Here is a 56,438-nt window from a genome sequence, read left to right as displayed (position 1 = left end):
GTCGGGGACGGGCCTGTCAGCCGCCGGCTCAGGGCAGCTTGGGCAGCGAGGGCGTCAGTGGCAGCTGCGGCACGGTGAGGCTCACCGACGGCAGCGGGACCGACGGCAGCCCGGTGATCGAGACCCCGCCACCCCCGACGCCGATCGTGCCGGACGTCGCCGTGACGCCGGGCAGGCTCACCGTGCTGCCCGGCAGCGTGACGCCGCCCCCGCCGACACCGACGGAGGACGAGGACACGCCGACGCCCGGCAGCTGGATGGTGCTGCCGGGCAGGGTCACGCCGCCGGTGACGCCGAGGCCGGGGAGGGGGACCCCGCCGACCCCTGGCACGGTCACCGTGCCGCCGGGTTGTCGGGGGACGGTCGCAGGGGGTGCCGGCGTCGTCGGGCGACCGGAGGAGGGCTGGGGGATCGCGGTGGTCGCCGACGAGGAGGGGGTGCCCGTGACGATCGCCGACAGCAGCTGACGGGCCTGGGTGGCGCGGTCGCCGCAGGCGGTGCAGGTCGCGAGCTCGCGCAGCACCGCCACGCGGTTCTGGGTCAGGAGGTCGTGCAGACGCTGCCACGACGGGAGTGCCGCGGCGGGCACCTGGCTGCGGAGCGCGTCGACCTGCGGGAGGGCCCGGGCGTAGAAGTCGGCGAGCTCGGTCAGTGCGTCGGCGCGGTTGTCGCTGCGGTAGGCCTCGAGCAGGAGCGTCTGGGCGCGGGTCGTGGAGTCGGACGCGAGGTCGAGCGCCGTCTCGACGTCGCCGGCCGCCGGGGCGCCGCGGTCGACGAGGTCGCGGGCCTCACCGATGTGCTGCTCGGCCTGCGCGAGGTAGGTCAGGCCCTGGTCGAACCGCGACCCGGACAGCTGGACGGCCGCCCGGTCGAGCACCTGCTTGACGCCGTAGAGGGCATCGCCCGGCAGCGCCGACCGCGACGCCCAGCCGAGGGCACCGCCGACGACGAGCAGGGCCGCGGCGGCCGCCGCGAGGTAGCGCAGTGGGCGGGCGGCGACGCGCAGCACGGAGACCGTGCCGCCGGAGCCGGAGCCGGGGCCCTCGGACGAGCCGTCGGGCTCGGTGCCGGGCTCGGTGCCGGGCGCGGTGTCCTCGGGGGACGCGTCGCCGCGGGCGTCGAGGCCCGGACCGTCCGGGGCGCTCGTCGGCGTCAGCGGCTGGGTGGGGGAGTCGCCGGAGGGACCACCGAGCGGCACGACCGGGGCGGCGAGGCCGCCGTCGTCCTCGAGCAGCCGGGCGCGCAGGTCGGCGACGAACTCGCGGCGCGGGGCCAGGGCCGCCTGGTCGACCGCCGTGACGGCGTGCACGACCGCGACGAGCTCGAGGATGCCCGGCTCGGTGACGCGCTCGCCGTCGAGGGCACGCTGGAGGAGGTCGGCGTCGGACGTGGGGCCGAGGTCCATCTCTCTCCTCCTTCGGTGCTCGGGTCGTGCGGTCAGTTCGTGCAGGTGGCTCAGGTGCTGCGGTGCCCAGGTGCTGCGACGTGCAGCGGCAGGCGTCCTCGCCCGACGCGCGTCGGGACCGGGGTGGGGTCCGTGGCCGGAGCGGGCGTCCACCGGCCCGCCACGCTGGCGTGGCGGAGGGGGCGCTGCAGCGTCGGCGTCAGGGATGCGCGGCGGTGCGCGGTGGCTGCACGGTGCGGGTGGTGCGTCGTGTCGTGTCCTGCCCTCGGTGTCGTCGGAGTCGGAATCGCGGTCACGCGCCCCGGGGCGCCGGGGAGCGCGAGGGGCTGCGGTGCGGCCCCACACGAACCGTCCCGCTGTCGTGAGAACGACGCAGGTGCCACAGGCGTTACGGGGTTCACAGATCCACCCCCTCGAGGGTCTTGCGCAGCGCCCGGGTGGCCCGCAGCTGCAGCTGCTTGACCGCGCCCTCCGACTTGCCGATGACCTTGGCGGTGTCGGCGAGGCTGAGGCCCTGCAGGAACCGGAGGGTGATGCACTCGGCCTGGTCCGAGCCGAGGCCGCGGATCGCCTCGACGAGCCGCTCGTCGCGCAGCCGGGCGAGGACCTCGGCGTCGGGGGCGTCGACCCGCTCGTCGGCGTCGCGCATGTCGGCGGTCGTGACCTCGAAGCGGAACCGGGCCGACTTCACGTGGTCGGCGATGAGGTTGCGGGCGATGGTCACGAACCACGCCGCGATGTCGCGGCCCTGCCAGGTGAAGGTGTCGATGCGGCGCATCGCGCGCAGGAAGGTCTCGGACGTGAGGTCCTCGGCCAGCTGCCGGCTCGCGACGCGCACGAGGACATAGCGGAAGACGGTGTCGACGTAGGCGTCGTAGAGCTGGGCGAAGGCCTCGCGGTCGCCGCCCTGGGCCAGCTCGACGAGCGCGGTGATGCGGGCCTGCTCGGCGACGTCGCGCTCGAGGGTGCGGGTGCCGCGCCCGCCCGGGGCGCCGGCTGCGCCCTGGCCGCCGACGGAGAAGCGTCCGTTGGTGCCGTCCTCGAGGGCGGCCCAGATGGCGTCGAGCGCCGAGCGCCACGAGGGCAGGTTCGCGCCGAGCGGCGCGGCGCCGAGCGAGGCGCCCGCGAGGGCAGGGGAGGGCAGGGCCGCGGTCGGGACCGTCCCCGGCGCGACACCACGCGGCTGCCGGCGGGCCGGCGTCCTCCTCGGGCGCATCCGTCACAGTCTGGCCCATGATCCGGTCGGATGGGAGTGCGTTCGCCCGATGTGACCGATCTGCTACCGATCGGTAGCCCTTGTCGTCCCCGGGGGGTGGCCGGACCCGGCGTCTTACAGTGGGTCCATGAGCACGACCGACGGTCCCGGCCCCAGCGCGACGGACGCCGGGGGCGCCGCCCCGCCTCCGCGCGTCGTGCTGCTCGGGCGCGAGGGCTGCCACCTGTGCGAGGAGGCGCGGGCCGTCGTCGAGCGTGTCACCGCCGACCTCGGCGTGAGCTGGCAGGAGCGCTCCGTCGACCAGGACCCGGACCTCGTGCGGCGCTACGGCGAACAGATCCCGGTGACCTTCGTCGACGGGCGGCGGCACGACTTCTGGCGGGTCGACGAGGGGCGCCTGCGGCGCGCCCTCGGCGACGGCTGACGGGGACCGGTGCCCGGGGGCGTCCCTACGTCTGATAGGCCCGTCACGTCAACTTTGTGCATGGCTTCACAAACGTCTAGCCTGAACAGGTCCTTACGTGCTCCGCGTTCGTGTCGAACGCCTCTGCGAGAGGAGCCGGTGAGCAAGCGTGTCCGCCGACCCTGTTCTGCGTCGAGAGATCCCCGACGCAACCGTCGCGCGGCTCCCTGAGTACCTGCGGACGCTGTCCCGACTGGCTGAGGACGGCGTGCTGTCGGTCTCCTCCGAAGAGCTCGCGGCCGAGGTGGGCGTGCGCTCGGCCCAGCTCCGCAAGGACCTCAGCCACCTCGGCTCCTACGGGGTGCGCGGCGTCGGCTACGACGTCGAGACCCTCGCCCTCGAGATCTCCCGCGCCCTCGGCCTGACCCAGGACTGGCCCGTGGCCATCGTCGGGATGGGCAACCTGGGCCACGCGCTCGCCTCCTACTCGGGCTTCGTCACCAAGGGCTTCCGCATCGTCGGCCTCTACGACGACGACCCGGCGCTCGCCGACGAGGTCGTCGTCGGCGTCCGCATCCGCCCGCTGGCCGAGATGGCCGCCCACCACGCCGTCGACCCCATCGCCATCGGGGTCATCGCGACGCCGGCCCCGGCCGCCCAGGCGGTCTGCGACGCCCTCGTGGGCACGGGTATCTCCTCGATCCTCAACTTCGCGCCCGCCGTGCTGTCCGTGCCCGACGGCGTCGACGTGCGACGCGTCGACCTGTCCACCGAGCTGCAGATCCTCGCCTTCCACGCGCAGCGCAAGGCGCTCGCGGCCGGCGAGCTGCGATCGGCGGTGGCGCGATGAGCCTGCTCGTCATCGGCCTGTCCCACCACACGGCGCCCCTGTCGGTGCTCGAGGCGCTGTCCGAGCGCCCCGACCGCGCCGAGGCCATCGCCGGCTCGGTGCTCGGCTCGGCCACGGCGTCGGAGGCCGTCGTGCTCTCCACGTGCAACCGGCTCGAGGTCTACGCCGAGGTCGCCGCCTTCCACCCGGCCGTCGCCGCCATCGGCGAGGCCCTCGCGCTCGCCGCCGGCATCGAGCAGGGCGAGGCCGTCACCACCTCGCACGTGGCGCCCACCGACCCCGCCGAGGCCCTGGCCGCCCGGGCCGAGTCGCTGGCCGACCACCTCTACGTGCGCTTCGACGACGCCGCCGTCGCCCACACCTTCACCGTCGCGTGCGGCCTCGACTCGATGGCCGTCGGCGAGGCGCAGGTGCTCGGCCAGATGCGCGACGCCCTCTCCGGTGCCCAGCAGCGCGGCCAGGCCGGCGAGTCGCTCAACTCGCTGTTCCAGCAGGCCCTCCGGGTCGGCAAGCGCGCCCACTCCGAGACCGACATCGACCGCCACAGCGTCTCGCTCGTGCAGATCGCCCTCGAGCAGGCCGCCCAGGTGCTCGGGCCGCTCGAGCGGCGCAGCGCCGCCGTCGTCGGCGCCGGCGCCATGAGCGGCCTCGCCGCAGCCACCACGCGCCGCAACGGGATCGGCGAGCTGACCGTCGTCAACCGCACCCCCGAGCGCGCCGAGCGCCTCGCGGCCGCCACCGAGGGCACCGCCCGGCCGTGGTCCGAGCTGCCCGACGTGCTCGCCGAGGCCGACCTCGTCATCACGTGCACGGGTGCCGTCGGCCACGTCGTCACCGGCGCCGACCTCGACGCCGCCGCGGCCCGACGCGACGGCCGCCCGCAGGTCGTCGTCGACCTCGCGCTGCCCCGCGACGTCGAGCCCGCCGACACGTGGTCGACGCCGGTGCCCTCGGTCGCGCTGCTCGACCTGCAGCACCTCGGCCGGCTCCTCGAGGGCCGGGCCGACACCACCCAGGTCGTCCGCGTCCGCGAGCTCGTCACCGGCGAAGTCGCCGACTACCTGACCCGACGCGTCGAGAAGACCGTCGCGCCGACCGTCGCCGCGCTGCGCTCGCGGGCCGCCGAGCTCGTCGCCGTCGAGATGGAGCGGCTCGACCAGCGCCTGCCCGGCCTCGACGAGGGCACCCGCGCCGAGATCGGCCTCGCCGTGCACCGGATCGTCGAGAAGCTGCTCCACACCCCGACCCGACGCGTCAAGGAGTTCGCGATGGAGGGCAGCGGCGACGACTACGCGGCCGCCCTGCGCGAGCTGTTCGACCTCGAGCCCAAGGACGTCGCCAACGTGTCGACCCCTCCCAAGCGGGGAGGTGGCGCATGACCGCGCTGCGCCTCGGCACCCGCCGCTCCGCGCTCGCGACGACCCAGTCCGCCTGGGTGGCCGACCGCCTGCGCGCGCTCGGCCACGACGTCGAGCTCGTCGAGATCACGACCGAGGGCGACACCTCGGGCGAGCTGCTCACCGCGATCGGCGGCACCGGCGTCTTCGCCGCCGCCATCCGCAGGGCGCTGCTCGACGGGCGCATCGACGTCGCCGTCCACTCGCTCAAGGACCTCCCGACGACGCCCGAGCCCGGTCTCGTCGTCGCCGCGGTCCCCACGCGTGAAGACAGCCGCGACGTCCTCGTGGCCCGCGACGGCCTGACCCTCGGCGAGCTGCCGGCCGGGTCGGTCGTCGGCACCGGGTCGCCGCGTCGCACCGCTCAGCTCGCCGCGCTCGGTCTCGGCATCGAGATCCGGCCGATCCGCGGCAACGTCGACACCCGCATCGGCCTCGTCACGTCGGGCACGCTCGACGCCGTGGTCCTCGCGCGGGCGGGCCTGGCCCGACTCGGCCGCCTCGAGGAGGCCACCGAGGTGCTCGACCCGATCCAGGTGCTCCCGGCGCCGGGCCAGGGCGCCCTCGCCGTCGAGTGCCGGTCCGACCGCGCCGACGTGCTCGCCGCGGTCACCCCGCTCGATGACCCCGACACCCGCGCGTGCGTCCTCGCCGAGCGGTCGCTGCTGCGCACCCTCGAGGCCGGCTGCACCGCCCCCGTCGGGGCGCTGGCCGAGGTCGTCGAGGACGACGACGGCCCGGTGCTGTCGCTGCGTGCCTTCGTCGGCACGGAGGACGGCGCCGTCGAGCTGCGTCGCTCGCTCGTGGGCGGGTACCACGAGCCCGAGGACCTCGGGCGCCGGCTCGCGCACGTCTGCCTCGAGGACGGCGCCGCCGAGATCACCGGCACCCCGGTCGGGGCGGCCGCCCCGGCAGGTGCCACCCCGGACGCCGACCCACCGTCCGACACCCCGTTCGACACTCAGCACGACCCCCAGCTCGACACACCGCACGCCACCCACCGACCGGAGCAAGTTTCGTGACCCAGTCTCGCCAGCCGTCGGAGCAGACGGCGTCGACCCCCACGCTCTCGACCTCTCCCGCCCGCGTCGCCTTCGTCGGGTCCGGGCCCGGTGACCCGGGCCTGCTGACGCTGCGCGCCCGCGACCTGCTCGCGGCCGCCGACGCCGTCGTGCTCGACCGCGTCGCCCGCGAGGACGTCGTGCTGGCCCACGCCCGTCCCGGCGTCGAGGTCATCGACGCCGGCCACGGCGAGCAGGGCCAGGAGCTGACCCACGCGGTCCGCGCCAAGCTCGTCGTCAAGGCCGCCAAGGCGGTCGGCCCGGCCGGCCTCGTCGTGCGCCTCATGGACGGCGACCCCGCCACCTTCAACGGCCTCGCCGAGGAGGTCCGCGCCTGTCGCAAGGCCGGCCTGACCTTCGACGTCGTGCCGGGTGTCTCGGCGGTCACCGCCGGCCCGACGTACGCCGGGGTGCCGCTGACGTCCAAGGCCACTGGGGCCGTCCACGTGCTCGCCACCGAGCACGCCGGCCTCGACCTCGCGCCGTACACGGCCGACGCCGACACCGTGGTGCTCCTCGGCAACACCGAGACCATCCGCAAGGCGCTGTCGGCGCTGCTCGCCGCGGGCCGTCCCGGCGAGTCGCTCGTGGCCCTGACGACCAACCCGACGACGGTCCGCCAGACGTCGGTCACGTCCTCGCTCGAGGCCGTCGACCGCCTCTTCTCCGGCAAGGAGCCCTTCGAGGTCTCGCTCGCCGTCGTCTCGCCGAACGTCGACCTGCGCGAGGAGTTCGCGTGGTTCGAGACCAAGCCGCTCTTCGGCTGGAAGGTCCTCGTGCCGCGCACGCAGGCCCAGGCCGGCCCGATGGTCGACCGCCTCGCCGGCTACGGCGCCACGGCCGACGTCGTGCCGACGATCTCCGTCGAGCCGCCGCGCACGCCGCAGCAGATGGAGAAGGCCGTCAAGGGCCTGGTCACCGGTCGCTACGAGTGGATCGGCTTCACGTCGGTCAACGCGGTGCGCGCGGTCCGCGAGCGGTTCGAGGAGTTCGGCCTCGACGCCCGCGCCTTCGCCGGCCTCAAGGTGGCCGCCGTCGGTGGCGTCACCGCCGAGGCGCTGCGCGAGTGGGGCATCAACCCCGACCTCGTGCCCACCGGTGAGCAGTCGGCCGCCGGCCTGCTCGAGGCGTGGCCCGAGTTCGACGAGGTGCTCGACCCGATCAACCGGGTCCTGCTGCCCCGCGCCGACATCGCCACCGAGACCCTCGTCGCCGGCCTGCGCGACATGGGCTGGGAGGTCGACGACGTCACCGCCTACCGCACGGTGCGCGCCGCCCCGCCGGCCGCGTCGATCCGCGACGCCATCAAGGGCGGCGACTACGACGCGGTGCTCTTCACGTCGAGCTCGACGGTGCGCAACCTCGTCGGCATCGCCGGAAAGCCCCACGCCGCAACGGTCGTCGCGTGCATCGGCCCGGCCACGGCCAAGACGGCCCAGGAGCACGGCCTGCGCGTCGACGTCCTCGCGCAGGAGGCCTCGGCCCTCGCGCTCGTCGACGCCCTGGCCGGGCACGGCGTCGGCCTGCAGGTCGCGGCCCGCGAGGCCGGCCAGCCGGTCCAGCGCCCGAGCGACAAGCGTCCGGCCTCGCGCCGCCGCGCCCGCTGAGGGCCGCCGTGATCGAGCGTCCGCGCCGACTCCGGCAGACCTCCGCCCTCCGGTCCCTCGTGGCCGAGACGCGCCTGCACCCGCGTGACCTCGTGCTGCCGGTGTTCGTCGCCGAGGGCCTGGGCGAGCCCCGTCCCATCGACAGCATGCCGGGCGTGCAGCAGCACACCCTCGCCAGCGTCGTCGACGTCGCCCGACGCTGCGTGGCCGCGGGCGTCGGCGGGATCATGCTCTTCGGGGTCCCGGAGAGCAAGGACGCCACCGGGTCGGGCGGCATCGACCCCGAGGGCATCCTCAACCTCGCGCTGCGGGCCGTGCGTGACGCCGTGGGCGATGACCTCGTCGTCATGGCCGACACGTGTCTCGACGAGTTCACCGACCACGGCCACTGCGGCGTCCTCGACGAGCAGGGCCGCGTCGACAACGACGCGACCGACGAGCTGTACGCCGAGCTGGCCGTGGCCCAGGCGAGGGCCGGTGCCCACGTGGTGGCCCCCTCGGGGATGATGGACGGCCAGGTCGCCGTCATCCGCGAGGCGCTCGACGCCGAGGGCCTCACCGACACCGTCATCCTCGCCTACTCGGCGAAGTACGCCTCAGCGTTCTTCGGGCCGTTCCGCGAGGCCGTGCAGTCGAGCCTCCAGGGCGACCGCCGCACCTACCAGCAGGACCCGGCGAACATCGTCGAGTCGCTGCGCGAGATCGACCTCGACATCGCCGAGGGCGCGGACATGGTCATGGTCAAGCCGGCCATGAGCTACCTCGACGTCGTCGCCGCGGCGGCGGAGCGCTCGTCGGTGCCGGTGGCGGCCTACCAGGTCTCGGGCGAGTACTCGATGATCCACGCGGCCGCCGCGAACGGCTGGATCGACCTGCGTGCCACGGCCCTCGAGTCGCTGACCTCGATCCGTCGCGCCGGCGCGCAGGTCGTCCTCACGTATTTCGCGCTCGACGTCGCCGACTGGCTCGCCTGACGCCGTACGATCAGGGGGCGCAGGAGGTGCACATGGCCGGTGGTTCAGGGGACGACGGCGTGAGGTGGCTCGACGACGGCGAGCAGCGGTCGTGGCGTGCCGTGCTGCGTGGCACGCGTCTGCTCGAGCGGGCGCTCGACGAGGCGCTCGGCGACGCGGGAATTGCCTTGAGCGAGTACGAGATCATCTCGATGCTCTCGGAGAGCCCGAACCACCGGCTGCGGATGAGCGAGCTCGCCTCGATGGTCGTGCAGTCGCGCAGCCGGCTCACCCACACCGCCAAACGCCTCGAGGAGCGCGGCTGGGTCGCGCGCGAGTCGTGCCTGGAGGACAAGCGGGGCGTCGAGCTGGTGCTGACGGCCGGCGGTCTCGCTGCGGTCCAGGACATCTCGAGGGTCCACGTGCAGAGCGTGCGCGACAACCTCGTCGACATCATGACGCGCGAGCAGTTCCGGGCCATCGGCGACGCCATGGCGATCGTCCGTGACCACCTCGACCCCGAGGGTGCGAGCGGCCGCTGACCCGGTGTCCCGGACGGGTTGCGACAATGGGCGAATGAGCACGCAGCCCACGACCGCCCCCGACACGACCGACGCCCCCGCCTCGGCGGCCCTCCTCGAGCGGGCCGGACGCGTCATCCCCGGCGGCGTCAACTCGCCGGTGCGCGCCTTCCGCGCCGTCGGTGGCACGCCCCGCTTCATGCGCAGCGGACAGGGCGCGTGGCTCACCGACGCGGACGGCAAGAAGTACGTCGACCTCATCTGCTCGTGGGGACCGATGATCCTCGGCCACGCGCACCCGGACGTGCTGCGTGCCGTCAACGAGGCTGCGGCGCAAGGCTTCTCGTTCGGCACGCCCTCGGAGAACGAGGTGCTCCTCGCCGAGGAGATCGTCGCGCGTATGGAGCCCGTCGAGCAGGTCCGCCTCGTCAACTCCGGCACCGAGGCGACGATGTCGGCCATCCGCCTGGCCCGCGGCTTCACCGGCCGCGACGTCGTCGTGAAGTTCGCCGGCTGCTACCACGGCCACGTCGACGCCCTGCTCGCCTCGGCCGGCTCGGGCGTCGCGACGTTCGCGCTGCCCGACTCCGCCGGCGTGCCCCGCTCGAGCGCCGGCGAGACGATCGTGCTGCCCTACAACGACGTCGCGGCCCTCGAGGCGGCGTTCGCCGAGCGCGGCGAGGAGATCGCCGCGGTCATCACCGAGGCCGCCCCCGGCAACATGGGCGTCGTCCCGCCGGCCCCCGGCTTCACCGAGGCGCTGCGCCGCGTCACCACGGCCCACGGCGCCCTGCTCGTGTCCGACGAGGTCATGACCGGCTTCCGGGCCTCGGCGTCGGGCTACTTCGGCTGCGAGGAGCACCCGTCGGGTCCGGCCGACCTCTACACGTTCGGCAAGGTCATGGGCGGCGGGTTCCCCACCGCGGCCTTCGGCGGGCGCGCCGACGTCATGGCGCTGCTCGCGCCGCAGGGCCCCGTCTACCAGGCCGGCACGCTGTCGGGTAACCCCGTCGCATCGGCCGCGGGCCTAGCGACCCTGCGCGGCTGCACGCCGGCCGTGTACGAGCGGCTCGGCGTCGTGGCCCGCACCATCGCCGACGCCGTCGGCGCCGAGCTGTCCGCGGCGTCGGTGCCGCACACCGTGCAGTGGGCCGGGTCGATGTTCTCGGTCTTCTTCCGCGACGGCGCGGTGAGCAGCTACGACGACGCCAAGGCGCAGGACACCGACGCGTTCCGCCGGTTCTTCCACGCGATGCTGGCCCAGGGCGTCCACCTGCCGCCTAGCGCCTTCGAGTCGTGGTTCGTCTCGGCGGCCCACGACGACGAGGCGGTCGGGCACGTGCTCGCGGCCCTGCCCGCGGCGGCCCGCGCGGCCGCGACGCCGGACTGACCCGCACTGACCCGGGCGGGTCCCGGGACCTTGTCCGGCGCCTGGCGGGGGGAGGACGCTGGACGGCGACGGCGGCGCCGTCGGGGCGCGGCCTCGAGGCAAGGGAGGTGGGCCGTGTACGCACGTTCCACGACGGTCACGGGCCAAGCGGGCATGGTGGAGGCGGGCATCGCGCACGTCAAGGACACGGTGATGCCGCAGGTCAGAGCGATGGACGGCTGCGTCGGGCTCTCCCTCATCGCCGACCGTGAGAGCGGCCGGTGCATCGTCACCACCGCGTGGCGCGACGAGGCCGCGATGCGTGGCACGGCCGACGCCGTCATGCCGCTGCGCGAGGCCGCGGCGAGCATGTTCGGCGGCGAGACCTCCGTCAACGAGTGGGAGGTCGCCTACCTGCACCGGGACCACCGGTCCGCCGAGGGCGCGTGCACCCGCGTCACGTGGACCGAGGGCGACCCGGCCACGATCGACCGGGCCGTCGACATGTTCAAGAGCTCGATCATGCCCAGGGTCGAGATGCTCGACGGGTTCTGCAGCGCGAGCATGCTCGTGGACCGGGCGTCCGGTCGCTGCTGCGTGACGGCGTCCTACGACTCGACCGAGGCGATGGGCCGGGCCCGCGACGCCGCGATGGGCCTGCGCGCCGACCTCGCGCAGGAGACCGGCATGCGGATCACCGAGGTGGCCGAGTTCGAGCTGGCCCTGGCCCACCTCGACGTGCCCGAGCTCGTCTGAGGCTCCGACCGCCGTGACAAAGTGCCCACTCGGCCGTGGGGTGTGGCCTCAACCGGTCGAGTGGGCGCTTTCTCCGCGTGGGAAAGTGCCCCTCGACGGTGGGTGTGGCCTCAACCGGTCGAGTGGGCACATTCTCCGCGTGGGTCGCGTGGTGCCCCGTCGGTCAGTGGACGGTGGCGAGCAGGACGCCGGCGCCGACGAAGAGGCTGCCGAAGACGCGTCCGAGCGTGCGACGCCCCGACTCGCGGGCCGTGAGCCGGCGCAGCCCGCGCGCGGCGAGCGCGAAGACGAACCACATGACGACGACGTCGATGACGACGACGGTCGCCGCGAGCACCGCGTACTGCGGCAGGAGCGGCCGAGTGGGGTCGACGAACTGCGGGGTGAAGGCGAGGAAGAACACGACCGCCTTGGGGTTGGTGAGGTTGACGAGCAGGCCGCGCCGGAACATCGACCAGCCCGACTCGCGCGCGACCTCGCCCTCGTCCTGCGCCCCGCCCCGGGCGCGGAGCTGGCGGACGCCGAGGTACACCAGGTACGCGGCGCCGGCGTAGCGCACGATGCTGAAGAGCACCGGCGACCCGGCGACGACGACGCCCACGCCCGCGGCGACGACGGCGATGTGCACGAACAGGGCCGCCTGCTGGCCGAGGATGCCCCAGATGGCGCGGGCCCAGCCCGAGCCGATCGAGTTGGCCATGGTGTTGACCGCGCCGGCGCCCGGCGTCAGGGAGATGAGCACGCCCGCCGCGCAGAGGGCGAACCAGACCGAGAGGGACACGCGGGGAGTGTAGGGCCGACGCGCCGGGCGGCGCCGGGCATCTCACCTACCGCCTGCCGACGCCTCGCGCAACCGGGGGGCCGACCGCGGATTCGGCCGTTGGCGGACCGTTTGAGACACTGGGGCACATGACGCAGAGCACGGCCGGAGGCAGCGGGGAGCCCGCCGACACCACCGCCGACACGACCGTCGTGCACCTCATGCGCCACGGCGAGGTCCACAACCCCGACGGCGTGCTCTACGGGCGGCTCGAGGGCTACCACCTCAGCGACCTCGGCCGCGAGATGGCCGACGTCGTCGCCGCCCACCTGGCGACCAACGACGTCACCTACGTCGTCGCCTCCCCGCTCGAGCGCGCCCAGGAGACCGCGGCCCCGATCGCGCGCAGTCACGGCCTCGACATCGCCACCGACGCCCGCCTCATCGAGTCGGCCAACCACTTCGAGGGCGGTCGCACGAGCAAGAAGGACCTGCTGCACCCGCGGCACTGGCACGTCCTCGCCAACCCGACCAAGCCGTCGTGGGGCGAGCCGTACGAGGTCATCGCCGCCCGGATGCTCGAGGCCGTCGACGCCGCGCGCGAGGCGGCCCGCGGCCACGAGGCCGTCGTCGTCTCGCACCAGCTGCCGGTCTGGACCGTCCGCAACAAGCTCGAGGGCCGGCGCCTGTGGCACGACCCCCGCAAGCGCGTCTGCACCCTGGCCTCGCTGACGTCGCTGACCTACGTCGGCGACGAGCTCGCCTCGATCACCTACTCCGAGCCGGCCTCCGCGCTGCTCGCCGGCGCCAGCAGGAGCGTGGGCGCCTGATGTCCGACCTCGACCGACGCACCGTCCTGCGCTGGGGTGCCGTGGCCATGGCCGGCGGGCTCGCCCTCGTCACCGCGGCCTGCACCTCCGACCCGAACTCCGTGGAGTCCCAAGCTCGCTCGGGAGACCGCAAGGGCTACGTCGCCGGCGACGGCTCGATCGAGCAGCTGACGCCCGCCCAGCGCGGCGAGCCCGTGGAGCTGCTCGGCACGACGCTCGAGGGCGAGCAGTGGTCGCTCAAGGACAAGGACGGCGCGGTCGTCGTCGTCAACGTCTGGGGCTCGTGGTGCCCGCCGTGCATCGAGGAGACGCCGGCGCTGCAGAAGGCGTGGGAGAAGGTCCAGGCCGACCGCAAGGACGTCGTCTTCATCGGCATGGACAAGCTCGAGGGCCCGGAGACCGGCCTCGCCTTCCAGAAGGCCAAGGGCGTCACCTACCCCTCGCTCGCCTACGACGGCGGGGTGCCGCTCCTCGCCCTGCAAGGCAAGGCGTCGGCCACCCCGACCACCCTCGTGCTCGACGGCGAGGGCCGGATCGCCGCGCGTGTCTCCGGCCCCGTCACCACCTCGACCCTGCTGGGACTCGTCGACGACGTCCTCGCCGAGCAGGGCTGAGACCGCCCGTGACCCCCGACCTCACCACCGGCTCGCTGCTCGTCGCGGCGGTGGTCGCGCTCGCCGCGGGGTTCGTCTCCTTCGCCTCCCCGTGCGTCCTGCCGCTCGTGCCCGGCTTCCTCGGGTACGTCACCGGGCTGTCCGAGGTGTCGCTGGGGGAGCGCTCGCGCGGTCGCCTCGTGCTCGGCGCGCTCCTGTTCGTCCTCGGCTTCTCCGTCGTCTTCCTCCTCGGGGCCGCGACCCTGTCGGGCCTCGGGGTGGCGCTGCGCGAGCACCAGGCGCTGCTGCTGCGCGTCGGCGGCGTGCTCGTCATCGTCGCGGCCCTGATGTTCCTCGGCCTCGGCGACCGGTTCTCGGCGCAGCTGGGCTGGCGCCCCCGGGCGGGCCTGGCCGGTGCGCCGCTGCTCGGCGCGGTGTTCGGCCTCGGCTGGGCCCCGTGCATGGGCCCGACGCTCGGGGCGATCCTCGCCATGGCGGCGCCGCTGTCGGCCGAGTCCGGCACCGTCGGCCGCGGCGTGCTCCTCGCGGTCTTCTACTGCCTCGGCCTCGGGGTCCCGTTCCTGCTCATGGCGGCCCTGTGGGAGCGGGCGGGTCGGGCCAACGCCTGGCTGCGCCGGCACCGTCGCCCCATCCAGCTCGTCGGGGGTGGCCTGCTGCTCGCCGTCGGCGTCCTCATGGTCAGCGGCCTGTGGGAGGACGTCATCCTCTGGGTCCAGACCCACTTCGTCGCGACGTTCCAGGTGGCCCTCTGATGACGACCGGTACCCCGACGAAGAAGGCCGCGAAGGCCCTCAAGGCGCAGGAGCGCCAGGAGCGCCGCGACCGCGAGCCGGTGCTGCCCGAGCTCGGCCCCGTCGGCCTGCTGCGCTGGGGCTGGCGGCAGCTGACGAGCATGCGCACCGCGCTCTTCCTGCTCCTGCTGCTCGCCATCGCGGCCGTGCCCGGCTCGATCTTCCCGCAGCGCAACATCGACGCCGGACGCGTCGCCGACTACATCGCCCAGAACCCGACGTCGTCGCCGTGGCTCGACCGGTTCGGGTTCTTCGACGTCTACTCCTCGCCGTGGTTCTCGGCGATCTACCTGCTCCTCTTCGTCTCCCTCGTCGGGTGCATCGTCCCGCGCACCAAGGTGCACGTCGCCGCCCTGCGCGCCCGGCCGCCGAAGGCGCCCGCGCGCCTGCGCCGCCTCGACGAGAGCGCCGAGCTGACGACGACGCTGAGCTCCGAGGAGGCGCTGCAGGTCGCGCGGGAGGTGCTGCGCGCCAAGCGGTTCCGCGTCCACTCGCACGACGCGTCGTCCGTCAGCGCCGAGTCGGGCTACCTGCGCGAGACCGGCAACCTGCTCTTCCACCTCGCGCTCACCGGCATCATCGTCGGGATGGCCGTCGGGCACCTCTTCGGCTGGCGCGGCGACGTCATCCTGCCCGAGGGCGAGAAGCTCGCCGCCTCCGCCGGCACCTTCAACACGTGGTCGCCGGGGCCGTGGGTCAGCGACGAGTCGCTGCCGCCGTTCGTCCTGTCGCTGACCAAGCTGCACGTCGCGTTCGAGGAGGCGCCCGGCAAGGACTTCGGCAAGCCCCGCGACTTCACCGCCGAGGCGACGCTCTCGCCCGAGCCCGGGGCACCCGCCGCCGACGAGTCGATCAGCGTCAACCACCCGGCCAGCGTCGACGGCGCCGACATCTTCCTGCTCGGCAACGGCTACACCCCGGTCATCACGGTCCGCGACGCCAAGGGCACCGTCCTCTACCGGGAGGCCACCCCGTTCCTGCCGCAGGACCCCAACTACCGCTCGGTCGGCGTCGTCAAGGTGCCCTCGGCCTCCCCGAAACAGCTCGGGTTCACCGGCTTCTTCCTGCCGACCGCCGAGCCGACGTTCAAGAACGGGCCGGTGTCGCTGTTCCCCGACGCCCAGAACCCGGAGCTCGCGCTGTCGGTGTGGGAGGGCGACCTCTTCCCCGGCAACCGGCCGCAGTCGGTGTACACGCTCAACACCGACGAGATGAAGCAGGTGACCGGAAGCGACGGCACGCCCGAGCTCGTCCGGCTCAAGCTCGGCGAGACCAAGCAGCTGCCCGGCGGGCGCGGCTCGATCAGCTTCGACTCGGTCAAGCGTTTCGCCGGCCTCTCGGTGCGCACCGACCCCGGCGCCCCGGTCAGCCTCGTCAGCGCGCTGCTCGCCACGGGCGGGCTCATCCTCGGCCTCACCATCAAGCGCCGACGCGTCTTCGTCCGCGTCCGCCCCGCCGCCGAGGCGGCCGGATCGGGCCCGGGCGGGCCGGGTGGGGCAGGTGGGCCGGACCCCGAGGCTGGGGCGGCCGTAGGGGCACCGGCTACCGTGGTCACCATCGGTGGCCTCTCCAAGGACTCCGACCCCGGGCTCGCCGCGATCGTCGCGGCCGTGCACGACCGACTGGCAGAACGGAACGACCGCTCGTGAACCTCGCAGGCAACGCGAACGCCGCGCTCTACGCGTCGATGATCGTCTACACGCTGGCCATGCTCGCCTTCACGTGGCACCTCGCGGCGCGCGCGCCGAAGGTCGCCGAGTCGCGGGTGGCCGACCGCGAGCAGGTGCTCGTCGGCGCGACCTCGAGCACGACCACGGGCGCCGGCGCGGACGACCGGAGCCGCCCGGTGTCGCCGTACGCGGCCGGCGCCGGCTACGAGGAGAGTCTCAAGAGCCGCCAGCGCGGCAGCATCGCGCTGATGCTCACCTACCTGGCCTCGGCGCTGCTCGCCGGGTCGGTGCTGATGCGCGGTCTCGCCGTGTCGCGCCCGCCGTGGGGCAACATGTTCGAGTTCGCCACGGCGGCGGCCGCGGCCGTCGGCGTCGTCTACTCGCTCCTCGCGCGCCGCAAGCGGTGGGAGTGGCTCGGCGTCTTCATCGTCACCCCGATCCTGCTCGTCCTCGGCCTCTCGCTCACCGTGCTCTACACCGAGGCCGGCGAGCTCATGCCGGCGCTCAAGTCGTACTGGCTCGGCATCCACGTGTCCGTGGCCTTCATCGCCGTCGCCTTCTTCACCATCGCGGCCGCCATCGGCGTGCTCTACCTCGTGCGCCGCCGCCGCGAGGACAAGCCGGTCAAGCCCACCTTCATCGAGTCGCTGCCGTCGTCGGCGGCCCTCGAGCGGGCGGCCTACAGCATCAACATGGTCGGCTTCATCCTGTGGACCTTCACCCTCATCGCCGGGGCCATCTGGGCCAAGCAGGCGTGGGGCGCCTACTGGCAGTGGGACCCCAAGGAGGTGTGGACGTTCGTCATCTGGGTCGTCTACGCCGCGTACATGCACGGTCGGGCCACGGCCGGTGTCGACCACCGGCGCTCGATGTACATCGCGCTCGGCGGCTACGTCTGCGTCATCATCAACTTCACCCTGGTCAACCTCGTGTCGACGTTCGTCGGCATGCACAACTACTCGGGCATGTGAGGGTCTGACATGGTCCGGTACGGCTTGCTGCGCCTGCTCATCTTCTTCGGTTTCCTCCTGCTCTTCTGGCTCATCGGGATCCGCGACAACCCGGTGCTGCTCATCGGGGCGGCCGCGCTGTCCTCGGCGGCGGCGTCCTACGTCCTGCTGCGCGGCATGCGCGACGAGATCACCGCGAACCTCGTCGAGCGCCACGAGGCGCGCGCCCAGGCCAAGCAGGAGGCGGCGGCGTCGGCTCCCGCGCCCTCCAGCGACGAGGCGGCCGAGGACGCCGAGGTCGACGGTGTCGGGCCGGCCGAGCGCGGGGACACCCGCGACCGCTGACGAGCCGCGCGGGTTCGCGTGGGTTCGCCCGGGTTCGCCCAGGCGGTCGCTCAGGCGACGCCGAGACGCGCGGCGACGCGGTCGGCCGTGCAGGCGGCGTCCGCACCGACGCCGAAGAGCAGCGCCGAGCTGCGCCGGCGCAGGAAGTGGACGCCGACGAAGTGCAGGTCGGGCGCTGCGGTGCTCTCGCCGTCGGTGTGCACCGGGAAGCCGAGGTCGTCGACGAGCCCGGGCACCCGGATCCACGAGGTGTAGTCGGGCCGGAACCCGGCCGCGACGAGGACCGATCCGAGCCGGCCGACCGGCACCGACTCGACGGGCGCGCCGGTGAGCGGTGCCGGTTCGGGCAGGTCGGGGCGCTCGAGGCCCTGGCGCGCGCACACCGCGAAGACGAGGTCGCGCAGGGTGCGGTAGACGCCGTCCCCGAAGGCGACCGAGGCGTCGAGGTCGGGGGCGAGGCGCACGTCGCCGTCCTGCGCCCCGAGCAGGTGGCCACCGAGCCGGACGCCGAGGGCGGCGAGCGTCCGGTAGTGCAGGTCGTGGCCGCCCCCGGCCCCGCTGACCTGGGGGTTCGCCCCCAGCCGGGCCGCGGGCGTCGGCAGCTCCTCGACCCGCTGGTCGAAGAAGGGCGTGTCGAGGAGCCACTCGAAGACGTCGCGACCGCCGGCCCGGCGCGGGAACCAGGGCGCCCGACCGCACGCCATGACGACCTCGCGTCCGGAGAGCGCGAGCTCCTCGGCCACCTGGCAGGCGCTCTGGCCGCTGCCGACGACGAGCACCGGGCCGTCGGGGAGCGAGCCGGGGTTGGCGTAGCCGGTCAGGTCGATGACCGGCAGCGACGCGGGGAGGCCGGCGCACGCCGCGGGCCGGTGCGGTCGCTGGTAGGCGCCGGTCGAGACGACGACGACCCGGCTGACGAGCGTCCCGGAGTCGGTGTCGAGGGTGAAGCCGCCGCCGGCGCGGGGCTGCAGGCGCCGCACGGCGCACCCGCCGCGGACCGGGGCGCGGAGCCGACCTGCCCACGACTCGAGGTGCCCCGCGATCTCGTCGCGGCCCATGAAGCCGTACGGGTCCTCGCCGCGGTAGGGCGCGCCGGGGAGGCGGACGGTGTGGTTCTGGCCCACGAGGGTGAAGCTGTCCCACCGGTGGCGCCACGAGGACCCGGGTGTCTCGGCCTCGAGCACGACGTGCTCCACCCCACGCTGCTCGAGCTCGTGGCTCGTGGCGAGCCCTGCCTGGCCGGCCCCGATGACGACGACGTCGGCGTCCTCCGACATGCCTCCACGGTGGCACCGGGGGCGGCGCCTGTCCGGCGAACCCGGGAAGAGGGAGGGGCTGCTCGGCCGCGGCGCACGGGCTGGGTCAGCAGCGGCGGACGGGCGGCCTCAGGCGCGGCCGAGGGCGAGCCCGACGGCGAGCAGCACCGACCACGCGAGCTGGAACCGCCCGGTGCCCGCGAGGGCCGGGATGAGGCCCGGCCCCGTCGCCCCGCCGAGCACGGCCTGCATCGGCCGCACGACGAGCGGCGCCGCGAGGAGGGCGAGCAGGGCCCACGGCGAGGTGAACGACACGATGCCGGCCACGACGAACGCGACGGCGACGAGGCCGACGTAGAAGGCGCGAGTGCCGCGCTCGCCCATCCGCACCGCGAGCGTCCGCTTGCCGTGCTCGCGGTCGGTGGGGATGTCGCGCAGGTTGTTGGCCACGAGGATCGCCGAGGCGAGGGCTCCGACGCCCACCGCGCCCCACCAGCACGCGGCGGTGGGCGGCGTCATGGTCGCCATGGTCCCGACGGTGGCGACGAGCCCGAAGAAGACGAAGACGAACACCTCGCCGAGGCCGAGGTAGCCGTAGGGGCGCTTCCCGCCGGTGTAGTACCAGGCGGCGAGCACGGCCGCGGCGCCGACGGGGATCATGACCCACAGCCCCGACAGGGCGACGAGGGCCAGGCCGACGACGGCCGCGAACCCGAACGAGGCGAACGCCGCGAACTTCACCGAGGACGGCTGGGCGAGCCGCTGCCCGACGAGGCGGACCGGCCCGACGCGCACCTCGTCGGTGCCGCGGATGCCGTCGGAGTAGTCGTTGGCGAAGTTGACGCCGACCTGAAGCGCGAGGGCGACGACGAGGGCGAGCACCGCATAGGCCCAGACGACGTGACCGGTCTGGTAGGCGGCGCCCGTCCCGACGAGGATCGGGGAGACGGCGGCGGGCAGGGTGCGAGGGCGGGCGCCCTCGATCCAATGGGACAGGGTGGCCATGGGGTCAGGCGGTCCTTCTACAGCTTGCGGAGGAAGTCGGGGTCGTCGTCAGGGCCCTTGGGGCCCGAGGGCCCGGACGGACGCCGCGGCCCCGGTCGACGCGGCCCACGAGCGGAGGGTCCCCCGCGGGCGTCCGTGCGCCCCGCCACGAGCCAGACGAGCGGTCCGAGGACCGGCACGAGCACCGCGATCAGCCACACCGGCTTGGGCATGACCCGGATGAGGCGGCGATCGGTCATGAGGCAGTCGACGAGCGCGTAGATCGTCGCGAAGACCACGAGGGCGATGAGCGCGACGCGCAGCACGACGACCTCCGGGCGACGAGAGGGGCGGGGACCCCTCCATCTTGCCACCGCGTCAGGACGCGTCGGTCGCCGACTCGGTCGCGGGCTCGGTGGCGGGCTCGGTGGCGGGCTCGGTCGTGGTGGCGCGTAGGGCCGCCCGGATCGCGGCACGGTCGGGCTTGCCCGGGCCGCGCAGGGGGATGGCGGGGAGCACGAGCACGCGGTGCGGCAGGGCGGCGTCGGGCAGGATGCCGCGCAGCCGCTCGCGCACCTGGGGCGTGGTGACGCGTCGGCTCGGGTCGACGAGCGTCACGGCGGCGCAGACGGACTCGCCCCACGTGGCGTCGGGGACGCCGAGCACGACGACGTCGGCGACGTCCTCGACGTGCCGGCTCACGGCGTCCTCCACGACGCCCGGGTTGATCTTGAGGCCGCCGGTGTTGATGACGTCGTCGGCGCGGCCGTCGACGACGAGGAGGCCGTCGTCGTCGAAGTGGCCGAGGTCGTCGGTCCGAAACCAGCGGACGCCGTCGGGGTCGGTGGTGAAGGCATCGGCCGTGAGGGCCGGCTCGCCGAGGTAGCCGTGGGCCACGGTGTCGCCGCCGAGCACGACGTGGCGGTCGTTGTCGACGTGGACCCGGCTGATCGGCAGCGGCAGGCCGTCGTAGACGCAGCCTCCCGCGGTCTCGCTCATGCCGTAGGTGAGGCTGAGGGCGACGTCGAGCGAGCGAGCGCGCTTGACCATGGCGGCCGGCGTCGCGGCGCCGCCGACGAGCACGCCGTCGAAGCGGCGCAGGGCGGCGACGCCGGCCGGGTCGTCGAGGAGCCGGCCGAGCTGTGTCGGCACGAGGGCCGTGTAGCGCTGACGCGCTGCGGGGGTCGTCGCGACGCGGGCGGTGGCCTCGGCGAAGGCCTCGACGGTGAAGCCGCCGCGCAGGTCGAGGACCGTCGGCGTCGTGCCGGCGGCCAGTGAGCGCAGCAGCACCTGCAGGCCGGCGATGTGGTGGGCGGGCATCGCGAGCAGCCAGGCCCCGCTGCCGCCGAGGGCGCGGTGGGTGGCCCAGGCGGAGCGGTCGAGGGACTCGGCGGTCAGGAGGGCGCGCTTGGGCCGGCCGGTCGAGCCGGACGTGCCGACGGCGACCGCGAGGCCCTCCGGCAGGGTCGCGGGGTCGTGGTCGGGCACCGTGGGCTCGGGCTCACCAGCGGCATAGGGGAGCACGGGCGAGCGTCCGGCGAGGGCCGCCTCGAGGTCCGGCAGGACGTCGAGCACCTGCGGACCCGCGGGGATCGGCAGCGGCCTCGGCGCGGACATGGCTGCCATTCTGCCTGTCGGCCGGCCCGGGTCCTGCCTCGGGAGGGCAGCCCGCTCGGGTGCCACGCGTTCCCTCGCGTGCTGCTCCCGCTGTGGGAGCCTGCGCGAGGGAACGAGCCTCAGTCGCGCCGCGGTCCCCACTCGGTGAGCCGCCCACCCGGCCCGCACACGATGATCTCGCCCCGCGGCCCGTACAGCTGCCACGACTCGTAGTCCGGGTCGGCCGCACACTTCAGGTGCCTGTCCGCGAATCCCACGATGAGATCACCGGCCACAGCGACCTCGACCTTCGTGATGCGAGCACCGAAGAGCCAGCGGAGGTCGTCGGGCAGCGCCGCCGCCATGACGTCGTCGTGGAGCACCGTTGCTGGACCATCGTCAGGTATGAGGGTGACGGCGCCTTCCAGATTGACCTGCCAGTCGCTCTCGGTCCAGAAGCGGAGCATGAAAGCGAGCTCGGCCTTGGCGATGATCTCGCCGTCGAGCTTCGGGATCATGGGCTCCATCCTTTCGGGAGGGCGATGACCCGTGGAGGTCTCAAGTATCAGTCGCGCCGGGGGCCCCACTCGGTGAGCCTGCCGCCCGGCCCGCACACGATGATCTCGCCCCTCGGCCCGTTGAGCTGCCAGGATTCGTAGTCCACACCGACGGGGCACTCGATCACGAAGTCGTCGAGCGAGAGCGTGAGGTCCCCTCGATCCGAGACCGAGAGCCCTGTGATCTTCCGCCCGATCAGTGCCCGAACGCTCTCGGGCGGTTGATCCTCCTGCGCCGTGGTGTCGACATGTTCGGCTACATGGTCGGGACGCCGGATGACAGCGTCGCCGGCCAAGGTGATCTGCCAGTTGTCTTCGGTCCACAGCATGAGCGCGAAGTCCAACTTGGCAATCTCCAGCACCTTGTCACTGAGGCTCGGAATCATGGGGCCCATCCTCTCGGCACGTCGTAGGTCCCGTCGGGACGAATCGGTATGTGCGTCTCGGGTTCCTGTCTGGGCCCGGGCTTGCCATCGAGCTTCAGAACTTGGCCGTGGTCGTTGTAGAACCGCACGTAGCCGTCGGGGTTGAGATCGTCGGGATCCATGATGCGTATCGAGCTCGCGTCGTCGGGCTGACCCTTCGGAGCATTCATCTTCGACGGGTCCTGCCAGACTTCACCCTTGCCGTTGTCGGCGACGCGTCCCTTCCACGTGGGGCCGGCCGTGTCCGGGCGCAGGGAGTCCGGCAACGGGTCGCCGGGGTTGCCCCGCGGCGGGGCCGGACCGCTCGCCTCCTGCAGCAGCGTCACCCCGTTCTCGGTGGCGTGCGCGCCCAGCTGCGTGGCTCCGTGCGTCGCGGTGACGGCTCCGGCGGTCACGAGGCCGGCGGCAGCCACGTTGATGGGCACGCCGGCCACCGCTCCGACGCCCGTCACGTCGAGCCCGAAGCCTGCGACTTCACCACCTGCGCCGACGACCGTCATCGCCGCCCCGGCCGCCATCTCGACGACGTCGCCCGGGTTCTGCGCCATGGCCTGCAGGACACTCGCCGAGCCGTTGACGACCGGCACCACGGCGTCGTTGTAAGCGTCCGTGGCGGTCGCTGCCACGGCGCCGCCGGCCGTCTCCCACCATCGCTCGTCGCGAACGGTCGTGAACCCGAACCGGGGTCGCTGCGCCGCAACCACCCGCTCGTGGACGAACGGCAGGCCGTGCAGCATCGCAGCTCGGGCGCCCGGCGCGCATCCGGACCCGGCGCTCGGGACCGAGCGCGTCACGGCGTCGAGGGCTCGGGCGCAGCTGTTGGCTGAGGCCGCGAGCTCGTCGAGGGCGGCTCCGTGCTCACGCCGGATGCCGCGCAGCTGCTCGTCCAGGCGAAGCCGCGCTCGGTCCTCGAGCGTCCGTCCGGCTGAGGGGTCCGGGGCCGCTCCGGCGATCGCCACGGCTCGGGCGTGCTCAGCGCGTGCGGAGTCCGCGCGGCGTGCCAGGGACGCCACCACGCCCTGCGCGTGCTCGAGGGACGTCGCATGGGTTCGCAGGGCGCCGGCGGCTGCGGCGAGGCCGGGCGCGAGGGCTCGGGCTCGGGCCGTCACGACCAGCGCCTCGCGGATGGCGCGCCCGGCGTCCACGCCCTCCCAGACGAGCGCGAGCTCGTCGGTCGCGTCGGTCGCGAGGCCACCCAGCCGGTCGGATGTGGCCGCGACGGCCCTCAGGCTCCCGGCAGCCGCCCGCAGCGCGTGGGGATCGCCACGCGGAGGGACGATCGAGCCGTCCCCGTCGGAGGGCCAGGAGCTCATGAGGCCGGAGTGGTCGGCGTGGACGACGCAGCGGCCATCGCGGCGGTGGCACGCTGTTCGGCCTGCTCGGCGGACGTTGCCGTGGCCCCGACTGCGGCACCCAGCGCCTCGAAGGCCACGGCCAGGCCGTCGAGCGCGGCCACGTGGGTGTCGACGAAGTTCGTGAGACTGCGCGAGAGCCCGGCCGGAGGAGCCGCGCCGAGGGCGGCCAGCGCGTGGTCTCCCGCCCTGCGCGCGGCGACGGTGCAGTCGGTCGCTGCCGTACCGGCGTCGAGGATGGTCGAGCCCGCGCGGCGGGTGCCGTCCGTGTCGATCGCGTAGGCCATGTCGCGACCGTAGGAGAGCAGCGACGACGCGCGTGGGCGTCATCCACAGGACGCGTCAGGCGCGACGGGGGCGGGGCCTCTGCGGTGCGGGGGCGTAGCGGGCCGCCACCCGCTTCTGCCGGGCCGCGACGACGACGGTCCAGGCGACGGCGGCCGCGCAGACCGGGAACCCGACGTGCGGGTCGAGCGGCAGGACGATGCCGAGCGCGCCGCCCAGCACCCACAGCATCTGCAGCATCGTCTCGGACCAGCCGAACACCGACGTGCGGACGTGCTCGGGGACGTCACGCTGGACGAGGGCGTCGAAGCACAGCTTCGCCAGCTGGGCCGAGAGCCCCTGCGCGAGGCCGAGCAGCGCGAGCGTCCAGACGCCGTACCAGATGCCGGTGAGCACGCAGCAGACCGTCGCGACGAGCACCGAGACCATCGCGACGCGCTCCGGGCGCTCGTCGTGCACCCGGTCGCCGAGGACGGTGCCGAGCACGTTGCCGATGCCGATGGCCGCCGCGAGGACGCCGAGGACGACCGGGCCGGGCACGTCGCCGACCGGGTGCTCCTTGGTGAGGAAGGCCATGAACAGGATGAGGAACCCGGTGAGGACCCGCGTGCCCCCGGTCGTCCACATCGCGTGCAGCACGGGCCACGGGATGGAGCGCTTGCGCCGACGGAAGCGCCCGAGCGGACCGGACGAGTCCACGGTCAGGACGCCCGACGCGTCGGTTCTGCCGGAGCCGGGCCGGCCCGTGGGGATCGGCACGGTGTCCTCGGGGTCGGCCTCGCCCGCGGCGGAGTCGACGCGGGCGGGCAGCCGGATGGCCTGGACGGTGCCGAACACGAACACCGCGAACGCGACCCGCAGCGCCCACGTGGGCCCGGCGAGCATCGCGAGACCGCCGAGGGCGCCGCCGAGCAGCGCACCCGCCACGCCGGCCATCGACACCCGCGAGTTCGCCCGCACGAGAGTCGTGCCCGCGGGCAGCAGGCGCGGCACGGCCGCCGCGCGGGTGATCGTGTAGGCGCGCGACGCCACGAGGCAGCCGAGCGCGGCCGGGAAGAGCCACACGCTGCCGGAGGTCACCGCGTCGGCGAGCACCCAGCACAGGAAGGCCCGCAGCGCCGTCGTCGTGCCGATGGCCCACCGCCGCCCGTGACGGAACCGGTCGAGCAGCGGCCCGACGAGCGGCGCGACGAGCGCGAACGGCACCATCGTGACGAGGAGGAACATCGCCACCTGGCTGCGGGCCTGGGCGGTGGCCGGGTTGAGGAAGAGCGTCCCGGCGAGCGCGAGAGTCATGATCGTGTCGCCGGCGGTGTGGCTCGCGTGCAGCTCGGTCAGCCGGGCGAGGCCCGACTCGCCCGCCCCGCCGGAGTGCGTGTAGGCGTGCGCCTTGGCCGCCGCGAACCGGCCGCCCCTGGCCGTGATCCGGGCGGTGCCGCCGGCCGCTCGGCCGATGCCTCGCCCGATTCGACGACCGACGCCGGGCCCCGAGGCCTGCCCAGCGCCCTGCCCGGCAGCACCCCCGGCAGCACCACCGCCGCGGGTTCCCTGGCCCTTCGCGGCGCGACGCGGCCGGCCCCCGGCGTCCGGGACGCCGCCGACGGTCCGGTCGCCGTTGCGCTCCACCCCTTCATCCTGCCCTGCCCGACGGGCGGCCGGGCGCGTCCCACTCCGCGGACCGCGATGTGTCGGGACGCCACCGGGCCCTTCACGTCGTTACCCTCGTGCCGTGGTCACGGGGTCCGGGGAGGGGAACGGCTCCGGGCCGAACGCGCCCCCGAGCCGCCGACGCCGTCGCGTCCCGCGGCTCGCGGTCGTCCTGGGCCTGACCTGGCTCGTCGTGCCGCTCGTGCTCTTCCTCCTCGCCCGCGGCACCCTGCTGGCCGGCCACCCGGCCCACCTCGTCGCCCTCGCGGTCGCAGGTCTGGTCGGCGTCGTCCTGCTCGTGCTCGCGCGGGGTCACGACGACGACCACCCGACGCACCGGCGTCGGTGGGGGATCGTCCTCGGCCGGCTGGCCGGGGTCCTCGTCAGCGCCGTGGTGCTCGGCGGGCTCGTCTGGCTCCAGCCGTTCCCGGCCACGGCCGCGGCCGCCTCGGCGATGGCCGGGGAGCCCGACGTGCGGGTCGTCGACGTTCCGTCCGGCATCGTGCTGTCCCCGCGCGACCAGACCCCCACGCGTGCCCTCGTCTTCCAGCCCGGCGCTCGCGTCGACCCGCGGGCCTACGTGCCGATCCTCACCGAGGTCAGCCGGGCGGGCTACCTCGTCGTCGTGGTCAAGCAGCCCTTCGAGATCGCGCTGCTCGCGACGGGCGCCCCCGGGAACGTCATGGCGCGCCACCCCGAGGTGACCCGCTGGGCGGTCGGCGGCCACAGCCTCGGCGGCGTGGCGGCGGCCGACTACGCCGCGTCCGACCCCGCACGTGTCAACGGCCTCGTGCTCTGGGCGTCCTACCCGGTGGGCTCGCTCGCCGACCGTGCCGACCTCGCCGTGGCGTCGGTCAGCGGCAGCCGCGACGGGTTCACGACGCCGGACGACGTCGCCGCGAGCCGCGCCCTGCTGCCGGCCTCGACGGCCTTCACCGTCGTCGACGGCGCGGTGCACTCATCGTTCGGCGACTACGGCACCCAGCCGGGCGACGGCACGCCGACCGTCGACCACGAGACGGCCCAGCGGCAGATCGTCGCGGCGACCGTCGCCCTGCTCGCCCGGATGTGACCCGGCGGGTCAGAAGTACCAGGGGAACGGGGTCCAGTCGGGGTCGCGCTTCTCGAGGAACTGGTCGCGGCCCTCGACGGCCTCGTCGGTCATGTACGCCAGGCGGGTCGCCTCACCGGCGAAGACCTGCTGGCCCATGAGCCCGTCGTCGGTGAGGTTGAAGGCGAACTTCAGCATCCGCTGGGCCTGCGGGCTCTTGCCCATGATCTCGCTCGCGACCTGCAGCGCCTCGGCCTCGAGGTCGGCGTGGTCGGCGACGATGTTGACCGCGCCCATCCGGTGCATGTCCTCGGCCGAGTACGTGCGGCCGAGGAAGAAGATCTCGCGGGCGAACTTCTGGCCGACCATCTTGGCCAGGTAGGCGCTGCCGTACCCGGCGTCGAAGCTGCCCACGTCGGCGTCGGTCTGCTTGAACTGGGCGTGCTCGCGGCTGGCGATGGTGAGGTCGCAGACGACGTGCAGCGAGTGACCGCCCCCGGCCGCCCAGCCGTTCACGACGGCGATGACGACCTTGGGCATGGTGCGGATGAGGCGCTGGACCTCGAGGATGTGGAGGCGGCCGCCCTGGGCCTTGACGCGCGCCTCGTCGACGGTGTCGGCGGTGTCGCCCTCGGCGTACTGGTAGCCGGAGCGGCCGCGGATGCGCTGGTCGCCGCCGGAGCAGAAGGCCCACTTGCCGTCCTTGGGGCTCGGGCCGTTGCCGGTGAGCAGGACGACGCCGACGTCGGGGGACATCCGGGCGTGGTCGAGGGCCCGGTAGAGCTCGTCGACGGTGTGCGGCCGGAAGGCGTTGAGCACCTCGGGACGGTCGAACGCGACGCGCACGACGCCGGACTCGGGCCGCGGTCGCCCCTCGACGTGCCGGCGCCGGTGGTAGGTGACGTCGGTGAGGTCGAACCCCGGCACGACCTCCCACTCGGCGGGGTCGAAGGTCTCGGACACGCTCTCGGGGCTCGCGCTGCTCACGGGGCGACTGTAACGGGGTGGCTAGGGTCGGTCCCATGCCGATCCCCCCGTACGTGGCCCACCTCCGCACGATGATCGGGACCGAGCTGATGTGGATGCCCGGCGTCACCGCCGTCGTGCTGCGCGACGCCCCCGGCGGGGGCGTGCAGGAGGTGCTGCTCGTGCGCCGGTCCGACAACGGGGAGTGGACGCCGGTGACCGGCATCGTCGACCCGGGGGAGGACCCGCACGTCACCGCGGTCCGCGAGGTGCTCGAGGAGGCCTGCGTCGTCGCCGAGGTCGAGCGGCTCGTGTGGGTGTCGGCCTCGGGCCTGGTGACGCACGTCAACGGCGACCTGGCCCAGTACCTCGACCACACGTTCCGCTGCCGTTGGGTGTCCGGCGACCCGCGGCCGGGCGACGACGAGTCGACCGACGCCGGCTGGTTCGCCCTCGACGAGCTGCCGGAGATGCGGCTGCTGCACCGCGAGCGGATCGCCACGGCCGTCGACAACCCGAGCGACGTGCGCCTCGGCCGCTGACCCGTGACACCTGTCAGGGGGAGGACCTGACAGAGCGCGGAGCGGCCCGACGCGTGCGCGACCTACCGTCGAGGTGTCAGGTCGCGGCGCCCGCCGGGACCGGTCCAGAGGGAGGCAGTCGTGTTCGCACCGCGTTGGCTCATCGCCGCCGGCATCGCCCTCATCGCCGTGTCGCTCGGCGCAGCAGGGCACGGGCTCTGGTGGCTCGTCGGGCTCGTGTTCGTGCTCGGCCACGGCCGCCACCGCTGGGAGGCGTGCGGGCACCAGCGTCACCGCGACCACCGGGGCGACCGGGGCCACCGGCGCGAGGTCGGCACCGCGGCTCCGACCGCGTCGGGGCACGTCGACCCGACCACGGACCGCGGGCCCGCGCAGCCCGACCCGACGCACGACCGGCACGAGGCCTTCCCACGGCGCTGACGGCCCCGAAGCCGGTCGGCGATGATGGGGACATGACGCCCCTCCCGCCGGTCGACGCCATCCTCGACGCCGCGCACGTCGTCGCGCTGCCGATGCGGGTGCGCTTCCGCGGCGTCGACGTGCGGGAAGCAGTCGTCTTCGAGGGGCCCTCGGGCTGGGGCGAGTTCGCGCCCTTCACCGAGTACGACGACGCCGAGTCCTCCCGCTGGCTGACGGCCGGGATCGAGGCGGCGTACGGCTCCTGGCCCGCCCCGCGGCGCGAGTCGGTCCCGGTCAACGCGACGGTGCCGGCCGTCGGGCCCGAGCGGGTCGCCGACGTGCTCGCCCGGTTCGACGGGTGCACGACGGCCAAGGTCAAGGTCGCCGAGAAGGGCCAGGCCCTCGACGACGACGTGGCCCGCGTGGCTGCGGTCCGCGAGGTGATGGGTACCGCGGCGCGGGTGCGCGTCGACGCCAACGGCGCGTGGGACCTCGACACCGCGGTCGAGGCCCTGACACGCCTGGCGCCCTACGACCTCGAGTACGCCGAGCAGCCGTGCGCATCGGTCGAGGACCTCGCCCGCCTGCGGGTTGCATTGGCGCGCAGGGGGATCGACGTGCCAGTGGCAGCGGACGAGTCGATCCGCAAGGCCGAGGACCCGCTGCGGGTGGCCCGGCTCGAGGCGGCCGACGTCGTCGTCGTCAAGGTGGCGCCGCTCGGTGGCGTGGCCCGTGCGCTCGAGGTCGTCGACGCGTGCGGCCTGCCGGCCGTCGTCAGCTCGGCGCTCGACACGAGCGTCGGCATCGCCGCCGGTGTCGCGCTCGCGCGCGCCCTCCCGGCGCTCGACCACGCCTGCGGGCTCGGCACGGTCAGCCTCTTCGAGCGTGACGTCGCGGCCGACCCGCTCCGGCCGCGCGCCGGGCTGCTCGACGCCACGCGGCCCGCCCCCGACGCCGCGGCGCTCGCAGCCCTTGCCACCTCCGAGGACCGCCGCGCCTGGTGGGTCGACCGGCTCCGTCGCTGCCACGCCCTGCTCGACCGCGAGGTGGCGGCATGATCAAGGCCTGCCTCAACGGCGACCGCCACCCGCAGGCGCGACCGCGGGTGCCGGTGACTCCTGACGAGCTCGCGCAGGCGGCGGCCGACGCGGTCGAGGCCGGCGCCTTCATGGTGCACGTCCACCCGCGCGGCGACGACGGCCTCGAGACCCTCGAGACGCGTCACGTCGTCGACGCGGTGACGGCGATCCGCGCCCGCACGCCCGGGCTGCGGGTCTGCGTGTCGACGCGTGCCGGGATCCTGAACGCGCAGCGGCGCACCCTGGCGCACGTGTCAGAGTGGCCCTCGCCCGACCTCGGCGGCCCCGACTGCGCGAGCGTCAACTGGCACGAGCCCGGCGCGGTCGAGATCGCAGAGGCGTTGCGCGAGAAGGCCATCGGCGTCGAGGCGGGCATCTGGACGCCCCGCGCGGCCACGGCTTTCGTCTCCACCAACTGGCCCTGGCAGGTCGAGCGGGTCCTCGTCGAGACGATCCCCGGCGTCACGCCCGGGTCGGACGGCGCGTGGGCGGCCGAGCGCATCCTCGCCGCGCTCGGCATGTCGGCGGCGCCGGTGCTCGTGCACGGCGAGGGGCGGTGGGCCTGGCCCGTGCTGCGGTGGGCACAGGCGTCGGGCTACGACGTGCGCATCGGGCTCGAGGACACCTCGGTGATGCCGGACGGGAGCGCCCCGCGCGACAACGCCGACCTCGTCGCCGCGGCGCTGCGCTCCGAGCCGGGGACGCCCTCGCAGTGGCCGGTGCCCGACCCGGGCTGACGGGTCGGGGTGGTGGTCCTCAGGCTCGGCGGGGCAGGACGCTCTGCGCGAGCTCGCGCAGCCAGCGCGCCTCCTCGCGGCGGCCGTCCCGTGGCACCGGCACCTCGAGCACGCGGATGCCGGTGGGTCGCTCGTCGAGCGCGGCCGAGAGCCGCTCGAGGGTGGTGACGCGCTCGTGCGCGACGTGGTGGGCCGCGCAGAGGGCGCCGAGGTCGGTGCCGTGCGGGGTGCCGAAGACCCGCTCGAAGGCGCTGGCGTAGCGGCGGTCGCCCTGCTCGAGGGTCGCGAAGATCGCGCCGCCGTCGTCGCTGAGCACGACGAACGTGAGGTCGGGCCGCGGTTCGGCCGGGCCGATCAGCAGCCCGTTCGCGTCGTGGAGGAAGGTGAGGTCACCGAGGTAGGCGATGGTGCGCGAGGCCCGGGGCCGGCCGAGCGCGACGCCGACCGCGGTCGAGACGACCCCGTCGATGCCGGCGAGGCCCCGGTTGCCGACGACGAACCGGTGCTCGAGCGGCGGCCAGGGCACGCCCATGACGTCGAGGTCGCGCACCGGGTTGGACGAGCCGACGACGAGCGAGGTGTCGGCGGCCACCGCCGCGGCGACGACCGAGGCGACCTCGAGCGGCGAGATCGCCTGTCCCGCAGGGCGACCCGGCACTGCATTCGGGCCGCGCAGGCCGGCGTCGATGGCCGCGCCGAGCGCGTCGTCGGCCGACTTCCACGCCTCGAACCACGCGGCGTCGTCGGGGCCCTCGACGCGCGGCACGGCGTCGACGACGCGCGCGACGCGTCCGGGGTCGGTGGCCACGCCGTCGCGCCCGCGCACGGCCACGACCTCGAGCGAGGGGTCGCTGAGCAGCGCGGTGACCGGGCGGGACAGGGTCGGGTGCCCGACGACGACGACGCGCTCGACGTCGCGGCGCAGGTCGGTGGTCAGCAGCAGGCGACCGCAGCGCAGGGCCCGGCGGCCGATGCGGGCACCGCTCGTCGGCTCGGCGAGCATCGGCCACCCGGCCGACTCGGCGAGCAACCGTGCGGCGGGCCCGGCGTCGTCACCCGCGACGACGAGGGTGCGCGGTCCGAGCGGCAGAACCTCGCCGTCGGCGCGCAGCCGGACCGACGGCTCGAGCCCCGGCTCCGCCTCAGGCCGCTGGAACTGCGCCGTGGCGGAGTTGGCGCGGCTTTCGGACGCGTCAGGCCGCTGGAACTGCGCCGTGGCGGAGTTGGCGAGGTCGGGCGAGCCGGCAGCGGCGTCGGCGAGGTCGGAGGACGCGGCTGTCGGACGCTCCCACCACGTGTCGCGCTCCGCGCCCGCGGGCAGCAGGTCGCCGTCGAGCTGGACGTTGAGGTGCGCCGGCCCGGGCCCTGCGCACGACGCGGCCACGGCGGCTGCGAGGTCGGCGTCGGGCGTCGCGGCCGTGAGGTCGTGGCACGGCGCGAACCCGCCGAAGATCCCGGCCTGCTGGGTGGTCTGGTTGGCGCCGGTGCCGCGCAACCGGTCGGGCCGGTCGGCGCTGACGACGAGGAGCCGGCGCCCCGTGTGGTGGGCCTCCATGACGGCCGGCAGCAGGTTGCCGACGGCGGTACCCGACGTCGTGACGACCGCGACGGGACGCCGCGAACCGGTCGCGAGCCCGAGGGCGAGGAAGCCCGCCGACCGCTCGTCGACGCGCACGTGCAGGCGCAGGTCGCCGCACTCGTCGGCGGCGTCGAGGGCCAGGGCCAGCGGGGCGTTGCGCGAGCCGGGCGCGAGCACGACGTCGCGCACGCCCGCGCGCCACAGCTCCTGGAGCACGCGCAGCGACAGCTGCGGCGCGCTGCGGTGGCCCTCCACGGTCGGCACGTCCGGTCAGTCGCCCGCGAGGGCGTCGCGCATCGGGATGAGCTTGGCGATCGACTCGGCCACCTCGGACTCGGGGTCCGAGCCGGCGACGATCCCGCAGCCGGCGTAGAGCGTCAGCTGCGAGGCGTCGCCGGGCGCGTAGGCGCCGCTGCGCAGGGCGATGCCCCACGCGCCGTCGCCGTCGGCGTCCATCCAGCCGACCGGGCCGGCGTAGCGACCGCGGTCCATGTGCTCGAGCTCGCGGATCAGTTCGACGGCGCGGGCCGTGGGTGTGCCGCCGACGGCCGCGGACGGGTGCAGCGAGGCCGCGAGCGTCAGCGACGACGCGTCGTCGGCGCTCACCGCGGCGACGTCGGTGGCCAGGTGCATGACGTTGGGCAGGTGCAGGACGAACGGCGCCTCGGGCACGTTCATCGACGAGCAGTGCGGGGCGAGGGCGTCGGCCACCGACCGGACGGCGTACTCGTGCTCCTCGAGGTCCTTGCTCGAGCGGGCGAGCGACGCGGCGAGCGCGAGGTCCTTGGCGTCGTCGCCCGTGCGGCGGATCGTGCCGGCGAGCACCCGGGAGGTGATGAGCCCCTGGTCGCGGCGCACGAGCAGCTCGGGCGTCGCGCCGAGGAGGCCGGCCACCGAGAACACCCACGTGTTCTCGTAGCGGTCGGCGAGGCGGCGCAGGATCCAGCGCGGGTCGATGGGCGCCGACGCGGTGGCCACGAGGTCGCGGGCGAGGACGACCTTGTCGACCTCGCCGGCGCTGATCCGCTGCACGGCCTCGGCGACCGAGTGCGCGTAGTCGGCCGGCGACACCGCGCCGTCGGCGAAGGCGATGCCGGTGGGCGGGTCGGGTTCCGAGGCCGGCTCGGGTGCCTCGGTGGTCGGCAGCTGCGGGCCGGTCGAGATCGTCGTCAGCCACGTGACGCCGTCGCGACGCCCGACGATCGTCGAGGGCACGACGAGGCGGGCCGACTCGGCGGAGTCGTCGGCGAAGGGAAAGGAGCCGAAGCACACGAGGCCGGAGCCGGGGCGCGCGACGTCGTCGCGGACCACGGCGTGGCGCGTCACCTCGCGCCACCAGGCCTCGGCGTCGCGGAAGCGCCCGGGGCCGCGGGCCTCGAACGAGAGGGCGACGCCCCAGCCGACGAGGCCGTCGCCGCGTCGCACCCACGAGACGAGCTCGTCGTGGGGGACGTCGGCGGGCAGGTGCCGGAGCAGCGGGGTGTCCGAGGTGAGCGGCACCGACCGGACGACGACCGTCGGGCCCGCGGCGGGGGAGGCCGCCTCGGCGGCCGGGAGCGTGGACATCGCCTCAAACTCTACGACCGCCGGACCCGTCCCCTCACCGCGTGGCCGTCACGTGCGCCGACCGTCACACCGAGGTCGGGTCCCGACGACCCTGCTGACGACCGGCGGAGCGTGGGGGAGCGGGCCGACCGGGACTCGGCGCGGCACGTGGTGGGTGCGAGGATGAGCGCATGACCCGTGCCCAGCTCGACAAGAAGCCGGTCGACGTCGCGTCGATGTTCGACACCGTCGCCGAGAAGTACGACGTGACCAACGACGTGCTCTCCCTCGGGCAGGACCGGCTCTGGCGCCGGGCCGTCGTCAAGGCCGTCGACGCCAAGCGGGGGGAGCGCATCCTCGACATCGCCGCCGGCACCGGCACCTCGAGCGAGCCGTGGGCCGACCGCGAGATCGAGGTCGTGCCGGCCGACTTCTCGCTCGGCATGCTGCGCGTCGGCCGGCGGCGCCGCCCCGACATGGCCTTCACCGCGGCCGACGCGATGAGCCTGCCGTTCGCCGACGAGAGCTTCGACGTCGTCACGATGAGCTTCGGGCTGCGCAACGTCGCCGACACCGCCACGGCGCTGCGCGAGTTCCTCCGCGTCACCAGGCCCGGGGGCCGGCTGCTCGTCTGCGAGTTCAGCCAGCCGGTCAACAAGGCCTTCCGCACCGTCTACTCGAACTACCTCATGCGCGCGCTGCCCCCGGTGGCCCGCCGCACCTCGAGCAACCCCGAGTCCTACGTCTACCTCGCCGAGTCGATCCGTGCCTGGCCGCCGCAGGGTGAGCTCGCCGCGGTCATCGAGCAGGCCGGCTGGACCAACGTCCGGTGGACCAACCTCACGGGTGGGATCGTCGCGCTGCACGGCGCGACGAAGCGCTGACGCGGGCCCCACCGGGGCCTTGTCGGACGCGTGTCGGACGCGTGCCGGACGCTCGTCGACCGCTTGCCGGACGCTCGTGGCGGGGCGAGTTAGGCATGCCTTATCTGACAAGGCGGAAATCGCGGGCATAGACTCCGCAGGAGTTCGTGAAGATCTTCACAAGCAGGTCGGAAACACCGTGGTAGAGATGAGCAGCACCGGCTCGGCGACGAGCCCTGCAGCACATGCCGGCGCCCTTTCGGACGCCAGCGCCGACGTCATCGTCGTCGGCGCCGGGCCGGGCGGATCGGCCACTGCCGCCTACCTCGCCGACCACGGCCTCGACGTCCTCCTCCTCGAGAAGTCGGCCTTCCCCCGCGACAAGATCTGCGGCGACGGCCTGACGCCGCGCGCCACCAAGGAGCTCATCTCCCTCGGCATCGACACGACGGGGTGGCAGCGCACCAAGGGCCTGCGCATCAAGGGCGGCGGCCACACCCTCCAGCTCGACTGGCCCGAGAACGACGCGTTCCCCTCGTACGGCATGGTCCGCACCCGAGCCCAGCTCGATGAGTCGCTCGCCCGCCACGCGCAGTCGCGCGGCGCGAAGCTCGAGGAGCGCACGAGCGTCACCGCCCCGGTGCACGACGCGGCCGGACGCGTCGTCGGCGTCACGGCCAAGAAGGTCGACGACCGCGGCCGGGCCACCGGCGAGACCGTCACCTACCGCGCGCCCGTCGTCGTCGCCAGCGACGGCGTCTCGAGCCGCCTCGCCACCGCCGTGGGCCGGCACAAGCGCGAGGACCGCGTCATGGGTGTCGCCGTCCGCGCGTACTACACGACGCCCAAGCGCGACGACTACCTCGAGAGCCACCTCGAGCTGTGGACCCGCGACGACGCCGGCAACCGCATCCTCATGCCCGGCTACGGCTGGCTCTTCCCGCTCGAGGACGGCCGCACCAACGTCGGCCTCGGCACCCTCGACACGACGGCCGCCTTCCAGCAGACGGACTTCAAGGACGTCATGCGCAAGTGGGTGCAGGACATCTCGCCCGAGTGGCAGCTCGAGCACGACGAGTCCGCCGGCCCGATCCGCGGCGCCGCGCTGCCGATGGGCTTCAACCGCAGCCCGCTCTACGCCGACGGCCTCGTGCTCGTCGGCGACGCCGGCGGCATGGTCAACCCGTTCAACGGCGAGGGCATCGACTACGCCCTCGAGGCCGCCCGCATCGGGGCCGAGCTCATCGCCCAGGCGCACGCGCGCCCCGACGACGCCGGCCGCGAGCGCGTCCTCGCCAGCTACCCCAAGGTCATGAAGGACGAGCTCGGTGGGTACTTCACCCTCGGTCGCTGGTTCGCCCACGCCATCGGCAACCCCGAGGTGATGCGGCTCGCGACCAGGTACGGCCTGCCGCGCACCAAGCTCATGCCGTTCCTGCTCAAGATCATGGCCAACCTCGCCGACCCGAGGGCCAAGGCCCCGAGCGACCGCATCATCACCGCCCTCTCACGACTGGCGCCGGACGCATGAGGCACCCCGCTGCCGGGCGCCTTGTGACGCCGAGCACAATCGTTCCCGACGCCCCTAGGATGGGTGCGCCGCGCATCTGCCGTGACGCCCTCCTCGACGGACACCCCGGTCACCACGACCACCGCCCCGTCGACACGCACGACCGAAAGGCAAGTGACCTCGGATGAACTCGTACGTCCCGATCCTGTTCATGCTGGGTCTCGGCTTCGCGTTCGCGGCCCTGTCGGTGTTCACGTCGCTCGTCGTGGGCCCGAAGCGCTACAACCGCGCCAAGCTCGAGGCCTACGAGTGCGGCATCCAGCCGACGCCCCATGCGGCCGGCGGCGGGCGCGTGCCGATCAAGTACTACCTGACGGCGATGCTCTTCATCATCTTCGACATCGAGTCGATCTTCCTCTACCCGTTCGCGGTGGCCTTCAACAAGCTCGGCCTCTTCGCGCTGGTCGAGATGGTCCTGTTCATCCTCACGGTGTTCGTCGCGTACGCGTACGTGTGGCGCCGCGGCGGCCTCGAGTGGGACTGACCGCACGGTCGGGTCACCCTGGACGACAGCAGCAGCAAGGTAAGGAGTAAGCAATGGGTCTGGAAGAGAAGCTGCCCGCAGGGTTCCTGCTCTCCACCGTCGAGGGCCTCGCCGGCTACATGCGCAAGGCCTCGATCTGGCCCGCGACGTTCGGCCTGGCCTGCTGCGCCATCGAGATGATGGCCGTCGGCACGCCCGACTACGACATCGCCCGGTTCGGCATGGAGCGCTTCTCGGCGACGCCGCGCCAGGCCGACCTCATGATCGTGGCCGGCCGCGTCAGCCAGAAGATGGCCCCGGTCGTGCGCCAGGTCTACGACCAGATGCCCAACCCCAAGTGGGTCATCTCGATGGGTGTCTGCGCCAGCTCGGGCGGCATGTTCAACAACTACGCGATCGTCCAGGGCGTCGACCACGTCATCCCCGTCGACATCTACCTGCCCGGCTGCCCGCCGCGGCCGCAGATGCTCCTCAACGCGATCATCGAGCTGCACCACCAGATCGAGACCTCGCCGCTGGGCGTCAACCGCGAGGAGGCGGCCCGCGCCGCCGAGCAGGCCGCCCTGTCCGCCACCCCGACGCACCAGATGAAGGGGCTGCTCGCATGAGCGAGGAGAACAAGGACGGCGTCAACGCCGACACCACCAAGGACCAGACCTCCGGCATCACGCCGGGCGAGGTCGAGCTGGCCCAGGAGGGCACCGGCAGCGGCCCGCAGGTCGTCGGCATGCGCCAGGGCATGTTCGGCCCGACGCAGGGCGCCGACACCACCGGCTACGGCGGCCTGCGCCGCCCGATCCTCGTCGCCGGCGCCTCCGAGCGCCCCTACGGCGGCTACTTCGACGAGATCGCCGACAACCTCGAGCGCGGCCTCGTCGGCGGCACCGCCTCCTACGGCGAGGCCGTCGCGAGCGTCGTGGTCGACCGCGGCGAGATGACGATCCACGTGCGCCGCGAGCACCTGCTCGCCGTCGCCCGCGTGCTGCGCGACGACGCGTCGCTGCGCTTCGAGATCGTCACCGGCGTCTCCGGCGTGCACTACCCCAACCGCACCGGCGAGGAGCTGCACGCGGTCTACCACTTCCTGTCGATCACCCACGGCGGCAGGCGGATCCGCGTCGAGGTCTCGTGCCCCGACGACGACCGGCACATCCCGTCCATCGTCTCGGTCTACCCGGCCAACGACTGGCACGAGCGTGAGACGTGGGACATGTTCGGGATCGAGTTCGACGGCCACCCGGCCCTGACCCGCATCCTCATGCCCGACGACTGGCCGGGCCACCCCCAGCGCAAGGACTACCCCCTCGGCGGCATCCCCGTCGAGTACAAGGGCGCCACCGTCCCGCCGCCGGACCAGCGGAGGTCGTACAACTGATGAGCACGCACACCGAGTTCACCCAGACCGACGTGCCCGACGAGGGCACCAACGACGTCTACGCGACGTCGGTCGCCGACGAGCAGGCCGCCGAGGGCGCGCACGTCTTCAACGCCGCTGGCGGTGACTGGAACGACCTCGTCGACGAGGCCACCTCGCTCGGCGAGGAGCGCATCGTCGTCAACATGGGGCCGCAGCACCCGTCGACGCACGGCGTGCTCCGCCTCATCCTCGAGATCGACGGCGAGACGGTCACCGAGGCCCGCGCGGGCATCGGCTACCTGCACACCGGCATCGAGAAGAACATGGAGTACCGCACCTGGGTGCAGGGCGTCACGTTCTGCACGCGCATGGACTACCTGACGTCCATGTTCCAGGAGACCGCGTACTGCCTCGCGATGGAGAAGCTGCTCGGCATCACCGACCAGATCCCCGAGCGCGCCAACGTGATCCGCGTCCTCATGATGGAGCTGTCGCGGATCAACTCCCACACCGTGTGCCTCGGCACCGGCGGCATGGAGATGGGCGCCACGACGGTCATGACCGTCGCGTTCCGCGAGCGCGAGCGCGTCCTGCGCATCTTCGAGATGGTCACCGGCCTGCGGATGAACAACGCGTACATCCGCCCCGGCGGCGTCGCCCAGGACCTCCCGCCCGGCGCCATCGACGCGCTGCGCGAGATGGTCCCGCAGGTGCGCCGCGGCCTCGGAGAGCTCGAGGCCCTGATGAACGAGAACCCGATCCTCAAGGGCCGCACCGTCGACGTCGGCGTTCTCGACCTCGCCGGCTGCATGGCCCTCGGCATCACCGGACCGGTGCTCCGCTCGACCGGCCTGCCGCACGACCTGCGCAAGCTCGACCCGTACTGCGGCTACGAGACGTACGACTTCGACGTCGTCACCCGCACGAGCCAGGACGCCTACGGCCGCCTCCGCATCCGCATCGACGAGATGTACGAGTCGCTCAAGATCGTCGAGCAGTGCATCGACCGGCTCCAGGCCGACGAGGGTCCGGTCATGGTCGAGGACAAGAAGATCGCCTGGCCGGCGCAGCTCGCGCTCGGCAGCGATGGCCTCGGCAACAGCCTCGACCACATCCGCGAGATCATGGGCACCTCGATGGAGTCCCTGATCCACCACTTCAAGCTCGTCACCGAGGGCTTCCGGGTGCCGCCGGGACAGGCCTACCAGGCCATCGAGTCGCCCAAGGGCGAGCTCGGCTGCCACCTCGTCTCCGAGGGCGGCACGCGTCCCTACCGCGCGCACTTCCGCGACCCGAGCTTCAACAACCTGCAGGCCGTGGCCGCCATGTGCGAGGGCAGCCAGATCGCCGACGTCATCGTCGCCGTGGCCTCGATCGACCCCGTCATGGGAGGTGTGGACCGTTGAGCGGTCACGACGCTTCAGGCCACCTGCACGTCAGCCCGGAGTCCAAGGCGCCGTATGCCGCCGACGTCCTCGAGAAGCTGCACGCCGACGCCGCTGAGGTCATCTCGCGCTACCCGCAGAAGCGCTCGGCGCTGCTGCCGCTGCTGCACCTCGTGCAGTCGGTCGACGGCTACGTCACGGGCCGCGGCGTCACCTTCTGCGCCGAGGTCCTCGACCTCACCGAGGCCGAGGTGAGCGGCGTCGCGACGTTCTACACCCAGTACAAGCGCCACCCCAACGGCGAGTACACGGTCGGCGTCTGCACCAACACGCTCTGCGCGGTCATGGGCGGCGACCTCATCTTCGAGCGCCTGTCCGACCACCTCGGCGTCGGGCACGACGAGACCACCGAGGACGGCAAGATCACCCTCGAGCGCGTCGAGTGCAACGCCGCGTGCGACTACGCGCCGGTCGTCATGGCCAACTGGGAGTTCTTCGACAACCAGACGCCCGAGAGCTCGATCGAGCTCGTCGAGGACCTCCGCGCGGGCAAGGACGTCGCCCCGACGCGTGGGGCCGCGAAGGTCTGCAGCTTCAAGGAGGTCTCGCGCGTGCTCGCCGGCTTCCACGACGGACGCGGCGACGAGGGCGTCGGGGCCGGGCCGGCCTCGCTGCTCGGCCTGAAGATCGCCAACGAGCGCGGCTGGGTCGCCCCCGGCAGCAACGGCGCGAACGCCGACGGGAAGGACGGATCGAAGTGACCGACACGCTGACCCCGATCCTCACGAAGTTCTGGGACGACCCGCAGTCCTGGACCCTCGAGACCTACCGCCGCCACGACGGCTACAAGGCCCTCGACAAGGCCCTCGCGATGGAGCCGCAGGCGATCATCGACGCCGTCAAGGACTCCAGCATCCGCGGCCGCGGCGGCGCCGGCTTCCCGACCGGCATGAAGTGGTCGTTCATGAGCCCGCCCGACGGCGGCCCGCGCTACCTCGTCGTCAACGCCGACGAGTCCGAGCCGGGCACGTGCAAGGACGTGCCGCTCATGATGGCCAACCCGCACTCGCTCATCGAGGGCGTCATCATCTCCTCGTACGCCATCGGCTGCGAGCACGCGTTCATCTACCTGCGCGGCGAGGTCGTGCACGTCTACCGTCGCCTGCTGCGCGCCGTCGAGGAGGCCCGTGCCGCGGGCTACCTGGGCGACAACGTGGGCGGCAAGGGCGTCAAGGTCGACATCACCGTGCACGCCGGTGCCGGCGCGTACATCTGCGGCGAGGAGACCGCGCTGCTCGACTCGCTCGAGGGGCGCCGCGGCCAGCCGCGCCTCAAGCCGCCGTTCCCCGGCGCCGCGGGCCTCTACGCCCGCCCCACATCGGTGAACAACGTCGAGTCCATCGCCTCGGTTCCCGGGATCATCCTCGAGGGCGCCGACTGGTTCAAGGGCATGGGCACCGAGAAGTCCACGGGCTTCGGCATCTTCAGCCTCTCGGGCCACGTCGCCAACCCGGGCCAGTTCGAGGCGCCGCTCGGCATCACGATGCGCGAGCTCATCGAGCTCGCCGGCGGGATGCGCGAGGGTCGCAAGCTGAAGTTCTGGACGCCGGGCGGCAGCTCGACGCCGATCTTCACCGACGAGCACCTCGACGTGCCGCTCGACTTCGACTCGGTCGCCGCGGCCGGCTCGATGCTCGGCACCCGCGCCCTGCAGGTCTTCGACGAGACCGTCTCGGTCGTGCGGGCCGTCGCCCGGTGGACCGACTTCTACGCCCACGAGTCCTGTGGCAAGTGCACCCCGTGCCGTGAGGGCACGTGGTGGCTGCGCCAGATCATGGACCGCATCGAGAACGGCGAGGGCACGCAGGACGACATCGACAAGCTCGTCGACATCTGCGACAACATCCTCGGCCGCAGCTTCTGCGCCCTCGGCGACGCCGCGACGAGCCCGATCACCTCTGCCGTCAAGTACTTCCGCGAGGAGTTCGAGGCCGGCATGCACACCCCGGCGCGCGAGCTCTTCCCGCCGGAGAAGTCGGTGCTCTTCCCGGTCCAGCCGGCAACCAACCAGTCCAAGGAGTCCAGCGGGATGGTGTCCGCATGACCGCCACCACCGAGAGCAAGGCGCCCGCAGCGCCCGACCTCGTCAGCCTCAGCATCGACGGCGTCCCGGTGAGCGTGCCCAAGGGCACCCTCGTCATCCGCGCCGCCGAGGAGGTGGGGATCGAGATCCCGCGCTTCTGCGACCACCCGCTGCTCGAGCCCGTCGGCGCCTGCCGCCAGTGCCTCGTCGACGTCGCGATGCCAGACCGCGAGGGCAACGTCCGCCCGATGCCGAAGCCGCAGGCCTCGTGCACGATGACGGTGTCCGAGGGCATGGTCGTCAACACGCAGAACACCTCGCCCGTCGCCGACAAGGCGCAGCAGGGCGTCATGGAGCTGCTGCTCATCAACCACCCGCTCGACTGCCCGGTCTGCGACAAGGGCGGCGAGTGCCCCCTGCAGAACCAGGCGATGAGCGCCGGCCGCCCGGTGTCGCGCTTCGAGGACGTCAAGCGCACCTACCCCAAGCCGGTCAACATCTCCTCGCAGGTCCTGCTCGACCGCGAGCGCTGCGTGCTCTGCGCGCGGTGCACCCGCTTCTCCGACCAGGTCGCCGGTGACCCGTTCATCGCCCTCGTCGAGCGCGGCGCGCTCCAGCAGATCGGCATCTACGAGGAGCAGCCCTTCGAGAGCTACTTCTCCGGCAACACCGTGCAGATCTGCCCGGTCGGCGCGCTGACCGGTGCTGCCTACCGCTTCCGCAGCCGCCCGTTCGACCTCGTGTCGACGCCGTCGGTCTGCGAGCACTGCGCCGCCGGCTGCGCCACCCGCACCGACCACCGCCGCGGCGTCGTGCTGCGCCGGATGGCCCTCGACGACCCGGCGGTCAACGAGGAGTGGAACTGCGACAAGGGCCGCTGGGCCTTCACGTACGCGACGCTGCCCGACCGCATCGAGCTGCCGATGGTCCGCAACGAGCAGGGCGAGCTGACGGTCGTCGGCTGGCCCGAGGCCCTCGCGGCCGCCGCTGCCGGCCTCGCCGGCAAGCGCGCCGGTGTGCTCACCGGTGGTCGTGTGTCGGCCGAGGACGCCTACGCCTACGGCAAGTTCGCGCGTCTGGTGCTCGGCACCAACGACGTCGACTTCCGCGCGCGGCCGCACTCCGACGAGGAGGTCGCGTTCCTGTCCGAGCACGTGGCGGCCACCGGCCCCGAGGGCGGCGCGGTCACCTACGCCGACCTCGAGACGGCGCCGGCCGTGCTGCTCGTCGGGTTCGAGCCCGAGGACGAGTCGCCGATCGTCTTCCTGCGCCTGCGCAAGGCCTTCCGCCGCAACAAGACCCGCGTCTTCGCCGTCGCGTCGCACGCCACGCGCGGCCTGACGAAGATGGGCGGCACGCTGCTGCCGACCGTGCCCGGCGACGAGGCCCTGGCCCTGGCCGACCTCGGGACCACCGAGCTCGGCGCGCAGGCCCGCGAGGCCCTCGGGGCCGGCGGCATCGTCCTCGTCGGTGAGCGCCTCGCCACCTCGCGCGGCGCCCTGCGCGCCGCCGCCGACCTCGCCGCCACGACCGGAGCCCGCCTCGCGTGGGTGCCGCGCCGGGCGGGGGAGCGCGGTGCGCTCGAGGCCGGTGCGCTCGGTGCGCTGCTGCCCGGTGGCCGCCCGGTCGCCGACGCCGCGGCCCGCGCCGAGGTCGCCCGCGCCTGGGACGTCGACACGCTGCCCGACGCCGCTCCGCGCGACACCGCGGGCATCCTCGCGGCCGCTGCGGCCGGCGAGGTCGGTGCCCTCGTCGTCGGTGGCCTCGACCCGGCCGACCTGCCCGGTGACGTCCAGGCCGACGCGGCCGCCGCGCTCGAGAAGGCGTTCGTCGTCTCGCTCGAGCTGCGCGAGTCGGCCGTCACGGCCGTCGCCGACGTCGTCCTGCCGGTCGCCCCGCAGGCCGAGAAGACCGGCTCGTACGTCAACTGGGAGGGGCGCGTCCGCCCGTTCGAGGAGGCGCTGACGAGCAACGCCGTCAGCGACCACCGCGCCCTCGACATGCTCGCGAGCGAGATGGGCTTCTTCCTCGAGACCCGCACGCAGCGCGAGGTGCACACGCAGTTCGAGGCGCTCGGCCCCTGGAGCGGGGTGCGCGGCGCGGCCGCGCCCGCCGGTCACCGGGCCGCCGGGTCCGCCTCGGGCAGTGGCGACTTCGTCCTGTCCACGTGGGCCACGCTCCTCGACGCCGGCCGGATGCAGGACGGCGAGCCGTTCCTGGCCGGCACGGCACCCAAGCCGCTCGCGCGCCTCTCGGCTGCCTCGGCCGCCGGTCTCGGCGTCGCCGACGGCGAGACCGTCACCGTGACCGGCCCGGCCGGCAGCGTCACGCTGCCCGCGTCGGTCGTCGACGGCATGGTCGACGGCGTCGTGTGGGTGCCGACCAACTCGCGCTCCGCCGACACGTCCTGTTCCGTGCGCGCCGGCCTCGGTACCGACGCCGGTGGCCGCGTCTCCGTCACGAAGGGTGGTGCCGCATGAGCCTCAGCCTCGCGGCAGCAGGGGTGGCCGCGGTCGCCCCGATGACCGAGAACCCGACCGCCGACTTCAGCGACACCCCGCTGTGGGTCTCGCTCATCAAGGCCGTCGGCATCTTCGTCTACCTGCTCCTGTCGACGCTGCTCGTCATCTGGTTCGAGCGTCGCGTCATCGGCCGGATGCAGCAGCGCCCGGGCCCGAACCGCAACGGTCCGTTCGGCCTGCTCCAGACCCTCGCCGACGGCATGAAGGCGATGCTCAAGGAGGACATCACCCCGGCCAACGCCGAGAAGGTCATCTACACCCTCGCCCCGCTCATCGCGGCGACGATGGCCTTCGTGTCGTTCGCGATCATCCCGCTCGGCGGCATGGTCTGGATGTTCGGCCACCACACGCCGCTGCAGGTCACCGACGTCCCCGTCGCCGTCCTGCTCGTGCTGGCGGTCGCGTCGGTCGGCGTCTACGGCATCATCCTGGCCGGCTGGTCCTCCGGATCGACCTACCCGCTGCTCGGTGGTCTGCGCTCGACGGCCCAGGTCATCAGCTACGAGATCGCCATGGGCCTCTCGCTCGTCGCGATCTTCCTCTACAGCGGCTCGATGTCGACCTCCTCGATCGTGTCGGCGCAGAGCTCGCTCTGGTACATCCTGCCGGCGTTCTTCTCCTTCGCCGTCTACGTCATCACGATGGTCGGCGAGACCAACCGCCTGCCCTTCGACCTCGCCGAGGGCGAGGGCGAGCTCACCGGTGGCTTCCACACCGAGTACTCCTCGATGCGCTTCGCGATGTTCTTCCTCGGCGAGTACATCAACATGTTCACCGTCTCCGCGCTGGCCACGACGCTGTTCCTCGGCGGCTGGCAGGCCCCGCCGTTCATCGCGATGATCGGCGACGGCGCCCTCAACGGCGGCTGGTGGGGCCTGCTGTGGTTCACCGCCAAGCTGTGGCTGTTCATGTTCTTCTTCGTCTGGCTGCGCGGCTCGCTGCCCCGCGTCCGGTACGACCAGTTCATGCGCTTCGGCTGGAAGTTCCTCATCCCGATCACGCTCGCCTGGGTCGTGGCCGTCGCCTTCATCCGCGGCGCCCAGCTGAACTTCCTCGGTGACAGCAAGCTGACCATCGCCGGCCGCGAGCTGTCGGTGGCCACGGTCGTCATCGTCAGCGTCGTCGCCGTCATCGCCCTCGCCGCGGCGTGGATCTGGGACGACAAGCGTGCCGCCCGCCTCGCCGCCGAGGAGGAGCGCCCGCCGGAGGAGATCGACCCGTTCGCCGGCGGCTACCCCGTCCCGCCGCTGCCGGGCCAGCGCCTCGTCGAGCCGGGCAACCGCATCGGCTCCGAGCCGGTGCTGTCCTCGGCGAGCAGCACGACCACCTCGACTCCCGCCAAGGAGGAGACCCATGGCTGACGACACCGTCGGCAAGGACGTCACCGGGCCCGCGCAGGGCTCCGGTGCCGTCGGCAGGCCGACCGGATCGAACGAGGGCGCCCGCTCGGGCGACGAGCGCGAGAAGGGGTTCCTCTCCGAGCTCTTCGCGCCCATCGCCGGCTTCGGGGTGTCGTTCTCGACGATGTTCCGCAAGGTCGCGACCGAGGAGTACCCGGAGAAGCCGCGCCCCACCGCGCCGCGCTTCCACGGCCGCCACCAGCTCAACCGCCACCCCGACGGTCTCGAGAAGTGCGTCGGCTGCGAGCTGTGCGCGTGGGCCTGCCCGGCCGACGCCATCCTCGTCGAGGGCGCGGACAACGACGACACCCCCGGTGGTGCCGGTCGGTTCAGCCCGGGCGAGCGGTACGGCCGCGTCTACCAGATCAACTACCTGCGCTGCATCTTCTGCGGCCTGTGCATCGAGGCGTGCCCCACGCGCGCGCTGACGATGACGAACTTCTACGAGCTGGCCGACAACGACCGCGGCAAGCTCATCTTCACCAAGGACCAGCTCCTCGCGCCGCTCCAGGTCGGCATGCTCCCGCCGCCGTTCCCGATGGCCGACGGCCTGGAGGAGCGCGACTACTACCAGGGCAAGGTCACCGCGGCCACCGACGCGCAGCGCGAGTACGTCGACGCGCGTGACGCCGCCGAGGACACCGACGACCTCGACCTGCCGGAGTACGCCGAGGCGCCCGGCAACGTCGGCGCGTCCGGTCCCGGCCAGCACGACCTCGTCCACGCGGCCAACCCGACCGCGGCGAACACCAGGGAAGGGGCGAACCCGTGACCTCCTCCGCCGAAGCCGTCGGCTTCTGGCTGCTGGCCCCGATCGCCGTCATCGCGGCGCTGGGCCTGCTCTTCGCCAGGAAGGCCGTGCACGCCGCACTCGGCATGGCGCTCGTCATGACGATCCTCGGGATCTTCTACATCATGCAGAAGGCCGACTTCCTCGGCATCGTGCAGGTGTTCGTCTACACCGGCGCCGTCATGATGCTCTTCCTCTTCGTCCTCATGCTCGTCGGCGTCGACTCCTCCGACTCGATCGTCGAGACGATCAAGGGCCAGAAGTGGGCCTCGTTCCTGCTCGTCATCGGCCTGGCCGGCGTCCTCTTCTTCGCGATCGGGTCGGCCACCTTCGACCAGGCCACGGTCCAGACCGGTCTGGACAAGCTCGAGGAGACCAACCGCGACCCGGGCAACATCACGAGCCTGGCCGAGCTGATCTTCGGCCAGTACGTGTGGATCTTCGAGGTCACCTCGGCGCTGCTCATCACGGCCGCCCTCGGCGCGATGGTCCTCGCCCACCGCGAGCGCCTGACGCCGCGCCTGACGCAGGCCGAGTGGGCCGCCAAGCGCGTCCGCGACAACGAGCACGTCGCCGGCCTGCCGGCCCCCGGCGTCTACGCCCGCCACAACGCCGTCGACACCCCGGCGCTGCTGCCCGACGGCACGCCGAGCGACCTGTCGGTCTCGCGCGTCCTCGTCGCCCGCGACCAGGTCGCGAAGGCCGACGGCTTCCGCGACGTCGAGCGCCACATGGAGCACGAGATCGAGGAGGGTCGGTCCAAGTGAGCCCGATGCACTACGTCTACCTGGCGGTGCTGCTCTTCGCCATCGGCGCGGCCACCGTGCTGACGCGTCGCAACGCGATCATCGTGTTCATGGGCGTCGAGCTCATGCTCAACGCCACGAACCTCGCCCTCGTCACCTTCTCGCGCATGCACGGCGGACTCGACGGGCAGGTCATGGCCCTGTTCGTCATGGTCGTCGCGGCCGCGGAGGTCGTCGTCGGACTCGCCATCATCATGGCGATCTTCCGTGCCCGCCGGTCGGCCTCGGTCGACGACGCCAACCTGCTGAAGCTGTAAGGAGCGCCGGACAGCATGGGAACACTCGTCCAGACGCTGACGGGCCACACGAGCTCGTTGGGCACCTACGCGGGGCTCGCCGCCCACGAGGGAGAGGCGCACGCCGCCACCGGCGTGACGTCGGCCGCGTGGCTGCTCGTCGCGCTGCCGATGCTCGGCGCCGCGATCCTCCTGCTCGGCGGACGCCGCACCGACAAGTTCGGCCCGATCCTGGGGACCGCCCTGTCGTGGGGCTCGTTCGTCGTCGGCGCGGTCATCTTCTTCTCGATGCTCGGCCGTGGTGCCGAGGACCGGGCGCAGACCGTCGACCTCTTCGACTGGATCTCGGCCGGCAGCTTCCACGTCAACGCGGGCCTGCTCGTCGACCAGCTCTCGATGGTCTTCGTCCTGCTCATCACGTTCGTCGGGTCGCTCATCCACGTGTACTCGATCGGGTACATGGAGCACGACCCCGACAAGCGGCGCTTCTTCGCCTACCTCAACCTCTTCGTCGCGGCGATGCTCCTGCTCGTCCTGTCGAACAGCTACCTGCTGCTCTACGTCGGCTGGGAGGGCGTCGGTCTCGCGTCCTACCTGCTCATCGGCTTCTGGAACCACAACCCGGCCTACGCCACCGCGGCCAACAAGGCGTTCATCGCCAACCGCGTCGGTGACTTCGGCCTGTCGGTCGCCATCATGCTGATGTTCTTCCACTTCGGTGCGGTCGACTTCACGACCGTCCTCGGGGCGGCCGGCAGCAACGCCAACCAGGGCTTCATGACGGCGATGGGCCTCATGCTCCTGCTCGGTGCCTGCGGCAAGTCGGCGCAGTTCCCGCTGCAGAGCTGGCTGGGCGACGCCATGGCCGGCCCGACGCCGGTGTCGGCGCTCATCCACGCGGCGACGATGGTCACCGCGGGCGTCTACCTCGTCGTGCGCTCCGCGCCGATCTTCGAGGCCGCCCCGACCGCCCAGCTCGTCGTCGTCATCGTCGGTGCGATCACGCTGCTCTTCGGGGCGATCGTCGGCTGCGCCAAGGACGACATCAAGAAGGCCCTCGCGGCCTCGACGATGAGCCAGATCGGCTACATGATGCTCGCCGCGGGCCTCGGCCCGGTCGGCTACGCCTTCGCGATCTTCCACCTGCTGACGCACGGCTTCTTCAAGGCCGGGATGTTCCTCGGCGCCGGCTCGGTCATGCACGGCATGAACGACCAGGTCGACATGCGTCGCTTCGGTGGCCTGTCGGGCGCCATGAAGATCACGTGGGCCACCTTCGGCCTCGGCTGGCTCGCGATCCTCGGTGTGCCCCCGTTCTCGGGCTTCTGGTCCAAGGACAAGATCATCGAGGCCGCGTTCGTCGGCGAGGGCTGGCGGCCCTGGGTCTTCGGCCTCGCGACGCTCATCGGCGCCGGCATCACGGCGTTCTACATGTCGCGCCTGTTCTTCATGACCTTCCACGGCAAGAAGCGCTGGACCGACGACGTCCACCCGCACGAGTCGGGCCGGCTCATGACCGTCCCGATGATGGTGCTCGCGGTCGGCTCGGCCTTCCTCGGACTCATCATCGGCCCGACCGGCCTGTTCACCTCGTGGCTCGAGCCGGTCACCGGCGCCGAGCCGGAGGGCGCGCACCCGGTCATCCCGGTGCCGGTCCTCATGGTGCTGACCCTGCTCCTCGTCGCCGGCGGTGCCGCGTTCGCGTGGCTGCGCTACTGGCGCGAGGAGGTCCCGGTCACGGCGCCGGTCGGCAACCTGCTGACGCAGGGGGCCCGCAAGGACCTCTACCAGGACCAGGTCAACGAGGCCCTCCTCATGCGACCCGGCATCCACCTGACGCGCTCGCTGGTCTTCTTCGACAGCAAGGGCGTCGACGGTGCGGCCGGTGGCCTCGCCGCGCTCGTCGGCGGGACCAGCGCCCGCCTGCGCAAGCTGCAGAACGGCTTCGCACGCTCCTATGCCCTGACGATGCTCGCGGGCGTCGTCGCCATCCTCGGTGCCCTGTGGGTGATCTCCTGATGACGACCGTCTCGACCGTCTCGACGGTGACGACCAGCATGTCCAGCGTCCCGTGGCTGACGATCCTCGGGGTCGTGCCGCTGCTCGGCGCGCTCCTCGTCGCGTTCGTGCCCGGTGGCGCCGAGAACGCCAAGCGCGTCGCGCTCGGCACCTCGGTGGTGACGCTGGTGATCGGCGTCGTCGCCGCGCTCCAGTTCGACCGCGGCAGCTCGGCGCAGTTCCAGCTCGGTGAGCTGCACTCGTGGATCCCGCAGTTCGGCGTCAGCTACGCGCTCGGCGTCGACGGCATCGCGCTCGTGCTCATCCTCATGGCCCTCGTCCTGACGCCGGTGTGCATCCTCGCCGCGTGGCACGACGTGCCGGAGGAGGCCGGGCCGCGGGGCGCGCAGCGGGTCAAGACCTACTTCGCGCTGCTGCTCGTCCTCGAGACGTTCATGGTCGGGGTCTTCGCGGCCACCGACGTGTTCCTCTTCTACGTCTTCTTCGAGGCGATGCTCATCCCGGTGTACTTCCTCATCGGGCGCTTCGGCGGCCCGCGCCGGCAGTACGCCGCGATGAAGTTCCTCCTCTTCTCGCTGGCCGGTGGCCTCGTCATGCTCGTGGCCGTCATCGGCCTCGGCATCCAGGGCCCGGGCGGCGCCGAGGGCTTCCTCGTCGAGCGCCTCACCGGCCTGCAGATGGACCCGACCACCGAGCGCCTGCTCTTCGTCGGCTTCTTCCTCGCCTTCGCGGTCAAGGCCCCGATGGTGCCGGTGCACACGTGGCTGCCCGACGCCGCCACCGAGTCGACGCCGGCCACGGCGACGCTCCTCGTCGGCGTCCTCGACAAGGTCGGCACGTTCGGGATGATCCGGTTCTGCCTCCAGCTCTTCCCGGAGGCGAGCCGGTGGGCCACGCCGGTCGTCATCGCCCTCGCGGTCGTGTCGATCATCTACGGCGCGCTGCTCGCGATCGGCCAGACCGACATGATGCGGCTCATCTCCTACACCTCGGTCAGCCACTTCGGCTTCATCGTGCTGGGCATCTTCGCCTTCACCTCGACCGGCAACGCCGGCTCGAACCTCTACATGGTCAACCACGGGTTCTCGACGGCGGCGCTGTTCCTCTTCGCCGCGATGCTCGTGCGACGCCGGGGCAGCAAGCGCATCCCCGACTTCGGCGGGTGGCAGCGGGTCACGCCCGGCCTCGCGGGGATCTTCCTCGTCGCGGGCCTGTCGGGTCTCGCGCTGCCGGGCCTGAGCAGCTTCGTCTCGGAGTTCCTCGTGCTCGTGGGCAGCTTCCCGACGCAGCCGGTGGCGGCCGTCATCGCGACGACCGGCATCATCCTCGCGGCGCTCTACATCCTGCTCATGTACAAGCGGGTCATGACGGGCCCGAAGCCCGAGGGCATCGTCGGTGAGCGCGAGCACGCGCGTCTCGACGAGCACGGCCGTCGCGGCCTGTCGCTCGTGCGCGACCTGACGACGCGCGAGAAGGTCGTCGCCGTGCCGATCATCGCGGCGTTCCTCGTGCTCGGCTTCTACCCGAACCTGGCGCTCAACGTCATCAACCCGGCCGTCGACAAGACGCTCACCGTCGTCAAGACCGCCGATCCGTCCGTCAACCCGGCCGGCACGCTGGCCGAAGGGAGCTCCAAGTGACCGCCGCCGCCCCGCTGGCGCTGACCACGCTTCCCGCCGCGTTCCAGCAGTCGAACGTCGACTACCTGGCCATCCTGCCGATGCTCATCGTGTTCGCCACCGGCCTGGTCGGCGTGCTCGTCGAGGCCTTCGCGCCGCGCTCGAGCCGCCACGTCACGCAGGTGTCGCTCGCGGTCGCCGGACTCGTCGCCTCGGCGGTCGCCGTCGTCGCGGCGGGCAGCCACGAGGGCCTGACGATGGGCCTGACCGACGGCGCGACCAACCGCCAGCTGTTCGCGCTGGCCATCGACGGGCCGGCCCTGTTCATGCAGGGCGCGATCGTGCTGATGGGCATCCTCGGCGTCCTGACCATGGCCGAGCGGTTCGGCGGCTCCGGGCCCGACGCGTTCACCCCGAGTGGTGCCTCGACGCCGGGCTCGCCGTACGAGACGGCCGCGGCCCGGGCGGGGGCGCTGACCTCCGAGGTGTTCCCGCTGACGATGTTCGCCATCGGCGGCATGATGCTCTTCCCGGCCACGAACGACCTCATCGGGATGTTCGTCGCGCTCGAGGTGCTCTCGCTGCCGCTCTACATCCTCTCGGGCCTGGCCCGACGTCGCCGCCTGCTCTCGCAGGAGGCCTCCCTGAAGTACTTCCTCCTCGGCGCGTTCAGCTCGGCGTTCTTCCTCTTCGGCACGGCGCTGCTCTACGGCTACGCGGGCTCGGTGTACTTCGGCGACCTCTCCAAGGCGGTGGCCACCGGCCCCATCGAGATGAACGGTCTGCTCCTGCCGGGCGCGTTCCTCGTCTTCGTCGGCCTCCTGTTCAAGGTGGGCGCGGTGCCGTTCCACGCGTGGACGCCCGACGTCTACCAGGGCGCCCCGACGCCGGTCACCGGCTTCATGGCGGCGTGCACCAAGGCGGCGGCCTTCGGCGCGATCCTGCGCCTGGCCTACACCGGCCTCGACACCGCGCGGTGGGAGTGGCAGAACGCCATCGTCGTCGTCGCGCTGCTGACGATGGTCGTCGGCTCGGTCCTGTCGGTCACCCAGACCGACGTCAAGCGACTGCTCGCCTACTCCTCGATCGCGCACGCCGGCTTCATCCTCGTCGGTGTCCTCGCCTTCGACCGCTCGGGCGTCGGCTCGGTGCTCTTCTACCTCGTCGCCTACGGCTTCTCGACGATCGCGGCCTTCGCCATCGTCTCGCTCGTGCGCCAGAACGGCACCGAGGCCACGCACCTGTCGCAGTGGGCCGGCATCGGCCGTCGGCACCCGGTGGTCGGCGCGGCGTTCGCCTTCCTCATGCTCGCCTTCGCCGGCATCCCGCTGACGAGCGGCTTCGTGTCGAAGTTCGGCGTCTTCGCGGCCGCCGTCGCGACGGGCGGCGCCACCGGCACGGTCCTGGCCGTCGTCGGTGTGCTCTGCAGCGCGATCACCGTGTTCGTCTACGCGCGCGTCATCGTCCTGATGTTCTTCAGCGAGGCCCCGGATGACTCGGTGGAGGTCGTGACGCCGTCGGTGACCACGACGTTCTCCATCGCGGTCGGCACGCTCGTGACCCTCGCGCTCGGCGTCCTGCCGTCGGCGCTGCTCGACCTCGCCGACCGCGCGTCGCAGTTCGTGCGGTGAGCGGGAGCCGATGACGACGCACGCCACGCCGCCGGTCCTCGGGATCCCGGGGGCCACGCCCGAGCTCGCCGCCACCCTGCGCGGCGGGCTCGAGCGGGTCGACGCCCTCCTGCGCGAGGTCGTCGACCACGACGACCCGTTCATCGCGCAGGCCTCGGGCCACCTGCTCGAGGCCGGTGGCAAGCGGTTCCGGCCGCTGCTGACCCTGCTGGCCGCCGAGCTCGGCGACGGCATCAACGACGACGTCGTGCGGGCCGCGGCCGGGGTCGAGCTGACCCACCTCGCCTCGCTCTACCACGACGACGTCATGGACGACGGCCGGATGCGGCGCGGCGTCACGTCGGCGAACGTCGCCTTCGGCAACTCGACGGCGATCCTCGTCGGCGACCTGCTCTTCGGCAAGGCCTCCGAGCTCGTCGCCGGGCTCGGCGCCGAGGCGGTGCTCATCCAGGCGCAGACCTTCGTCCGGCTGTGCGCCGGGCAGATCCGCGACGACCGCGACTGCCCGGAGGGCGTCGACCCGGTCGACTACTACCTCGGGGTGCTCGCCGACAAGACCGGTGTGCTCATCGCGACCGCCGGGCGCTACGGCGTCATGTTCAGCGGCGGCTCGGCCGAGACCGCCGAGACGCTGCGCCTCTACGGCGAGAAGGTCGGCATCGCCTTCCAGCTGGCCGACGACCTCATCGACATCGAGTCGGAGTCGGGGGAGTCGGGCAAGCTGCCGGGCACCGACCTGCGTGAAGGCGTCGACACCCTCGCGGTGCTGCGGGCCCGGGCGCTGGCCGACCCCTCGCGCCCGCAGGACGCCCGGCTGCTCGAGCTGCTCGACGCCGACCTGTCCGACGACGACGCCGCCGTCGCCGAGGCGCTCGAGCTGCTGCGGGCGCACCCGGGCCTCGAGCAGGCCCGCGAGGAGACCTTCGCCGTGGCGCGCGACGCCCAGCGACTGCTCGACCCGCTGCCCGACAGCGACGCCAAGGCGGCGCTGCAGGCCCTGGCCCTCTCGGTCGTCGAGCGCGCGGGGTGACGCCTCGGGCCGGTGGCGAGGTGACGCTCGGTAGGGTGCGCTCATGAGCGGCTCACCCTCCACGCCCGCCGCCGCGCCCCGTGGCCGGCTCACGGCCGCGCGGCTGTCCGTGGCGACCGCGGGCCTGCCCTACCCCGTGGCCGTCGTCGACGTCGACGCGTTCGACGCCAACGCGTCCGCGCTGGTCGCCCTGGCCGGCGGGTTGCCCATCCGGGTGGCCACCAAGTCGCTGCGCTGCCGGCCCCTCATCGAGCGGGCCCTCGCGCGCGAGGGCTTCGCCGGCCTCATGTGCTACTCGGCCCGCGAGGCGATCTGGTGGGCGCGCTCGGGCGAGCGCGACGTGCTGCTCGCCTACCCCAGCGTGGACGTCGAGGCCCTCGCCGAGATCGCCGCCGACGCCGAGGTGCGCTCGTCGGTCGCCGTCATGGTCGACAGCGTCGAGCACGTCGACCTCATCGCCCGTGACGTGCCCGGCCACGCCGGCCTGCGGTTGGCCGTCGACGTCGACGCCTCGCTGCGCGTCGGTCCCGCGCACATGGGCGTGCGCCGGTCCCCGACCCGCACGCCCGCCGAGGTCGAGGCGGTCATCCGCCGGGCGCAGGGCCACGGCCTCGCCGTCGTCGGCCTGATGTTCTACGACGCCCAGATCGCCGGGCTGCCCGACACCGGTCCGGCCGTGCGCCGGATGAAGAAGGTCTCGGCCCGCGAGCTGCTCGCCCGTCGCGCGGAGGTCGTCGCGGCCGCGCGGGCGCTGGCCGACCTCGAGATCGTCAACGGCGGAGGCACCGGCAGCCTGCACGTCACCGGGCGCGACACCTCGCTCACCGAGCTCGCCGCCGGGTCGGGCCTCTACGCTCCGACCCTCTTCGACGGCTACGACGCGCTCGACCTGACGCCGGCGGCCTTCTTCGGCACCGCCGTCGTGCGGCGGCCAGCCGACGGCGTCGTCACGGCCTACTGCGGCGGCTACGTCGCCTCGGGCCCGCCGGGGTGGTCACGGGTGCCCGAGCCGCTCGAGGAGCAGGGGCTGCGGCTCGAGCGGCGCGAGGGCACCGGTGAGGTGCAGACGCCGCTGCGCGGGCCGGGTGCCGACCGGCTCGCCCTCGGTGACCGAGTATGGTTCCGACACGCCAAGGCAGGGGAGCTGGCCGAGCGGTTCACCGAGTTCGTCCTCGTGGCCGGGGCCGCTGGCGACGAGGTCGTCGGACGAGCCGCGACCTACCGCGGGGAAGGGCAGTGCTTTGGCTGAGAACGCGACACGCGTCGTCCGGAGCGTCGACTGGTCGAACTGGGCCGGCACCGAGTCCACGAAGCTGGCCCGGGTCGCGACGCCGCGCAGCGAGGCCGAGGTGGCCGACGAGCTGCGTCGGGCCGCCGCCCGCGACCTGCGCGTCAAGGCGATCGGGGCCGGGCACTCCTTCACCGGGGTCGCCGTCACCGACGGCGTCCAGCTGCGGCTCGGGGCGCTGTCGGGCATCACCTCGATCGACGCGACGCGCGGCGAGGCCACCGTGCGCGCCGGCACGCCGCTGCACGTGCTCAACGAGGAGCTCGCCGCCTTCGGGTACGCGATGCCGAACCTCGGCGACATCGACCGCCAGAGCATCGCCGGCGCCACCGGCACCGGCACCCACGGCACCGGCCTGCGCCTCACCGGGCTGTCCGCCGGCATCCGCGGCCTGCGCCTGGTGCTGGCCGACGGCTCGGTCGTCGACTGCTCGCCCCGGCGCGAGCCCGAGCTGTTCCAGGCCGCCCGCCTCGGTCTCGGCGCGCTCGGCATCGTCACCGAGATCACGCTCGCGGTCGTCCCGGCCTTCCTGCTGCACGCCGTCGAGAAGCCCGAGCCCCTCCTCGAGGTCCTCGAGCACCTCGACGTCGTGGCCGAGACGAACGACCACTTCGAGTTCTACTGGTTCCCGCACACCGACCGCACCCAGACCAAGCGGAACAACCGGGTGCCGGCGGGCACGAGCGCCAAGCCCCTGCCGGCCTGGCGCGAGCGGCTCGACGACGACCTGCTCAGCAACCGCTTCTTCGAGCTGACCAACCGCGTCGCCACCCGGATGCCGCGCACGACGCGGGGCATCAACGCCGTCGCCTCCCGGGCGCTGTCGGAGCGGCAGTACACGGACTGGTCCTACAAGGTCTTCGTCACCCCGCGCGACGTGCGCTTCATGGAGTCGGAGTGGGCCTTCCCCCGCAGCGCCCTCGCCGACGTGCTCCTCGAGCTGCGGCAGTGGGTCGACACCCACGACGAGCACATCTCCTTCCCCGTCGAGTGCCGGGTGGCCGCCGCCGACGACGTCTGGCTCTCGACGGCCCACGAGCGCGAGAGCTGCTACGTCGCGATCCACAAGTACCACCGGCAGGAGCCCGGAGCGTACTTCGCGGCCTTCGAGGCCATCGCGGTCAACCACGGCGGCCGGCCGCACTGGGGCAAGATGCACACCCGCGACGCCGCGTACCTGAGCGGCGTGTACCCGCGGTTCGAGGACTTCCTCGCGGTGCGCGACCGCGTCGACCCGAAGCGCCGGTTCGCCAACCCCTACCTCGAGCGGGTCCTCGGCTCCTGACGCGCGGTGGCTGTCGGCGGTCGGCCCTACGGTGGTCGGACCCGTCGAAGGAGGAACCATGCAGCGCACGTACCCCGAGGGCGTCCCGTCGTGGGTCGACACCGAGCAGCCCGACGTCGAGGCCGCGATGGCCTTCTACGGTGCGGTGCTCGGCTGGACCTTCGTGCCGGCGACGCCACCGGGCGACCCGTTCCGCTACGTCATCGCCCAGCTCGACGGCGCCGACGTCGCGGGGCTCGGCGGGCCGGCCGAGCCGCCTGCCGACCGTGCGGGCGTGGACGGCGACGGGGGCGCGGCGCCGACGTGGAACACCTACGTCGCGGTCGACGACGCCGACGCGGCCGCGTCCCGGGTGGCCGAGCTCGGCGGCACGGTGAGCCAGCCGCCCACCCCGGCCGGCGAGGGCGGCCGGTCCGTGGTGGCCACCGACCCCTTCGGCGCGCAGGTCCGGCTCTGGGAGGCCCGACGGCGACTCGGCGCCCAGGTCGCCAACGTGCCCGGGGCCTGGAACTTCAGCGAGCTGCACACCGCGGACCCCACTGCGGCCGCCGGCTTCTACGGCGCGCTCTTCG

At 73.1% G+C, this 56,438-nt stretch carries 55 protein-coding genes; 40 read left to right on the top strand and 15 right to left on the bottom strand.

Annotated features, from left to right (window positions below; all coding sequences use genetic code 11):
- Positions 1–28: 28 nt before the first annotated feature.
- Complete coding sequence (locus BIV28_RS06860; protein WP_076260467.1) at positions 29–1,405, bottom strand: DUF5667 domain-containing protein; 1,377 nt, start codon at positions 1,403–1,405, stop codon at positions 29–31.
- 397 nt (positions 1,406–1,802) lie between these two features.
- The gene (locus tag BIV28_RS06855) at positions 1,803–2,621 is read right to left on the bottom strand and encodes an RNA polymerase sigma factor (RefSeq protein ID WP_076260465.1); all 819 of its coding nucleotides are present in this window, start codon (positions 2,619–2,621) and stop codon (positions 1,803–1,805) included.
- A 127-nt stretch (positions 2,622–2,748) separates the two neighbouring features.
- Here BIV28_RS06855 and BIV28_RS06850 point away from each other — a divergent pair, with 127 nt between their 5' ends.
- The 9 genes from BIV28_RS06850 (at position 2,749) to BIV28_RS06810 (ending at position 11,538) form a co-directional block, all read left to right on the top strand.
- Positions 2,749–3,045 (top strand): glutaredoxin family protein, encoded by a 297-nt coding sequence (locus tag BIV28_RS06850; protein ID WP_076260464.1) that lies wholly within the window; start codon positions 2,749–2,751, stop codon positions 3,043–3,045.
- A gap of 148 nt (positions 3,046–3,193) precedes the next feature.
- Positions 3,194–3,874, top strand: a complete 681-nt coding sequence (locus BIV28_RS06845) for a redox-sensing transcriptional repressor Rex (protein ID WP_076260462.1) — start codon at positions 3,194–3,196, stop codon at positions 3,872–3,874.
- Positions 3,871–5,253 (top strand): glutamyl-tRNA reductase, encoded by a 1,383-nt coding sequence (gene hemA, locus BIV28_RS06840; protein ID WP_076260461.1) that lies wholly within the window; start codon positions 3,871–3,873, stop codon positions 5,251–5,253. Before BIV28_RS06845 ends, hemA begins: the two co-directional genes overlap by 4 nt.
- The gene (hemC, locus tag BIV28_RS06835) at positions 5,250–6,293 is read left to right on the top strand and encodes a hydroxymethylbilane synthase (RefSeq protein WP_083707112.1); all 1,044 of its coding nucleotides are present in this window, start codon (positions 5,250–5,252) and stop codon (positions 6,291–6,293) included. Before hemA ends, hemC begins: the two co-directional genes overlap by 4 nt.
- On the top strand, positions 6,290–7,939 hold the full coding sequence (locus BIV28_RS06830; protein ID WP_076260459.1) for a bifunctional uroporphyrinogen-III C-methyltransferase/uroporphyrinogen-III synthase: 1,650 nt from the start codon (positions 6,290–6,292) through the stop codon (positions 7,937–7,939). The genes hemC and BIV28_RS06830 overlap by 4 nt, the downstream gene beginning before the upstream one ends.
- An 8-nt stretch (positions 7,940–7,947) precedes the next feature.
- Entirely contained in the window at positions 7,948–8,913 is a 966-nt protein-coding gene (gene hemB, locus BIV28_RS06825) for a porphobilinogen synthase (protein WP_076260457.1), read from the top strand.
- A gap of 32 nt (positions 8,914–8,945) precedes the next feature.
- Positions 8,946–9,434: a MarR family winged helix-turn-helix transcriptional regulator gene (locus BIV28_RS06820; RefSeq protein WP_076260455.1), complete on the top strand. Its 489-nt coding sequence runs from the start codon at positions 8,946–8,948 to the stop codon at positions 9,432–9,434.
- Between the two features lie 34 nt (positions 9,435–9,468).
- Positions 9,469–10,803 (top strand): glutamate-1-semialdehyde 2,1-aminomutase, encoded by a 1,335-nt coding sequence (gene hemL, locus BIV28_RS06815; protein ID WP_076260454.1) that lies wholly within the window; start codon positions 9,469–9,471, stop codon positions 10,801–10,803.
- A 114-nt stretch (positions 10,804–10,917) separates the two neighbouring features.
- Positions 10,918–11,538 carry an antibiotic biosynthesis monooxygenase gene (locus BIV28_RS06810; protein ID WP_076260452.1) on the top strand — a complete coding sequence of 207 codons (621 nt, stop codon included), beginning with the start codon at positions 10,918–10,920 and terminating at the stop codon, positions 11,536–11,538.
- Positions 11,539–11,701: 163 nt separating this feature from the next.
- Here BIV28_RS06810 and BIV28_RS06805 read toward each other — a convergent pair whose 3' ends face one another.
- Positions 11,702–12,319 carry a LysE family transporter gene (locus BIV28_RS06805; protein WP_076260450.1) on the bottom strand — a complete coding sequence of 206 codons (618 nt, stop codon included), beginning with the start codon at positions 12,317–12,319 and terminating at the stop codon, positions 11,702–11,704.
- Between the two features lie 128 nt (positions 12,320–12,447).
- Here BIV28_RS06805 and BIV28_RS06800 point away from each other — a divergent pair, with 128 nt between their 5' ends.
- From BIV28_RS06800 to BIV28_RS06775, 6 genes are read left to right on the top strand one after another with little or no spacing between them, the layout of a single operon-like run.
- Positions 12,448–13,128: a histidine phosphatase family protein gene (locus tag BIV28_RS06800; RefSeq protein WP_076260449.1), complete on the top strand. Its 681-nt coding sequence runs from the start codon at positions 12,448–12,450 to the stop codon at positions 13,126–13,128.
- Positions 13,128–13,742 (top strand): TlpA family protein disulfide reductase, encoded by a 615-nt coding sequence (locus BIV28_RS06795; RefSeq protein WP_076260447.1) that lies wholly within the window; start codon positions 13,128–13,130, stop codon positions 13,740–13,742. The genes BIV28_RS06800 and BIV28_RS06795 overlap by 1 nt, the downstream gene beginning before the upstream one ends.
- An 8-nt stretch (positions 13,743–13,750) precedes the next feature.
- Positions 13,751–14,494 (top strand): cytochrome c biogenesis CcdA family protein, encoded by a 744-nt coding sequence (locus BIV28_RS06790; protein ID WP_076260445.1) that lies wholly within the window; start codon positions 13,751–13,753, stop codon positions 14,492–14,494.
- Positions 14,494–16,182, top strand: a complete 1,689-nt coding sequence (gene resB, locus BIV28_RS06785) for a cytochrome c biogenesis protein ResB (RefSeq protein ID WP_076260443.1) — start codon at positions 14,494–14,496, stop codon at positions 16,180–16,182. Before BIV28_RS06790 ends, resB begins: the two co-directional genes overlap by 1 nt.
- A complete protein-coding gene (gene ccsB, locus BIV28_RS06780; protein ID WP_076260441.1) occupies positions 16,179–17,174 on the top strand; it encodes a c-type cytochrome biogenesis protein CcsB in 996 nt (331 codons plus the stop codon). The genes resB and ccsB overlap by 4 nt, the downstream gene beginning before the upstream one ends.
- A gap of 9 nt (positions 17,175–17,183) precedes the next feature.
- Positions 17,184–17,498, top strand: coding sequence for a DUF4229 domain-containing protein (locus BIV28_RS06775; protein WP_076260439.1), 315 nt, complete (start codon positions 17,184–17,186; stop codon positions 17,496–17,498).
- A 50-nt stretch (positions 17,499–17,548) separates the two neighbouring features.
- Here the strand turns inward: BIV28_RS06775 and BIV28_RS06770 are convergent, their stop codons facing one another.
- From BIV28_RS06770 to BIV28_RS06730, 9 genes are all read right to left on the bottom strand, one after another.
- A complete protein-coding gene (locus BIV28_RS06770) occupies positions 17,549–18,775 on the bottom strand; it encodes a flavin-containing monooxygenase (RefSeq protein WP_076260438.1) in 1,227 nt (408 codons plus the stop codon).
- A 108-nt stretch (positions 18,776–18,883) separates the two neighbouring features.
- Entirely contained in the window at positions 18,884–19,759 is an 876-nt protein-coding gene (locus tag BIV28_RS06765) for a 1,4-dihydroxy-2-naphthoate polyprenyltransferase (protein WP_076260436.1), read from the bottom strand.
- A 17-nt stretch (positions 19,760–19,776) separates the two neighbouring features.
- On the bottom strand, positions 19,777–20,112 hold the full coding sequence (locus tag BIV28_RS06760; protein ID WP_242652809.1) for a PLD nuclease N-terminal domain-containing protein: 336 nt from the start codon (positions 20,110–20,112) through the stop codon (positions 19,777–19,779).
- 4 nt (positions 20,113–20,116) lie between these two features.
- Entirely contained in the window at positions 20,117–21,355 is a 1,239-nt protein-coding gene (gene menE, locus BIV28_RS06755) for an o-succinylbenzoate--CoA ligase (RefSeq protein WP_083707111.1), read from the bottom strand.
- Positions 21,356–21,474: 119 nt separating this feature from the next.
- The gene (locus tag BIV28_RS06750; protein ID WP_076260432.1) at positions 21,475–21,852 is read right to left on the bottom strand and encodes a DUF6188 family protein; all 378 of its coding nucleotides are present in this window, start codon (positions 21,850–21,852) and stop codon (positions 21,475–21,477) included.
- A 47-nt stretch (positions 21,853–21,899) separates the two neighbouring features.
- The gene (locus BIV28_RS06745; protein ID WP_207555822.1) at positions 21,900–22,277 is read right to left on the bottom strand and encodes a DUF6188 family protein; all 378 of its coding nucleotides are present in this window, start codon (positions 22,275–22,277) and stop codon (positions 21,900–21,902) included.
- A complete protein-coding gene (locus tag BIV28_RS06740) occupies positions 22,274–23,629 on the bottom strand; it encodes a hypothetical protein (RefSeq protein ID WP_076260429.1) in 1,356 nt (451 codons plus the stop codon). Before BIV28_RS06740 ends, BIV28_RS06745 begins: the two co-directional genes overlap by 4 nt.
- On the bottom strand, positions 23,626–23,955 hold the full coding sequence (locus BIV28_RS06735) for a hypothetical protein (protein ID WP_076260428.1): 330 nt from the start codon (positions 23,953–23,955) through the stop codon (positions 23,626–23,628). Before BIV28_RS06735 ends, BIV28_RS06740 begins: the two co-directional genes overlap by 4 nt.
- 55 nt (positions 23,956–24,010) lie before the next feature.
- On the bottom strand, positions 24,011–25,579 hold the full coding sequence (locus tag BIV28_RS06730) for an MFS transporter (RefSeq protein WP_242652807.1): 1,569 nt from the start codon (positions 25,577–25,579) through the stop codon (positions 24,011–24,013).
- A gap of 103 nt (positions 25,580–25,682) precedes the next feature.
- On the opposite strand from BIV28_RS06730, the gene BIV28_RS19675 reads away from it, so the two are divergent.
- Positions 25,683–26,672, top strand: coding sequence for an alpha/beta hydrolase (locus BIV28_RS19675; protein ID WP_207555821.1), 990 nt, complete (start codon positions 25,683–25,685; stop codon positions 26,670–26,672).
- Positions 26,673–26,681: 9 nt separating this feature from the next.
- Here the strand turns inward: BIV28_RS19675 and BIV28_RS06720 are convergent, their stop codons facing one another.
- Positions 26,682–27,638 (bottom strand): 1,4-dihydroxy-2-naphthoyl-CoA synthase, encoded by a 957-nt coding sequence (locus BIV28_RS06720; RefSeq protein ID WP_076260426.1) that lies wholly within the window; start codon positions 27,636–27,638, stop codon positions 26,682–26,684.
- Positions 27,639–27,673: 35 nt separating this feature from the next.
- Between BIV28_RS06720 and BIV28_RS06715 the strand changes: the two genes are divergently transcribed.
- From BIV28_RS06715 to BIV28_RS06700, 4 genes are all read left to right on the top strand, one after another.
- A complete protein-coding gene (locus tag BIV28_RS06715) occupies positions 27,674–28,159 on the top strand; it encodes an NUDIX hydrolase (RefSeq protein ID WP_076260424.1) in 486 nt (161 codons plus the stop codon).
- Positions 28,160–28,279: 120 nt separating this feature from the next.
- A complete protein-coding gene (locus BIV28_RS06710) occupies positions 28,280–28,579 on the top strand; it encodes a hypothetical protein (RefSeq protein WP_076260423.1) in 300 nt (99 codons plus the stop codon).
- Between the two features lie 32 nt (positions 28,580–28,611).
- Positions 28,612–29,616, top strand: a complete 1,005-nt coding sequence (locus BIV28_RS06705) for an o-succinylbenzoate synthase (RefSeq protein ID WP_076260421.1) — start codon at positions 28,612–28,614, stop codon at positions 29,614–29,616.
- Entirely contained in the window at positions 29,613–30,374 is a 762-nt protein-coding gene (locus BIV28_RS06700) for a 3-keto-5-aminohexanoate cleavage protein (RefSeq protein ID WP_076260419.1), read from the top strand. The genes BIV28_RS06705 and BIV28_RS06700 overlap by 4 nt, the downstream gene beginning before the upstream one ends.
- A 19-nt stretch (positions 30,375–30,393) precedes the next feature.
- Here BIV28_RS06700 and menD read toward each other — a convergent pair whose 3' ends face one another.
- On the bottom strand, positions 30,394–32,217 hold the full coding sequence (gene menD, locus BIV28_RS06695) for a 2-succinyl-5-enolpyruvyl-6-hydroxy-3-cyclohexene-1-carboxylic-acid synthase (protein WP_341350198.1): 1,824 nt from the start codon (positions 32,215–32,217) through the stop codon (positions 30,394–30,396).
- Positions 32,218–32,223: 6 nt separating this feature from the next.
- The gene (locus tag BIV28_RS06690) at positions 32,224–33,519 is read right to left on the bottom strand and encodes an isochorismate synthase (RefSeq protein WP_076260417.1); all 1,296 of its coding nucleotides are present in this window, start codon (positions 33,517–33,519) and stop codon (positions 32,224–32,226) included.
- A gap of 170 nt (positions 33,520–33,689) precedes the next feature.
- On the opposite strand from BIV28_RS06690, the gene BIV28_RS06685 reads away from it, so the two are divergent.
- From BIV28_RS06685 to BIV28_RS06590, 20 genes are all read left to right on the top strand, one after another.
- Positions 33,690–34,382 carry a demethylmenaquinone methyltransferase gene (locus tag BIV28_RS06685; protein WP_076260415.1) on the top strand — a complete coding sequence of 231 codons (693 nt, stop codon included), beginning with the start codon at positions 33,690–33,692 and terminating at the stop codon, positions 34,380–34,382.
- A gap of 187 nt (positions 34,383–34,569) precedes the next feature.
- The gene (locus tag BIV28_RS06680; protein WP_076260413.1) at positions 34,570–35,892 is read left to right on the top strand and encodes a geranylgeranyl reductase family protein; all 1,323 of its coding nucleotides are present in this window, start codon (positions 34,570–34,572) and stop codon (positions 35,890–35,892) included.
- A gap of 163 nt (positions 35,893–36,055) precedes the next feature.
- Positions 36,056–36,415: an NADH-quinone oxidoreductase subunit A gene (locus BIV28_RS06675; protein WP_076260411.1), complete on the top strand. Its 360-nt coding sequence runs from the start codon at positions 36,056–36,058 to the stop codon at positions 36,413–36,415.
- Between the two features lie 53 nt (positions 36,416–36,468).
- Positions 36,469–37,023, top strand: coding sequence for a NuoB/complex I 20 kDa subunit family protein (locus BIV28_RS06670; RefSeq protein ID WP_076260409.1), 555 nt, complete (start codon positions 36,469–36,471; stop codon positions 37,021–37,023).
- Positions 37,020–37,790 carry an NADH-quinone oxidoreductase subunit C gene (locus tag BIV28_RS06665; protein ID WP_076260407.1) on the top strand — a complete coding sequence of 257 codons (771 nt, stop codon included), beginning with the start codon at positions 37,020–37,022 and terminating at the stop codon, positions 37,788–37,790. Before BIV28_RS06670 ends, BIV28_RS06665 begins: the two co-directional genes overlap by 4 nt.
- On the top strand, positions 37,790–39,178 hold the full coding sequence (locus BIV28_RS06660) for an NADH-quinone oxidoreductase subunit D (protein ID WP_076260405.1): 1,389 nt from the start codon (positions 37,790–37,792) through the stop codon (positions 39,176–39,178). Before BIV28_RS06665 ends, BIV28_RS06660 begins: the two co-directional genes overlap by 1 nt.
- The gene (gene nuoE, locus BIV28_RS06655) at positions 39,175–39,918 is read left to right on the top strand and encodes an NADH-quinone oxidoreductase subunit NuoE (protein ID WP_076260403.1); all 744 of its coding nucleotides are present in this window, start codon (positions 39,175–39,177) and stop codon (positions 39,916–39,918) included. The genes BIV28_RS06660 and nuoE overlap by 4 nt, the downstream gene beginning before the upstream one ends.
- A complete protein-coding gene (gene nuoF, locus BIV28_RS06650; protein ID WP_076260401.1) occupies positions 39,915–41,261 on the top strand; it encodes an NADH-quinone oxidoreductase subunit NuoF in 1,347 nt (448 codons plus the stop codon). The genes nuoE and nuoF overlap by 4 nt, the downstream gene beginning before the upstream one ends.
- Positions 41,258–43,720 (top strand): NADH-quinone oxidoreductase subunit G, encoded by a 2,463-nt coding sequence (locus BIV28_RS06645; RefSeq protein ID WP_076260398.1) that lies wholly within the window; start codon positions 41,258–41,260, stop codon positions 43,718–43,720. Before nuoF ends, BIV28_RS06645 begins: the two co-directional genes overlap by 4 nt.
- The gene (nuoH, locus tag BIV28_RS06640; RefSeq protein ID WP_076260396.1) at positions 43,717–45,123 is read left to right on the top strand and encodes an NADH-quinone oxidoreductase subunit NuoH; all 1,407 of its coding nucleotides are present in this window, start codon (positions 43,717–43,719) and stop codon (positions 45,121–45,123) included. The genes BIV28_RS06645 and nuoH overlap by 4 nt, the downstream gene beginning before the upstream one ends.
- Positions 45,116–45,934 carry an NADH-quinone oxidoreductase subunit NuoI gene (nuoI, locus tag BIV28_RS06635; protein WP_076260394.1) on the top strand — a complete coding sequence of 273 codons (819 nt, stop codon included), beginning with the start codon at positions 45,116–45,118 and terminating at the stop codon, positions 45,932–45,934. Before nuoH ends, nuoI begins: the two co-directional genes overlap by 8 nt.
- Positions 45,931–46,719, top strand: a complete 789-nt coding sequence (locus BIV28_RS06630; protein WP_076260392.1) for an NADH-quinone oxidoreductase subunit J — start codon at positions 45,931–45,933, stop codon at positions 46,717–46,719. The genes nuoI and BIV28_RS06630 overlap by 4 nt, the downstream gene beginning before the upstream one ends.
- A gap of 5 nt (positions 46,720–46,724) precedes the next feature.
- The gene (gene nuoK, locus BIV28_RS06625) at positions 46,725–47,015 is read left to right on the top strand and encodes an NADH-quinone oxidoreductase subunit NuoK (protein ID WP_423221534.1); all 291 of its coding nucleotides are present in this window, start codon (positions 46,725–46,727) and stop codon (positions 47,013–47,015) included.
- Between the two features lie 15 nt (positions 47,016–47,030).
- On the top strand, positions 47,031–49,013 hold the full coding sequence (gene nuoL, locus BIV28_RS06620) for an NADH-quinone oxidoreductase subunit L (RefSeq protein WP_076260388.1): 1,983 nt from the start codon (positions 47,031–47,033) through the stop codon (positions 49,011–49,013).
- 38 nt (positions 49,014–49,051) lie between these two features.
- Entirely contained in the window at positions 49,052–50,653 is a 1,602-nt protein-coding gene (locus tag BIV28_RS06615) for an NADH-quinone oxidoreductase subunit M (protein ID WP_076260616.1), read from the top strand.
- Positions 50,650–52,263: an NADH-quinone oxidoreductase subunit NuoN gene (nuoN, locus tag BIV28_RS06610; RefSeq protein WP_076260386.1), complete on the top strand. Its 1,614-nt coding sequence runs from the start codon at positions 50,650–50,652 to the stop codon at positions 52,261–52,263. Before BIV28_RS06615 ends, nuoN begins: the two co-directional genes overlap by 4 nt.
- A 10-nt stretch (positions 52,264–52,273) precedes the next feature.
- A complete protein-coding gene (locus BIV28_RS06605) occupies positions 52,274–53,293 on the top strand; it encodes a polyprenyl synthetase family protein (RefSeq protein WP_076260384.1) in 1,020 nt (339 codons plus the stop codon).
- Positions 53,294–53,336: 43 nt separating this feature from the next.
- Positions 53,337–54,542: an alanine racemase gene (locus BIV28_RS06600; protein ID WP_076260383.1), complete on the top strand. Its 1,206-nt coding sequence runs from the start codon at positions 53,337–53,339 to the stop codon at positions 54,540–54,542.
- The gene (locus tag BIV28_RS06595; RefSeq protein ID WP_076260381.1) at positions 54,535–55,866 is read left to right on the top strand and encodes a D-arabinono-1,4-lactone oxidase; all 1,332 of its coding nucleotides are present in this window, start codon (positions 54,535–54,537) and stop codon (positions 55,864–55,866) included. Before BIV28_RS06600 ends, BIV28_RS06595 begins: the two co-directional genes overlap by 8 nt.
- Before the next feature lie 58 nt (positions 55,867–55,924).
- Positions 55,925–56,438 (top strand): VOC family protein (locus tag BIV28_RS06590; protein WP_207555820.1); only part of this gene is annotated, 514 nt, incomplete at its 3' end.

This window comes from Intrasporangium flavum, assembly GCF_001956915.1.
GTDB classification, from domain to species: domain Bacteria; phylum Actinomycetota; class Actinomycetes; order Actinomycetales; family Dermatophilaceae; genus Monashia; species Monashia flava.
This window is presented reverse-complemented; position numbering and strand designations above follow the sequence as displayed.

Bases quoted from the DNA above. Each gene is read 5' to 3' on its own strand.
- BIV28_RS06860 (WP_076260467.1), bottom strand. From the start codon at position 1,405: ATGGACCTCGGCCCCACGTCCGACGCCGACCTCCTCCAGCGTGCCCTC.
- BIV28_RS06855 (WP_076260465.1), bottom strand. From the start codon at position 2,621: ATGCGCCCGAGGAGGACGCCGGCCCGCCGGCAGCCGCGTGGTGTCGCG.
- BIV28_RS06850 (WP_076260464.1), top strand. From the start codon at position 2,749: ATGAGCACGACCGACGGTCCCGGCCCCAGCGCGACGGACGCCGGGGGC.
- hemA (WP_076260461.1), top strand. From the start codon at position 3,871: ATGAGCCTGCTCGTCATCGGCCTGTCCCACCACACGGCGCCCCTGTCG.
- hemC (WP_083707112.1), top strand. From the start codon at position 5,250: ATGACCGCGCTGCGCCTCGGCACCCGCCGCTCCGCGCTCGCGACGACC.
- BIV28_RS06820 (WP_076260455.1), top strand. From the start codon at position 8,946: ATGGCCGGTGGTTCAGGGGACGACGGCGTGAGGTGGCTCGACGACGGC.
- hemL (WP_076260454.1), top strand. From the start codon at position 9,469: ATGAGCACGCAGCCCACGACCGCCCCCGACACGACCGACGCCCCCGCC.
- BIV28_RS06800 (WP_076260449.1), top strand. From the start codon at position 12,448: ATGACGCAGAGCACGGCCGGAGGCAGCGGGGAGCCCGCCGACACCACC.
- BIV28_RS06795 (WP_076260447.1), top strand. From the start codon at position 13,128: ATGTCCGACCTCGACCGACGCACCGTCCTGCGCTGGGGTGCCGTGGCC.
- resB (WP_076260443.1), top strand. From the start codon at position 14,494: ATGACGACCGGTACCCCGACGAAGAAGGCCGCGAAGGCCCTCAAGGCG.
- BIV28_RS06775 (WP_076260439.1), top strand. From the start codon at position 17,184: ATGGTCCGGTACGGCTTGCTGCGCCTGCTCATCTTCTTCGGTTTCCTC.
- BIV28_RS06770 (WP_076260438.1), bottom strand. From the start codon at position 18,775: ATGTCGGAGGACGCCGACGTCGTCGTCATCGGGGCCGGCCAGGCAGGG.
- BIV28_RS06765 (WP_076260436.1), bottom strand. From the start codon at position 19,759: ATGGCCACCCTGTCCCATTGGATCGAGGGCGCCCGCCCTCGCACCCTG.
- menE (WP_083707111.1), bottom strand. From the start codon at position 21,355: ATGTCCGCGCCGAGGCCGCTGCCGATCCCCGCGGGTCCGCAGGTGCTC.
- BIV28_RS06750 (WP_076260432.1), bottom strand. From the start codon at position 21,852: ATGATCCCGAAGCTCGACGGCGAGATCATCGCCAAGGCCGAGCTCGCT.
- BIV28_RS06745 (WP_207555822.1), bottom strand. From the start codon at position 22,277: ATGATTCCGAGCCTCAGTGACAAGGTGCTGGAGATTGCCAAGTTGGAC.
- BIV28_RS06740 (WP_076260429.1), bottom strand. From the start codon at position 23,629: ATGAGCTCCTGGCCCTCCGACGGGGACGGCTCGATCGTCCCTCCGCGT.
- BIV28_RS06735 (WP_076260428.1), bottom strand. From the start codon at position 23,955: ATGGCCTACGCGATCGACACGGACGGCACCCGCCGCGCGGGCTCGACC.
- BIV28_RS06715 (WP_076260424.1), top strand. From the start codon at position 27,674: ATGCCGATCCCCCCGTACGTGGCCCACCTCCGCACGATGATCGGGACC.
- BIV28_RS06705 (WP_076260421.1), top strand. From the start codon at position 28,612: ATGACGCCCCTCCCGCCGGTCGACGCCATCCTCGACGCCGCGCACGTC.
- BIV28_RS06700 (WP_076260419.1), top strand. From the start codon at position 29,613: ATGATCAAGGCCTGCCTCAACGGCGACCGCCACCCGCAGGCGCGACCG.
- BIV28_RS06690 (WP_076260417.1), bottom strand. From the start codon at position 33,519: ATGTCCACGCTCCCGGCCGCCGAGGCGGCCTCCCCCGCCGCGGGCCCG.
- BIV28_RS06685 (WP_076260415.1), top strand. From the start codon at position 33,690: ATGACCCGTGCCCAGCTCGACAAGAAGCCGGTCGACGTCGCGTCGATG.
- BIV28_RS06680 (WP_076260413.1), top strand. From the start codon at position 34,570: ATGAGCAGCACCGGCTCGGCGACGAGCCCTGCAGCACATGCCGGCGCC.
- BIV28_RS06675 (WP_076260411.1), top strand. From the start codon at position 36,056: ATGAACTCGTACGTCCCGATCCTGTTCATGCTGGGTCTCGGCTTCGCG.
- BIV28_RS06670 (WP_076260409.1), top strand. From the start codon at position 36,469: ATGGGTCTGGAAGAGAAGCTGCCCGCAGGGTTCCTGCTCTCCACCGTC.
- BIV28_RS06665 (WP_076260407.1), top strand. From the start codon at position 37,020: ATGAGCGAGGAGAACAAGGACGGCGTCAACGCCGACACCACCAAGGAC.
- BIV28_RS06660 (WP_076260405.1), top strand. From the start codon at position 37,790: ATGAGCACGCACACCGAGTTCACCCAGACCGACGTGCCCGACGAGGGC.
- BIV28_RS06645 (WP_076260398.1), top strand. From the start codon at position 41,258: ATGACCGCCACCACCGAGAGCAAGGCGCCCGCAGCGCCCGACCTCGTC.
- nuoH (WP_076260396.1), top strand. From the start codon at position 43,717: ATGAGCCTCAGCCTCGCGGCAGCAGGGGTGGCCGCGGTCGCCCCGATG.
- nuoI (WP_076260394.1), top strand. From the start codon at position 45,116: ATGGCTGACGACACCGTCGGCAAGGACGTCACCGGGCCCGCGCAGGGC.
- nuoK (WP_423221534.1), top strand. From the start codon at position 46,725: ATGCACTACGTCTACCTGGCGGTGCTGCTCTTCGCCATCGGCGCGGCC.
- nuoL (WP_076260388.1), top strand. From the start codon at position 47,031: ATGGGAACACTCGTCCAGACGCTGACGGGCCACACGAGCTCGTTGGGC.
- BIV28_RS06615 (WP_076260616.1), top strand. From the start codon at position 49,052: ATGTCCAGCGTCCCGTGGCTGACGATCCTCGGGGTCGTGCCGCTGCTC.
- BIV28_RS06605 (WP_076260384.1), top strand. From the start codon at position 52,274: ATGACGACGCACGCCACGCCGCCGGTCCTCGGGATCCCGGGGGCCACG.
- BIV28_RS06600 (WP_076260383.1), top strand. From the start codon at position 53,337: ATGAGCGGCTCACCCTCCACGCCCGCCGCCGCGCCCCGTGGCCGGCTC.